This is a genomic window from Candidatus Neomarinimicrobiota bacterium, assembly GCA_034716895.1.
Lineage (GTDB): Bacteria > Fidelibacterota > UBA8477 > UBA8477 > JABMPR01 > JABMPR01.
This window is the reverse complement of the sequence record JAYEKW010000062.1, coordinates 16,202-73,872: the sequence shown is the minus strand read 5'-3', so window position 1 is coordinate 73,872 and position 57,671 is coordinate 16,202. Positions and strand designations below refer to the sequence as shown.

Annotated in this window: 50 protein-coding genes and 1 tRNA gene (1 of these 51 cut by a window edge); 11 read left to right on the top strand and 40 right to left on the bottom strand. The window is 42.9% G+C overall.

The window, feature by feature from the left end:
• The 3 genes in view from U9Q77_04370 to U9Q77_04360 are tightly spaced (each overlapping or abutting the next) and all read right to left on the bottom strand, a layout consistent with a single transcriptional unit that may run on beyond the window.
• A protein-coding gene (locus U9Q77_04370; protein MEA3286592.1) for a fumarate reductase iron-sulfur subunit crosses the window boundary here: on the bottom strand, positions 1 to 427 show its 5' portion. It extends 320 nt beyond the left edge of the window; only the first 427 of its 747 coding nucleotides appear in the window; the start codon lies at positions 425 to 427; the stop codon falls past the left edge of the window.
• On the bottom strand, positions 427 to 2,376 hold the full coding sequence (locus U9Q77_04365) for a fumarate reductase flavoprotein subunit (GenBank protein ID MEA3286591.1): 1,950 nt from the start codon (positions 2,374 to 2,376) through the stop codon (positions 427 to 429). The genes U9Q77_04370 and U9Q77_04365 overlap by 1 nt, the downstream gene beginning before the upstream one ends.
• On the bottom strand, positions 2,373 to 3,161 hold the full coding sequence (locus U9Q77_04360; GenBank protein MEA3286590.1) for a hypothetical protein: 789 nt from the start codon (positions 3,159 to 3,161) through the stop codon (positions 2,373 to 2,375). Before U9Q77_04360 ends, U9Q77_04365 begins: the two co-directional genes overlap by 4 nt.
• A gap of 523 nt (positions 3,162 to 3,684) precedes the next feature.
• Here U9Q77_04360 and U9Q77_04355 point away from each other — a divergent pair.
• Positions 3,685 to 4,857 carry a DUF5009 domain-containing protein gene (locus tag U9Q77_04355; protein MEA3286589.1) on the top strand — a complete coding sequence of 391 codons (1,173 nt, stop codon included), beginning with the start codon at positions 3,685 to 3,687 and terminating at the stop codon, positions 4,855 to 4,857.
• 269 nt (positions 4,858 to 5,126) lie between these two features.
• On the opposite strand, the gene U9Q77_04350 is transcribed toward U9Q77_04355, so the two are convergent.
• A complete protein-coding gene (locus U9Q77_04350) occupies positions 5,127 to 6,590 on the bottom strand; it encodes a hypothetical protein (GenBank protein ID MEA3286588.1) in 1,464 nt (487 codons plus the stop codon).
• A gap of 227 nt (positions 6,591 to 6,817) precedes the next feature.
• On the opposite strand from U9Q77_04350, the gene proS reads away from it, so the two are divergent.
• Positions 6,818 to 8,248, top strand: coding sequence for a proline--tRNA ligase (proS, locus tag U9Q77_04345; protein ID MEA3286587.1), 1,431 nt, complete (start codon positions 6,818 to 6,820; stop codon positions 8,246 to 8,248).
• 334 nt (positions 8,249 to 8,582) lie between these two features.
• Here the strand turns inward: proS and U9Q77_04340 are convergent, their stop codons facing one another.
• The 14 genes from U9Q77_04340 to U9Q77_04275 all read right to left on the bottom strand — a co-directional run bounded on the left by U9Q77_04340 (position 8,583) and on the right by U9Q77_04275 (position 22,790).
• Positions 8,583 to 9,842 (bottom strand): ABC transporter permease, encoded by a 1,260-nt coding sequence (locus U9Q77_04340; GenBank protein ID MEA3286586.1) that lies wholly within the window; start codon positions 9,840 to 9,842, stop codon positions 8,583 to 8,585.
• A gap of 126 nt (positions 9,843 to 9,968) precedes the next feature.
• On the bottom strand, positions 9,969 to 10,382 hold the full coding sequence (locus U9Q77_04335) for a GxxExxY protein (GenBank protein MEA3286585.1): 414 nt from the start codon (positions 10,380 to 10,382) through the stop codon (positions 9,969 to 9,971).
• Between the two features lie 96 nt (positions 10,383 to 10,478).
• On the bottom strand, positions 10,479 to 11,699 hold the full coding sequence (locus U9Q77_04330; GenBank protein MEA3286584.1) for an ABC transporter permease: 1,221 nt from the start codon (positions 11,697 to 11,699) through the stop codon (positions 10,479 to 10,481).
• Positions 11,700 to 12,395 carry an ABC transporter ATP-binding protein gene (locus U9Q77_04325; protein MEA3286583.1) on the bottom strand — a complete coding sequence of 232 codons (696 nt, stop codon included), beginning with the start codon at positions 12,393 to 12,395 and terminating at the stop codon, positions 11,700 to 11,702. It lies immediately after the preceding gene.
• Positions 12,396 to 12,485: 90 nt separating this feature from the next.
• On the bottom strand, positions 12,486 to 12,836 hold the full coding sequence (locus U9Q77_04320; protein ID MEA3286582.1) for a four helix bundle protein: 351 nt from the start codon (positions 12,834 to 12,836) through the stop codon (positions 12,486 to 12,488).
• Between the two features lie 30 nt (positions 12,837 to 12,866).
• A complete protein-coding gene (locus U9Q77_04315) occupies positions 12,867 to 14,111 on the bottom strand; it encodes an efflux RND transporter periplasmic adaptor subunit (protein ID MEA3286581.1) in 1,245 nt (414 codons plus the stop codon).
• A gap of 9 nt (positions 14,112 to 14,120) precedes the next feature.
• Positions 14,121 to 15,389: a TolC family protein gene (locus U9Q77_04310; GenBank protein MEA3286580.1), complete on the bottom strand. Its 1,269-nt coding sequence runs from the start codon at positions 15,387 to 15,389 to the stop codon at positions 14,121 to 14,123.
• Positions 15,390 to 15,445: 56 nt separating this feature from the next.
• Complete coding sequence (locus U9Q77_04305; GenBank protein MEA3286579.1) at positions 15,446 to 16,240, bottom strand: YIP1 family protein; 795 nt, start codon at positions 16,238 to 16,240, stop codon at positions 15,446 to 15,448.
• Positions 16,241 to 16,403: 163 nt separating this feature from the next.
• Positions 16,404 to 17,228 (bottom strand): hypothetical protein, encoded by an 825-nt coding sequence (locus tag U9Q77_04300; protein MEA3286578.1) that lies wholly within the window; start codon positions 17,226 to 17,228, stop codon positions 16,404 to 16,406.
• Between the two features lie 32 nt (positions 17,229 to 17,260).
• Positions 17,261 to 18,256: a hypothetical protein gene (locus U9Q77_04295; protein ID MEA3286577.1), complete on the bottom strand. Its 996-nt coding sequence runs from the start codon at positions 18,254 to 18,256 to the stop codon at positions 17,261 to 17,263.
• Positions 18,253 to 19,110 (bottom strand): ABC transporter ATP-binding protein, encoded by an 858-nt coding sequence (locus tag U9Q77_04290; protein MEA3286576.1) that lies wholly within the window; start codon positions 19,108 to 19,110, stop codon positions 18,253 to 18,255. The genes U9Q77_04295 and U9Q77_04290 overlap by 4 nt, the downstream gene beginning before the upstream one ends.
• Entirely contained in the window at positions 19,110 to 19,478 is a 369-nt protein-coding gene (locus tag U9Q77_04285) for a GntR family transcriptional regulator (GenBank protein MEA3286575.1), read from the bottom strand. The genes U9Q77_04290 and U9Q77_04285 overlap by 1 nt, the downstream gene beginning before the upstream one ends.
• 278 nt (positions 19,479 to 19,756) lie before the next feature.
• Positions 19,757 to 21,151 (bottom strand): hypothetical protein, encoded by a 1,395-nt coding sequence (locus tag U9Q77_04280; protein ID MEA3286574.1) that lies wholly within the window; start codon positions 21,149 to 21,151, stop codon positions 19,757 to 19,759.
• Between the two features lie 205 nt (positions 21,152 to 21,356).
• Positions 21,357 to 22,790: an HD domain-containing protein gene (locus tag U9Q77_04275; protein MEA3286573.1), complete on the bottom strand. Its 1,434-nt coding sequence runs from the start codon at positions 22,788 to 22,790 to the stop codon at positions 21,357 to 21,359.
• 199 nt (positions 22,791 to 22,989) lie between these two features.
• Between U9Q77_04275 and U9Q77_04270 the strand changes: the two genes are divergently transcribed.
• Entirely contained in the window at positions 22,990 to 24,111 is a 1,122-nt protein-coding gene (locus U9Q77_04270; GenBank protein MEA3286572.1) for a dienelactone hydrolase family protein, read from the top strand.
• 12 nt (positions 24,112 to 24,123) lie between these two features.
• Here the strand turns inward: U9Q77_04270 and U9Q77_04265 are convergent, their stop codons facing one another.
• Positions 24,124 to 27,558 carry a C25 family cysteine peptidase gene (locus U9Q77_04265; protein ID MEA3286571.1) on the bottom strand — a complete coding sequence of 1,145 codons (3,435 nt, stop codon included), beginning with the start codon at positions 27,556 to 27,558 and terminating at the stop codon, positions 24,124 to 24,126.
• Between the two features lie 247 nt (positions 27,559 to 27,805).
• Here U9Q77_04265 and U9Q77_04260 point away from each other — a divergent pair.
• Positions 27,806 to 27,878, top strand: a tRNA-Thr gene (locus tag U9Q77_04260).
• Positions 27,879 to 28,074: 196 nt separating this feature from the next.
• Here the strand turns inward: U9Q77_04260 and U9Q77_04255 are convergent.
• The 18 genes from U9Q77_04255 to U9Q77_04170 all read right to left on the bottom strand — a co-directional run bounded on the left by U9Q77_04255 (position 28,075) and on the right by U9Q77_04170 (position 45,391).
• A complete protein-coding gene (locus tag U9Q77_04255) occupies positions 28,075 to 28,749 on the bottom strand; it encodes an OmpA family protein (GenBank protein ID MEA3286570.1) in 675 nt (224 codons plus the stop codon).
• A gap of 17 nt (positions 28,750 to 28,766) precedes the next feature.
• Positions 28,767 to 29,516 carry a hypothetical protein gene (locus U9Q77_04250; protein ID MEA3286569.1) on the bottom strand — a complete coding sequence of 250 codons (750 nt, stop codon included), beginning with the start codon at positions 29,514 to 29,516 and terminating at the stop codon, positions 28,767 to 28,769.
• 223 nt (positions 29,517 to 29,739) lie between these two features.
• Positions 29,740 to 30,114, bottom strand: a complete 375-nt coding sequence (locus tag U9Q77_04245) for a hypothetical protein (protein MEA3286568.1) — start codon at positions 30,112 to 30,114, stop codon at positions 29,740 to 29,742.
• 35 nt (positions 30,115 to 30,149) lie between these two features.
• The gene (locus U9Q77_04240; protein MEA3286567.1) at positions 30,150 to 31,637 is read right to left on the bottom strand and encodes a KamA family radical SAM protein; all 1,488 of its coding nucleotides are present in this window, start codon (positions 31,635 to 31,637) and stop codon (positions 30,150 to 30,152) included.
• A gap of 23 nt (positions 31,638 to 31,660) precedes the next feature.
• Positions 31,661 to 32,488: a putative beta-lysine N-acetyltransferase gene (ablB, locus tag U9Q77_04235; protein MEA3286566.1), complete on the bottom strand. Its 828-nt coding sequence runs from the start codon at positions 32,486 to 32,488 to the stop codon at positions 31,661 to 31,663.
• 7 nt (positions 32,489 to 32,495) lie between these two features.
• Positions 32,496 to 33,923: a sodium:solute symporter family protein gene (locus U9Q77_04230; protein ID MEA3286565.1), complete on the bottom strand. Its 1,428-nt coding sequence runs from the start codon at positions 33,921 to 33,923 to the stop codon at positions 32,496 to 32,498.
• Between the two features lie 20 nt (positions 33,924 to 33,943).
• Positions 33,944 to 34,216, bottom strand: coding sequence for a hypothetical protein (locus U9Q77_04225; protein ID MEA3286564.1), 273 nt, complete (start codon positions 34,214 to 34,216; stop codon positions 33,944 to 33,946).
• Between the two features lie 133 nt (positions 34,217 to 34,349).
• Positions 34,350 to 34,865, bottom strand: coding sequence for a MarR family transcriptional regulator (locus U9Q77_04220; protein MEA3286563.1), 516 nt, complete (start codon positions 34,863 to 34,865; stop codon positions 34,350 to 34,352).
• 652 nt (positions 34,866 to 35,517) lie between these two features.
• Positions 35,518 to 36,261 carry a PRC-barrel domain-containing protein gene (locus U9Q77_04215; protein ID MEA3286562.1) on the bottom strand — a complete coding sequence of 248 codons (744 nt, stop codon included), beginning with the start codon at positions 36,259 to 36,261 and terminating at the stop codon, positions 35,518 to 35,520.
• An 84-nt stretch (positions 36,262 to 36,345) separates the two neighbouring features.
• Complete coding sequence (locus U9Q77_04210; protein ID MEA3286561.1) at positions 36,346 to 37,821, bottom strand: trehalose-6-phosphate synthase; 1,476 nt, start codon at positions 37,819 to 37,821, stop codon at positions 36,346 to 36,348.
• 227 nt (positions 37,822 to 38,048) lie between these two features.
• Positions 38,049 to 38,822 (bottom strand): trehalose-phosphatase, encoded by a 774-nt coding sequence (gene otsB, locus U9Q77_04205; GenBank protein MEA3286560.1) that lies wholly within the window; start codon positions 38,820 to 38,822, stop codon positions 38,049 to 38,051.
• Positions 38,823 to 38,845: 23 nt separating this feature from the next.
• Positions 38,846 to 40,087 carry a glycosyltransferase gene (locus U9Q77_04200; GenBank protein MEA3286559.1) on the bottom strand — a complete coding sequence of 414 codons (1,242 nt, stop codon included), beginning with the start codon at positions 40,085 to 40,087 and terminating at the stop codon, positions 38,846 to 38,848.
• Positions 40,084 to 40,752, bottom strand: coding sequence for a DUF5752 family protein (locus tag U9Q77_04195; GenBank protein ID MEA3286558.1), 669 nt, complete (start codon positions 40,750 to 40,752; stop codon positions 40,084 to 40,086). Before U9Q77_04195 ends, U9Q77_04200 begins: the two co-directional genes overlap by 4 nt.
• Before the next feature lie 788 nt (positions 40,753 to 41,540).
• The gene (locus U9Q77_04190) at positions 41,541 to 42,152 is read right to left on the bottom strand and encodes a MarC family protein (GenBank protein MEA3286557.1); all 612 of its coding nucleotides are present in this window, start codon (positions 42,150 to 42,152) and stop codon (positions 41,541 to 41,543) included.
• Between the two features lie 139 nt (positions 42,153 to 42,291).
• Positions 42,292 to 42,735 carry a glucosaminidase domain-containing protein gene (locus U9Q77_04185; GenBank protein ID MEA3286556.1) on the bottom strand — a complete coding sequence of 148 codons (444 nt, stop codon included), beginning with the start codon at positions 42,733 to 42,735 and terminating at the stop codon, positions 42,292 to 42,294.
• A gap of 154 nt (positions 42,736 to 42,889) precedes the next feature.
• Complete coding sequence (locus tag U9Q77_04180) at positions 42,890 to 43,195, bottom strand: hypothetical protein (GenBank protein ID MEA3286555.1); 306 nt, start codon at positions 43,193 to 43,195, stop codon at positions 42,890 to 42,892.
• A gap of 293 nt (positions 43,196 to 43,488) precedes the next feature.
• Positions 43,489 to 44,361, bottom strand: coding sequence for a patatin-like phospholipase family protein (locus U9Q77_04175; protein ID MEA3286554.1), 873 nt, complete (start codon positions 44,359 to 44,361; stop codon positions 43,489 to 43,491).
• A gap of 361 nt (positions 44,362 to 44,722) precedes the next feature.
• The gene (locus tag U9Q77_04170) at positions 44,723 to 45,391 is read right to left on the bottom strand and encodes a TrkA C-terminal domain-containing protein (GenBank protein ID MEA3286553.1); all 669 of its coding nucleotides are present in this window, start codon (positions 45,389 to 45,391) and stop codon (positions 44,723 to 44,725) included.
• 438 nt (positions 45,392 to 45,829) lie between these two features.
• Here U9Q77_04170 and U9Q77_04165 point away from each other — a divergent pair, with 438 nt between their 5' ends.
• On the top strand, positions 45,830 to 46,672 hold the full coding sequence (locus tag U9Q77_04165) for a toxin-antitoxin system YwqK family antitoxin (GenBank protein ID MEA3286552.1): 843 nt from the start codon (positions 45,830 to 45,832) through the stop codon (positions 46,670 to 46,672).
• Positions 46,673 to 46,674: 2 nt separating this feature from the next.
• Here the strand turns inward: U9Q77_04165 and U9Q77_04160 are convergent, their stop codons facing one another.
• Entirely contained in the window at positions 46,675 to 47,067 is a 393-nt protein-coding gene (locus tag U9Q77_04160) for a transposase (protein ID MEA3286551.1), read from the bottom strand.
• A 179-nt stretch (positions 47,068 to 47,246) separates the two neighbouring features.
• On the opposite strand from U9Q77_04160, the gene U9Q77_04155 reads away from it, so the two are divergent.
• Positions 47,247 to 47,645, top strand: coding sequence for a DUF2914 domain-containing protein (locus U9Q77_04155; GenBank protein MEA3286550.1), 399 nt, complete (start codon positions 47,247 to 47,249; stop codon positions 47,643 to 47,645).
• 7 nt (positions 47,646 to 47,652) lie between these two features.
• Complete coding sequence (locus U9Q77_04150) at positions 47,653 to 48,018, top strand: STAS/SEC14 domain-containing protein (protein ID MEA3286549.1); 366 nt, start codon at positions 47,653 to 47,655, stop codon at positions 48,016 to 48,018.
• A 71-nt stretch (positions 48,019 to 48,089) separates the two neighbouring features.
• Here the strand turns inward: U9Q77_04150 and U9Q77_04145 are convergent, their stop codons facing one another.
• Entirely contained in the window at positions 48,090 to 50,519 is a 2,430-nt protein-coding gene (locus U9Q77_04145) for a Na-K-Cl cotransporter (GenBank protein ID MEA3286548.1), read from the bottom strand.
• A gap of 204 nt (positions 50,520 to 50,723) precedes the next feature.
• On the opposite strand from U9Q77_04145, the gene U9Q77_04140 reads away from it, so the two are divergent.
• Both U9Q77_04140 and U9Q77_04135 read left to right on the top strand, forming a co-directional pair.
• On the top strand, positions 50,724 to 50,906 hold the full coding sequence (locus U9Q77_04140; protein ID MEA3286547.1) for a hypothetical protein: 183 nt from the start codon (positions 50,724 to 50,726) through the stop codon (positions 50,904 to 50,906).
• 12 nt (positions 50,907 to 50,918) lie between these two features.
• Entirely contained in the window at positions 50,919 to 52,214 is a 1,296-nt protein-coding gene (locus U9Q77_04135) for a mechanosensitive ion channel (GenBank protein MEA3286546.1), read from the top strand.
• A 289-nt stretch (positions 52,215 to 52,503) separates the two neighbouring features.
• Here the strand turns inward: U9Q77_04135 and U9Q77_04130 are convergent, their stop codons facing one another.
• Positions 52,504 to 52,914 (bottom strand): nitrous oxide-stimulated promoter family protein, encoded by a 411-nt coding sequence (locus tag U9Q77_04130; GenBank protein MEA3286545.1) that lies wholly within the window; start codon positions 52,912 to 52,914, stop codon positions 52,504 to 52,506.
• A gap of 376 nt (positions 52,915 to 53,290) precedes the next feature.
• On the opposite strand from U9Q77_04130, the gene carA reads away from it, so the two are divergent.
• Both carA and carB read left to right on the top strand, forming a co-directional pair.
• The gene (gene carA / locus U9Q77_04125) at positions 53,291 to 54,385 is read left to right on the top strand and encodes a glutamine-hydrolyzing carbamoyl-phosphate synthase small subunit (GenBank protein ID MEA3286544.1); all 1,095 of its coding nucleotides are present in this window, start codon (positions 53,291 to 53,293) and stop codon (positions 54,383 to 54,385) included.
• Positions 54,386 to 54,499: 114 nt separating this feature from the next.
• Positions 54,500 to 57,671, top strand: a 3,172-nt coding sequence (gene carB, locus U9Q77_04120; GenBank protein MEA3286543.1) for a carbamoyl-phosphate synthase large subunit, incomplete at its 3' end; no start/stop codon positions are given.

Sequence of the window (57,671 nt, the reverse complement as noted above, 5' to 3'; positions counted from 1 at the left end):
TGATCGCAGTGGCGTTATCCATTTTTTCTTCAATGGCTTCAGGATCAAATTCTTTTTGAGTATGAATCCAGGATTCCACCCTTTTGGCCATATCATGAAACCAAACTCCTGTATCCACAGACAAATCGCCCAGCAATTTAAAAAATGGTAGTGGAAAAAGCTCAATAGTATCAGTCAGATCAGATGTCAAAGTGCGACATGCTAATGTCGGACGACCATTGATCATCATGGAACAGGACCCACAGATACCAGCTCGACAGACAAAGTCAAACATCATATCTGGTGCTTGCTGCTCACGAATCCGATGCAATGCTGTAAACACATTTAACCGAGGCGTTTCTTCCAGCTCATAACTTTCAATATGTGGTTCATCATTATCTTTGGTTGGATTATATCTGAATATTTTAAACGTTAGTATACGAGCCATTATTTTGCATCCTTATAGGGTGATTCCTCACGCCAGGCTTCTTTTGGGATACGAGTTCCCATGGGTTCAGACGTTGGGTGTTTACCAAATGCGGTTTGTGCCGCATCGACCTTGGCATTGTATTCCTCCAAAGTCAAATCCATTTCAACCATTTGCCCCCCACCGTAGCCACGATCACCCGGAGGTAGGTCCAACTGACCCACAGGTTCATAATTGAATTCAGGCTCGTCTGCCCCCACTGGCCAGGTAGTCAGGGTTCTATTCAACCAGTTCTTATCATCACGAGCAGGATAGTCCTCACGGGTGTGAGCTCCACGAGATTCTGTTCTTAACAAAGCACCCTTGGCGATAATATAAGCTTGCTTGGCCATACCTTCGATACGAAGCGCTTGTGAAAGTTCAGGATTCATGCCAGGAGCAGTTGATTGAACTTTTATCTGATCAATGCGACCCAGGATATCCTTAAGACCATTAACAGCATTTTGCAGTTTTTCACCAGTTCTGAAAATATGAACATCTTCTCTGAGGAAATAAGCTATCTCATCACGAATTTTATAGACGTTTTCTTTACCTGTATTGTTCATCAAATGAGCGATTTTATCAGTTTGCTGTTTGGCAAATTGTTCCGCTAATGTTCCATTTGCATTCAACTCAGCAGATTGGGCATAAGCAGCAACTTTTTTACCAACAATCATACCGGCAACCACTGTTTCCGCCAGCGAGTTACCGCCCAAACGGTTAAAGCCGTGCATATCCCAATTCGATACTTCACCCAGAGCGAATAAACCTTTTAAACCATAAGCGTGTCCGTCCTTATTGACTCTGATACCTCCCATGGAATAGTGTTGTGTGGGTCTTACGGGAATTAGTTCCTTAATGGGGTCTACGCCAACAAAGTACATACAAATATCATATACTTCACGTAGCTTAGTGTGTAGATGGTCAGCACCAAGATGCCGCAGATCCAGCCAAAGATGTTCTCCGTAGGAACTTTTAATACCTTTACCCTTAAGCATGTGTTCCTTCATCCGTCGTGAAACCACATCCCGGGAAGCAAGCTCCTGAGCAACAGGCTCATAATCGGGCATAAAGCGATATTCATCAACATCAAGAAGTAAACCACCGTCACCACGGCAACCTTCCGTTACCAAAATGTCCGTAGGAACAATTCCTGTTGGGTGAAACTGGACTGCTTCCATATTACCTAAAGGAACGATACCGGTTTGCAAGGCAATCCAGGAGCCAGTGCCTTCATTAATAATTGCGTTGGTTGATTCACCATAGATCCGGCCATAACCACCTGTGGCAATGGCTGTAGCTTTGGACATGTAGGCCATGATTTCACCCGTTCTCAGGGAACGTACAATGGCACCCATACAGATGCCATCCTCGTGAATCAGGCTGAGAGCTTCCATTCGGTCATGAATAGTGATATCCAATTGCACTGCCAAATTATCCATAGCGTATAAGACAGTATGGCCTGTACCATCTGCAGTATAGCAGGTTCGCCATTTGGCAGTTCCACCAAAACTACGGGCAGTAATGAGGCCTTCTTTATCAAAATCTTCAACAATAGTTGTTTTCTTGCCCTTGATAAAAACATCACGAGGACCACCCTCGACCCGATTCCAGGGTACCCCAAAATGGGCCATTTCGCGCATGGCGATGGGCGCATTGTCAGCAAAAATTCGAGCCACTTCCTGATCTGCACCCCAATCCGAGCCTTTTACAGTATCCAGCCAGTGAATAGTGGCATTATCACCTTTTCCCTTAATTGAGTTACCTAAAGAGGCCTGCATACCACCTTGCGCAGCAGCTGAATGACTTCTTCTTGGGGGAACCAGGGATAACATGGTTACATCAAGTCCAGCCTGAGCGCTGGCAATTGCTGCTCGCTCACCCGCTAGACCTGCACCTATAATAAGTACTTCTGTGGTTATGACTTTCATGAGAGAATTCCTTTCAGTGAACCGGCCATAGCCAGTACAGTAGCAGTTCCCAAGATCGTGTAGAACCAAAACAGTAAGTAGAAAAGTGCTTTGGCATAGTTGCGGACAAACCAGGTGTCAGCCAGCCATTTGACCAACAGCCGGTAAACGCCAATGGCCATGTGAGCAACAACACTGATCATAAGAATTGCATACAAAATCCAGAGCCCACTTTCCACACGGGAAGTAGCAACTTCCATGGTCAACCCAACGGTTTGTCCAACGATTCCCATATCAGTGAAAATATTCCACATAACCAGGAAGAGGTGAAAAGCTCCGGTAGCCAGAACGATCATGCCGGTTCGGACCTGTGTGATCCACAGTGAGGTCTCAAAATGAGAGCGTAGCTTTATTGCAGATTTGGGATCTTGCTGCCAACCCTTACGAGAAGTCTCTAGTTTATTACCCAATTCCAACATTATTTTGCGATCCCGTAATTTGCCCGGGATTTTCCTTCCGGCCCAGACAAAGTGAACAAAAAAGACGATGGTTACGATAAAGATCAGGGGCTGCGCCATGGGAACAGTATGTTCCATGAAATATGCAATATCTTCATATAGTTGGGCGCTCACCAGAATACTGCTTTCCAGTATGAGGTGACCTAGAATAAAAAATGCCAAAAAGGCTCCAGTTAGAGCACTGATGCGTTCATCCAGCAAAGCTCTTTTGGCTTTTTTAAAAGCACTGCTCTGCTGACTATGGCGAGTTTCTGCTTTCGGGTATAGTTCAGTATCAATACCTGTCACGATACTAGCTCCAATCTATGGTTAAGGCTAAGTTGATCAAACACGGGATAAATAACAACTTCCCAGTCCAAATTTCAAGTGTGAACTCACTGCATCAATTTACCATTTAGCTAACTGATGTGGATTATTCATGATTGCTCGAAGCAAATATTAAACCAGTTTGATGTGATTGGAGGGATTATTTTCATCCTGAGAATTCTGATATTATTCTCACTCATCGATGTTTTGAGGGCTGAAATCAAAATGTTGGACTTTTGAACCCCCCCTCCTCTGTGGGTATCTCTCTTGGAGGGGAGAGATGTCTTGCATCATATGAATTCTTGCGAAGCAAGCAATTGGCTGTTTGCATGACTTTTCCAAAATCTAATGTGGCTATTTTTCACTTTAACCCTATTTTGGATCCTATATGAGTGCATAGATACCAAACTATCTTGAAAATACTAAACCACGCAATGGCTTCCCAATATGCGTCTTTGTGACTTGGTGTCTTTGTGGCAATTAATAAAGCTTTAAAGGAGAGTGTATGAAAGGTCGGATGATATCGTTGGATGTTTTTCGGGGATTGACAGTTGGTCTCATGATCCTGGTCAACAATCCGGGTAGCTGGTCCCACATATATGGTCCGCTTCGACACGCCAAATGGCACGGTTGGACACCAACAGATCTGGTATTCCCTTTCTTCCTGTTTATTGTGGGTGTAGCCATGGCGCTCAGTTTCGGAAAACGGGTGGAAGCTGGTGCTGATGTAAGGGATTTGAAGAAAAAAGTCTGGTCCCGGACTGCTATCATCATCGGATTCGGTTTGTTTTTGAATGGTTTCCCATTCAACATCCCGCTTAATGCTCAAATGGCTGCTGATTTTGAATTCCTCGACATATTCCGCCGATTTGAAACATTGCGTTTTGTGGGCGTCTTGCAAAGAATTGGCTTGAGCTATCTGATCGGTGGATTGATCATTCTTTACTTCCCGAAAAACAGGGATAGGATTCTGTCCGTTGCAGTACTCATCCTGATCTACGAGTTCTTTATGCGGGTTCCGCTAATTGAAGGTTGGGGTGCCGGTAGTTTTGAGCTGGAATATAATTTTGTCCGTTATCTGGATATCCTCATTCTGGGTGAAGCTCATATATACGGCGGTATGGGATTGCCATTTGATCCAGAGGGCCTGTTATCCACCCTGCCGGCAGCGGTAACACTCATGAGTGGCTTTTGGCTGGGTGAATATCTACGTCGTCCAATTGGCCATCAGGAGAAATTGACAAATCTGACTGTAATTGGAATCATCCTTTTTATTGCAGGATCACTGCTCAGCCTGATAGAACCAATTAATAAACAATTGTGGACGGTTTCCTATGTTATCGTCATGGATGGACTGGCAATCCTGATGATCGTTATTTCCTCTTACCTTATCGATGTAAAAAAAATGACTTTCTGGACCAAACCTGCCATTGTTTTCGGCAGCAATCCCCTGGTGGTATTTGTGGGATCTGGAATCATTGGACGATTGATGTATCGGATAAAAACCACTGATTCAGAAGGAGCCATCATTTCGATCAAACACGCGCTATACAACGGTTTCTTTGTTCCACTGGCAGGTGAATTGAATGGCTCACTCCTGTTTGCAATTACCTTTATCCTGTTCTGGCTGGGGATTCTGTGGTATCTGTATTATAAGAAAATTTTTGTGAAGATTTAAAATCAGAATTCAGAAGTTTACCCATGATAATTTGAATTGTGCATCGTAGTGAAACGTAAATATATAAACATAGAGGGGGACAGGATTCAGAAACAATTGATCTGAATGTTGAGGATTTTCATTCTGAACATCGATTAACAAATGTAGAATTTTGAAATCTTTAGACTATAAACCTTCACGTTCTCTGCGTCTCGTCTGCGCGAGAAAAGATTTCGTGTAATTAGCGTAATTCGCGATTATCCCTGTTCAGTGAAATCCGTGGTTTCATTTTAATACTGAAATTCAAAATTCAGCATCCAGACCTCATGATCCTCATAGCTAATCATGGTGGCAAAGCGATTTGAGATGGCTATCAATCTCAGACCAAACTGCCACTGAAATTGGTCACCAAATCTGTTGTGGTATTCATCAGCACTGATGTAATCGATCTGATTGATAATGCTGATCGCCTCCCCCATGTGACGCGGGAAAGGATACCAGATGCCGGCTAGAGATACTTTTCGTTTATCGGCATAGACTGAAATATGATTGTTGACCTGTGGAACTCCAACCGTAGCAGTAAGAAAAAAACTAGATCCTTGTGAAGAGGGATCAGAGAGTTCATCGTTTAGTGCTTCCCATATTTGATCGGTGGTCGGACTTTCTCTCAGATTGATCAGGTTATCGGGTGAAAAAGCTGCGAGATATCCGACCCAGCCCAGAGCCAGGCTAACCGGGTATATTTCACCTCGTTCTGGAAGAATCTGAAGTTTAAGGGACAGATCACCCTGATCAATGGTGGACTCGGTTGCCCAAAAACTGGTTTCAATGCTGACAAGACTAACTGATCCTCCGACTTTGACCTGCCTGATATCCTGCGTATCTGGATTCCAACGACTGGAAATGTGGAACCAACTCTGCGGAGTAACAGCGCTGGGTACGTCTATTAATTGATAGCGCGGAATGATTTTGAGAAAAGCTGAATACTGGTTTTTGACCAGATCAATGCGGTCTTGTTCCTGACGCTGCCGGGCTTCTTCCAGCTTGAGGATATGATCCAGAGAGTCAATGACAGCCTGCCTACGACCCAAAGTCAGGCTGTCCATCATCAGCTTATGACGAAGAGAATCAGCACTCAAGGCTTCTGCTGCCTGATGAGCCAGTTCCTGTTTGCGAATATCAGTTTCCAGGGATATTTGGATCTCCTGAGTGACCAAAGCATGGTATTCCGACTTCCCATATTTGATCAAACTATAAAAGGTTGAATCTTTGCTAAGATAGCGCTCACTAATCTTAATACTGCGCAGATTCATATTGGTAGATACCAATGACTCATAGTTATAATTTTCTTCCAGGCGATCCCGATTCTCAGCAATCTGCTGGGTAGCAATACTTTGAACACTTACTTCAACATATTGAGCAAATCGGAGACGGGCATCGTCGTCAGCTTCATCTGCTGAAATGGTGGATCTCCCAATTCCATAGTAAGCTGTATCAGATTGAAGTTCACCGGAACGAACCCATGCGGGAACCCCATCGGGATTCGATTTAAGTTTTTTCGGAGTCGGTTTTTGCGAAAAATCTTCAAGACTAAAGGGGCGACCACGGGTTTCCCTGTCAAATTTTGTAGTATCCGGTTCAGAAGCCGAAAATCCCAGATTGGTTAAGCTGTACAGCGCAACTATGAAAATTATTTTTCTGATCTGAATGACCTTTCCGTATTGGCCGATATTGTAGTACTTGCTGGTGTTCAAGACAAGATTTGATTGTCCCTGAATTTCAGGCTTTGCGCAGGGTCACTTGTAGATCAAGGACATTGAGTTCATCGAAATGTCTAATCCCCATGTACGATATGAACCAGGGCTTCGACTGTGCTCAGCCTCCAGATAGTACTTTTCCTCATTGTGTTGGGGGGGTGTACATGTTATGATTGCAGTCTGTGCCGAATGAGCGGTTCTCAGTTATAGAAAGGATGCCCGTTGTGTCAAAAGGGGTAACAAAACAAAGCGAAGATTTTTCAAAATGGTATACTGATGTGGTTAGACAAGCCAAACTGGCTGATTATGGTCCAGTCAAAGGAACCATGGTTATTCGACCGTATGGATATGCTATTTGGGAGAAATTTCAAGGCGTCCTGGATCAAATGTTTAAAGACACCGGTCATGTAAATGCTTACTTCCCCATGTTCATCCCTGAACACTTTTTAAAAAAGGAAGCTGAGCATGTTGAGGGTTTTGCCCCTGAAGTTGCTGTAGTTACCCATGCTGGTGGTAAAAAACTGGATGAAGCCTTGGTTGTACGCCCTACTTCAGAAACCATCATCTGGCACATGTACAAAAAATGGATCTCATCCTATCGGGATCTTCCCCTATTGATCAATCAGTGGGCCAATGTTGTTCGTTGGGAGATGCGTACGCGCTTATTCCTGCGGACGACTGAGTTCTTATGGCAGGAAGGTCATACTGCTCATGCGACAGAGAAGGAGGCTCAGGAAGAGACCCTCACCATGTTGAATGTTTATCGCCGATTTGCGGAAGAATACATGGCTATGCCAGTTATCACAGGCAAGAAAACTGAATCTGAAAAATTTGCTGGGGCGGTGAGCACCTATTCCATCGAAGCCATGATGCGTGATACCAAAGCATTGCAGGCTGGAACTAGCCATAATCTGGGACAGAATTTCGCTAAAGCCTTCGAAGTAACCTTTCAGAATAAAGATAATAAAGAAGAACTGGTTTACGCCACCAGCTGGGGGGTCAGTACTCGCCTGGTTGGTGGTCTGATCATGTCTCATGGTGATGATAAGGGTTTGATTTTACCACCTAAGATTGCTCCTTATCAAGTCGTCATTATTCCCATATTCCGGAACAACACAAAAGAATTGGTTATGAGTAAAGTGGATGAGCTGGTTGCTGATTTGCGTCATGCTGATGTTCGCGTCCATGTTGATGATGATGAAAAAGCTTCACCTGGTTTCAAGTTCAATGAATGGGAAATGCGTGGTGTGCCCATGCGAGTTGAGCTGGGACCGAAAGACATTGAAAAGGGTCAGGCAGTGATTGTCATCAGACATTCTGGAGAGAAGCACTTCATTCAATTAAGTGAACTGGTAAATTTCCTCAGTGAACAAATAATTACGGTTCAGGATGAGCTTTTTCAACGGGCTCTGGATTTCCGTGAATCAAATACTCATACAGTTGACAGCTGGGATGAATTCAAAGACGTTCTCGAGAATAAGGGTGGATTTATCAAAGCCTACTGGAATGGGTCAGCAGAAGTTGAGGAAAAGATCAAGAATGAGACCAAAGCTACCATTCGCTGTATTCCGTTTGACCAGCCTGCTGAAAGTGGGAGTTGTGTCTATACCGGTGAGGAGGGTTCGCAGTTGGTGATTTTCGCGAAGGCGTATTGATATTCCGAAACTAGTTTCCAGCGAAGCCAAACTGGTTTCAGGGGACATTTTTTGGGGGTGCTTAAGCCTGTTTGAGTTCTACTTGTTACGGCGAAGTAAAAAAACGAAGCCAGGAGCGCTTGAAAACAGGTTTTGATATCAGCTGCCCCTGTCAGGAATAGTGGGACTTTTTTTAAATCTGTAGCTTTGCCTGCAAACTCCCTCCGCTCCTGCGGAGCACCTCCCCCGAGGGAGGATTATTCGTGCAATTAGCGAAATTCGCGATTGCTTTTATTGCACAAAAAATGTTTAATCAAGTTTACCGGGGTAAAGCTCTTAAGCGAAGCTTGGTGATTTACTTTTCATGTCTGAGGGATTCAATGGGATCCAGTGCAGCGGCTTTGTAAGCTGGATAAATACCAAAAACGATCCCGATGAAAGAACAGGTAAAGAGTCCGATAAAGACCCAATCAATAGGAATCACGGTATCCACACTCTTAAGAACCAGGGTAATCATATTCCCTGCCCCAACCCCCAGCAACACACCGATCACACCCCCGATCAGTGACAGAAAAACTGCCTCCAAGAGAAACTGAAACAGAATGTTGTTCCGAGTGGCGCCGATGGCTTTGCGAATTCCGATTTCCTTGATGCGCTCGCTGACAGAAACCAACATGATGTTCATGATACCTATTCCCGCAACCACCAATGCAATCACGCTTACTGCTCCGGCAAACATTTTAATCCCTGCTGTAAATGAGCCAAAAGTTTCGATAAGCGCATCATTTGATGTAACTTCAAAATCATTTTCCTCATCAGGACCCAAACCCCTGACGATACGCATCTGATCGATAACTTCTTCCTTGACTGTATCAAAACCTTCCGCATCCGGTGCTTTGATAGATATGCCCAAAGATGTCCAACGACTACTGAAGTGTTGCAGGTAAGTGGTAATGGGAATCACCACAAAATTATCCTGACTTTGGCCGAACATTTCCCCCTTGCGCTTCATTACTCCCACCACATTAAATCCGATCCCGTTGATGGTAACGGTTTGATCCATGGGATTCATATAAGGGAAAAGCTTTTCAATTACATCCGTCCCAAGCACCACAACCCGGCGATTATATTCTATATCCTCCGGGATAAAATTACGGCCATAGTCCAGAGAGTAGCTGGATGCTTCCAAACCCCATTCATCAACTCCCTGTACTCCCACATTCGGGTTGGTTTTCTCTTTTTGATAGCGCAGGGTCTTTCCTCCACTACCATCTGCAACACTGACAAACTCTGCTCCGACCATGCGCTCTTTCAGTTCCAAAGCCATATCATAGGTAATGTTCGGTCTACGCCAGTATTTGCGGCGACTGCTATGATCACCCATTTGAATCACCGGCGATTTTTGGACAAAGATCACATCCGAACCAAATACGTTTAAGCCGGAATTAATGGATGATTCCAGGGTACGGATAGCTGTCATCACCGCAATGATGGCAAATACACCAATAACAATACCCAACAAGGTTAAAATGGACCGCAAAAGATTGTCCCGAATCGCTTCCAGAGCCATAAAGAAAGCATCACTTAAGGTTTTAATTGATGTTCTAATATACATTCGAATCAACCCTTTTTGTCAGTTGTTTTACCTGCCACAAAGGCACAAAGACACGAAGTTTTAATAAAAGTAATTGAACAACGGATAGGCTCTTGGTTGGCTATGTCTATGAACACTTTCGAATCCTTACAAAATAATTCTTTTGATACCATTTTTTATGGTTGGAACATTGAAATTTATCAAGAACCCCAGTCTTTTATTTAACATTCTTAGGTGGCTGAGAATTTGAGCCTTCCATACTGGATTCATTTTGTCAACAGCCTTCAATTCGCAAATTATCAAGTCATCGACCAAGACATCTAGACGTAGTCCTTTATCAAATACCAATCCATCATATTTGATTGGAATATTTACTTGCCTTTTGATTATCAAACCACGTTTTTCCAGCTCATAGCAGAAGCAAACTTCATAAATATTTTCTAGTAACCCTGGTCCTAATCTTTTATGAACAGTAAAAGCAGCATCTACAATTTGTTCTGCTATAGACTCTTCTCTTTCTGTAAGAGATTCATATCTCTCGTGAAATCCTTTGTATGCCAACGCGTTGATAAACTACCTCTACTTCAACAATATCTACTTAATTCGCTTCGTGTCTTTGTGCCTTTGTGGCAAGTAGAAATAGTAATAACTGTTGTTTTATTCATAGCGAAGTGCCTCGATCGGATCCAGCTTGGCTCCTTTTCTGGCAGGGGCAAGGCCGGCAAAAAGTCCTACTGCAATACTCAGGGCAATTGCTCCGAAAGCGATTCCGAAAGACATGCTGGCTGGAAATAGAAATTTGCTGATAGCCAAACTGGCAGCAGTAGATACCAGAAGTCCAACCAGGCCACCAGTAGCAGTGATCAACATGGCTTCGATCATAAACTGCCCCTGAATCTGCGAGCGCGTAGCCCCCAACGCTTTGCGTACACCAATCTCACGGGTACGTTCTTTAACAGAGACAAACATGATATTTGCTATACCAATACCCCCAACTAACAGTGATAGTGCCGTAATGATTAGACCCGTTCCCCCAATGGCCATCTTGATCCCTTGGTAAGTTTGGCGGAAAGAATCCTGTTGATTAACTGCAAAATCATCTTTTTCTTCAGGTTTCAAGCCCCGCAATACTCGCACAACTCCACGGAGTTCTTCCTTGGCATCTTCAACATGTTCCTCAGGAACTTTAACGGTAATACGACGCATCCCCCAGGGACCGTGAAAGATTTTATTAAAGGTTTCCATGGGAATCAAAACCTGGGTATCTTGAGAAAACGCGCCCATAAACTTGCCCATCTCCGCCAGCACCCCGATAACCCTGAAACGCTTTGAACCAGCAAATATTAGTTTATCAAGAGGGTTTTCCTGGGGAAAAAGAGTTTTGGCTACTTCTGAGCCAAGCAGGATGATCTGGGCTCCTGTTCGATCTTCAGAATCAGTAAAAAATCGGCCAAATTCCACATCTACAGTGGATACTTCAGGGTAATTTGAGGTTACTCCATGAATAAAAATATTCTCAGCAGAGTATTCTTGATAACTAAGGTTCGCTGAGCGTCCTCTTTCTGTGGCAACTTCCAGAGCATATTCAGAACGGTTTCGAATATCATCAGCCATATCAAGTTCAATTCGCGGTCTATTTCTTAAGGTCCACCAATCCTCATCACCAAACCAGGGCCATTTCTCAACATACAGGTTTCCACGACCTAAAAATTTCATGCTGTCTTCAAATAAACCGTCCACACCACTGATCAGGGTCGACATAAGCGACACAGCAATGATGCCAATGACAATACCTGTCCCGGTCAAGATGGTCCGAGTCTTGTGTGCCCAAAGTTCGGACAGAGCGATGCGTAAATTCTCCCAGAAGAAGCTTTTCATTTACTTCGCTCGTTGTGTTGATTCATCCACAGCAATTTTACCATCCAGAAGCCTGACAACCCGGTTGGCGTGAGCGGCAATGTGTTCTTCATGGGTAACCAAAATGATGGTATTACCCTGTTCGTGTAGATCATCAAACAGAGCCATGATCTCCTCACCTGTTTTCGAGTCCAGATTTCCAGTCGGTTCATCAGCCAGGATGATAGCGGGATCATTTACCAGAGCTCTGGCTACGGCCACACGCTGGCGCTGTCCTCCAGATAATTCATTCGGTTTGTGATGAGTCCGATCACCCAATCCCACCCGCTCAAGAGCAGCGATGGCCATTCCTTTACGATCAGCGGCTTTGATGGATCCATTGTAGATCAAAGGCAGTTCAACATTCCTGAGACTGGTTGATTTGGACAGCAGGTTAAAAGTTTGAAAAACGAAACCGATCTGCTTATTTCTGATATGAGCTAATTCATCATCTGTCATGGTGGCTACATTCACACCATCCATAAAGAAATCACCTGAGGTAGGAGTATCCAGGCAACCGATCAAGTTCATAAGCGTGGATTTCCCTGAACCTGAGGGTCCCATGATTGATATATATTCATTGGATTCAATGTTAATAGAAACACCATCCAATGCGCGAACTTCAGTAATTCCCATTTGATATATCTTATGGAGGTCTTTGACTTGGATTAGGGGCATGGATATTCCTTTAAGAATTCAGAATTCAGAATCCAGTAGTTAGAATTCTTGTCAGAATCATTTATCGTTTTTTTAATCATCGTCATTTTATCAGATTTTACTGTTATATGAAGTGAGCAGTTTTGAAACTTCTATACAAAGTGAATTTGCATTTTCAGTTTCACCATATCCCAAGTCATGAGTGAGTAATAGATAGTAACGGCATTCTTCGAGGGAGGCCTGTGCAATATTATAAAACCGCTTCTTATCCGCTTTCCCTTTACGCTTCCAGCCCTCTGCAATGTTTGCAGGAACTGAAACTGCAGCTCGGCGAAACTGACTGGTAAGACCAAATTGTTCTGTTTTTGGAAAAGTTTTGGACAAGGTATAGATTGATAGTACAAACGCATGAGCTTTTTGCCAAACCAGTAAATCTTCAAATTTTCTTGCTGGAGTCAGCATTCTCGTCTACTGTCTTCTGAATTCTGAATTCTATTTTTCTTCTTTCCCTGCATTAAACTTCTTCCGCTTGGTTATCTTTACCTTATCACCATCATTGAGACCACGACTGATTTGTTTATACGGTCCGGTAATGATCTGGTCATCAAGCTCCAAACCAGAGATGATCTCAAAATCACGCTCACCTATGATTCCAGTGATGATCTCCCGTTGTTCGACTTTCTGACCCTTACCCTTCTCATTATCCACTATCACAAATACAACCTCAACTGGGTCAAGGTCTTCATCCTCATTATCCATGCTGCTATCCGCCCGGCTTAACTCTTTATCCTGTTTTTCTTCAAGTTGCCGTGGTTTCCGCATGGTTACACTTTGAATAGGCACAAATAAGACATCCCGTTGAACATTCGTCCGAATATCCACTGCAGCAGACATTCCGGGACGTATTTCATCGGGCGGATCCATTAAGCGGATATGTACTTTAAAATTGGTTACTTGGTCCAGGCTCCCCAGATTACTGTTTTGGGCACTATGGGCTATCTCAGTGACAATCCCCGTAAACATGGTGTCCTGTAAAGCATCTATTTCGATCTCAGTGGTATCTCCTAGAGTCACATCAACAACATCATTCTCGTTGACATCAACTAATACTTCCATATCGTTTAGATCCGCAATAACCATAATGATATCACGACTGAATGCTGACCCCAGAGCCATCTCCCCAACTTCCTTGTTGACCAGTGTTACCGTACCTGACATAGGAGCAAACATTATGGTTTTATTATAATTATCACGCGATTGAGTCAGAGCGGCCTGGGCTTGTTTTGTAGATGACAGGGCTTGTTGGTAACGAACCATAGCGCTTTGAAAGATCAGCTCACTCACCATCTGCTTTTGATAAAGTTTATATTGTTGATTTTTTTCCAGGGCTGCCAGGGAAAGCGATGCATCAGCCGATGCCTGCACTTGTTCAGCCCGATCGACATCTGCTTTGTAACGAGTCGCATCCAGTTGTGCCAGGAATTGTCCTTTTTTGACCCAGTCACCTTCTTTAACCGCCATTTTAATTACGCGACCAGCAACATCGGCACTAACAGCAACCTCTACCACAGGTTGAATCTTACCAGAGGCAGCTACCTTGTGGACAACCTCTCCTCTTTCAACCCTGGCTGCCTGAACATCCTTGCTGCTTCCTTTTTCCTTATTGACTGCAAAATATCCAATGACTCCCAGGAGGACCACTGCAACAACGATTATAATTATTTTCTTTTTGGTCATGATTTCCTCTTATTGTTTTCCCATGAGCTGGTGGAGTCCTGCTTCGGCTATTTTCAAATTATATTGAGCCCTGATCAAGCTTAATCTGGCATCCTCGTAGCTAGCTGTGATGCGCAAAACGTCTAAAATTGAGAGCGACCCAATTTTATATTGTTCCTGAGCCAGGAGCAAATCCTGTTCAGAAGCATTCAGGATCAATTGTGATATTTCTACTGATGTCCCAAGGGTTTCCATACTCTCCAACGTTTGCGCCAAATTTTTTCTCAAATTTCGCTCTGCCAGATCATAGTTCTCAACAGCAATCTTTGCACTGATCTTACTTTGCTCAACACTCCGCCGAGTACGCGTTCCATTAAACAAGTTCCAGGTCAGATTCAAACCAGTTGAAAGCGAGGCAGTGTTATCACCAAATACATCCCCGAATTCTGAACCTCCATTGGTGTAGGATGCGTTCATTCCCAACGAGGGGATATAGCCGGCTCTGGCTATTTTTACATTATAACCGGAAACTTCCTTATTTCGATCCAGCAATTTTAATTGAGGATTCGCCGCCAATACATCTTCAAGTATATTCTGTAATTCGGGAACTTTCACTGCCACCCATGCAGGTTCCAGAAGCGTTAACTCAGTATCCCACTCGCGGCCCAGAATTATATTCATATCACGAGCCTTTGCTTGCAGGTCAGCTTCTCCATTGATTATTTGCAATCTTGATTGTTCTATGTTCACCCTGGTTTTCAGAGTATCATTTTGTGAAGCTGCTCCAAGCTTGAAGCGTTCCAGAGTTAATTGATGTTGATATTCACTAGTCGCACGATTTTCGCGATACACATCCAATAATTTCAGGGTTGAGAGATAGTTATAGAACGCCACCTTGACCTGGTAAACGGTACTCAATTCGTAGCTGGTCAACTGAATATCAGCCAGATCCTGAGCCACTTCAGCTGATTTCAGGGTGTTCCACCAGCGACCACCATCCCAGATATTCTGCGAAATACTTAGGGAAGTACTGTAACGCTCGTTCCAGCCCAAGCCTCCAATATCAGTGGAAGAACCTGAGAGAGAATAATTCACGCTGGGTAATATCATACCGATATTACTTTTAGCCTGAGAAACACTCCGATCAGTCTCAAAGCGGTTGATCTGTAAGGATTGGTTTTGCTTCAATCCTAACTCAATACACTCATCCAGGTTCAGCGTTTTTTGACCCTGGCTAAAGGCAAGCATGGGGATATTTAGAAGGATGAATATGAATAATTTGCCTGGTCTATAGAGCATTGATAGTCCTGTAGTTTTAAAAATTATTGATTAATTGTCTGGTAAGTTGGAAGAACCTAGCCCATTCCAACAGAATTAGCCTGGAGGAGAGCAGCACCAAGAGAGACCAGGATCAACCAGGGGATGCCTACTGCGATCATGCCAGTTGCAGTGGGCTTGTTATAGAGTTTGGCAAATCCAAATCCCATTACCACCATACCCCAAATGCGAAAGATATCCAGCTGGTTTAAAAATTGTTTAAAAAATGAATCTATATCATCGAAAATTAGTCCGGGGCTAAATATCATATCCGTTGATTCCTTGATCATAATCAAGGGCGTTTTAACAAGCAGCTCCAGGGTTCCTACACCAGGAATCATATTCATGAAGAATCCATTTCCACTAATGAGATAAGTCATCATCACCATACTGAATATCTGGAAAAACTTCACCTGACCACCCAACCCAAAATTACCAACAAGCAAAAGGATCGCTGAAAAGAAAGCGGCCATTATAAACAGCATTATGGGAATTAACGGGTAACCCCATAAATTTCTTAAGGCTAATGGATTTTCACGTGAGTCGTTGATCTTTTCCCGGGCATCATGCATGCGTTCTGATATCATTTCCTTGGTGTCATCCGGGATATCTGGATTGTTGGCTATTGATTGTTCGGTTTTTATTAACCGTTGCTCTGCCTCATAAAAACTCACATCCCTGAAGAAAAAAGGTAAAATTACAATGGCAGCTGTAACAATGAGTAGTGGGATTAACCAGTCTTTGAATGAAACACCATTAACAAAATCATCAAAGGCTCGACTTGGAACAAAGAATAAATCTATAAAGCGTTGTAAACGTGATGTGTTTCCCATTAGGATATCCCTCGAATACTTGAGAATCGGTATAGGTGTCATTTCTTATAGTTATCATGAGCCGATCCAACCCACAAAGACTATTCTATTCAATGGCAATCAATATGCCACGCAATTATTTATGCTATTTCCCTAACTTTATTTTCTCTACATAATAGCGAACTTACTTCAAAGCAAAATGATCCGGCTGATACGCAATTTTTTCAGCTTTAAGTACATCATACTTCATCGAAAAGATGGGGTCATCATCATTATCAAGTAAACTGATCACAAAGCGAACGACCTCACCCTCAGGACGGGCTAATTCCTTATCCTGACGCATACCATCATATGCAGCCATGATGAAACCGGGAACCCCATCAATATGATTGTCACCTGCCCCCATTTCCTGCGCCACTTTTTCCCTGGCAACAGTAATCTTCTTCAGCGGTTTGGTATCAGCAGCATAATACTCTTCGATGATTATCGGATTATCAATACTTTTGACATAAACCCTGGTCACTACTTTACGAGCTTTAAAGCCATTTATATTTTTTTCATAGCCCATTATCTCGTGAGTCAAGCGAGGCGAGTCATCTATATCATTTTGATCTGACTCCATATCAATCTGAAGTTCATTTTCTGCTTCCTGACGAACTCGTTCCTGCCTCACTTCCTCAAAAGAAACACTACTGTAAACCTGTTTGTTCTCATCATAGCGCCACCTGATCTTATCACACAGATCAGAGAGCAAAATCTCCTGGCTTTTTCCATCAGAATCACTGATCATTTTGACCAAGGTGTTATGCATTTTGATCAGGGTTGTTTCTTTGAGCTTACAGCCGGAGAGATAGCTACTGGTAAGAGTTGTGATCTTTCCGACAACCGGAATTTCAATCACCGTACGCTCTTCAACATGGTAGGCCTTGTTGGTAGCTGCATAAAGGGGCAAACTGTAAGTAATCAGTCCCAGAATCACGGCTAGTGTTAAGGCTGTTTTGGTTTTCATGACTTCTTTCCTTTTCTCCGGAGACTTTACACTTATCCGGTGGGTATGTTCTTTTTGTAAATCATCCATAGCCCATAGTAAAGCAATCCCGATACCAACAAAATTGTGAGGGTTTCCAGGTTGAAAATATATTCCCACGGATTTCCATAAGAAAGCCCTCCATCTGCGTCATTAAGCATTTTTGATAAGGGGTCGATCTTGGCCAGGTTGAAACCCCAGAAAAATTTTCCTATAAGCTTGAACAGTGCTCCACTCTTGAAAATGATCGCCCAACTTATGGCAAACAAAAAAGGTCCACCGATCCCAATGAGAAGAGGTCTTCCCTTGACGTATGTTCCCACCAGCATGAGAAATAGTGCCAGAGGTGCCATGCGAATGGCTGCATATAGAAGATATGAGAACCATCTCCAGATGAGACCAATAAAGGAGATCTGGTCAAACACAGCGGATGCCATGGTATAGAGAGGTTCCCCCATAATCATGATAGCTATACGTGCGAAAAGCAGATATTCGATTGAGAGAAAGAGCGTTAACCCTATAACGCCCACTAATCCGGCTAAGATCTTTGACCCCAATAGTATATGATCACTTACTGGTAAACTGCGGAAGAACAGGGTACTGTTATCTGCTCGTTCTTTATAAATGGCATCGGAAAAATAGAATAGACTGAGAAACAGAACGAACGCGAAAGTGGTCTGCATCCCCAGTTGCAGCCCAAATGCAATTGGTTGAGCTGCCTTTTTTAGCGCTTTATCAACTGATTTGGTAGGTCCATCTCCCTCAAATTGGATTTCGAAGTCTTCACCCTGCATGTGAATGGTTACATCACCAACTTCCTCATTATTGATCTTGATGTCTTCCATCTTGATCTCACCATCACGCTCTAGGGTTTCATGAAACCAGTTTGAACCACGTGAGACTGACAGAAGCATTAATAGATTCAGGAAAGTGATAACCAGGATAGTTCCGATAATCACTCGTTTCCATTCCAGCCATTCGCGTTTCAATAAGATCATCATTGGTTTCATGCTGCACCTCCCATGAGCGCTACAAAAATATCTGCCACAGAGGGTGTTTGAATATCACCCTGATTCACTAACGCTTTTTGATCAGCATGCTCCAATAAAAAGACCCGTGATCCGAGAATACCATATTCACTCATTGGTTTCAGTTTTTCACGGAGTTCATCCGCCTGGTCAGCAGGAATGGTCAATTGCGTAAAGCGCTCTCCCAGTTCTTCAATACTGGCGTACAAGAGGATCTTCCCCTTATTAATAAAGATAACATCACTGAGGATATGCTCCACTTCTTCGATCTGGTGAGTAGAAATCAATATGGATTTTTCTTCATCGAAATAATCCTCCAGCACACTGCTATAGAGTTGTTTTCGAAATAGAATATCCAGGCCGTGAGTGGGTTCATCCAGGATCAATAGTTTAGTATCGGTGGCCAAAGTAATTGCCAGATGCAGTTGGGTTTTCATTCCCTTACTGAGTGTTTTAATCTTTTTTTCCATGGGAATGGTGGTGGTTTTTAGAAAGGCTTCCGCTTTGTTCCAATCAAAATTGGGGTGTATTCCAACCATGAATGCCAGAAGTTCACTAACTTTCATCCAGGAGGGTAAAACTGAGATATCCTGAATCACGCCTGTTTTAAGCATGAGCTGTGCTCTGTGGGAACGGGGTTCATAGCCTAAAACCTTGGCACTTCCTGTATAATCCAACTCACCGGTCAGTGCCCGCAGAAGCGTGGTCTTCCCGGCTCCGTTGGGTCCTACCAGGCCGACAATACGACCAGCAGGAATCTCCAGGCTCACCCCATCCAGTGCCTGCAGCTTTCCATAGGTTTTACCAATATTCTTTAACTCGATCAGTGCAGACATTAGACTTCCTCTCCATAATTTTTCTGAATGAGTTTGATCAGATCTTTCTCTGATATGGAAAGCAGCTGAGCCTCTTCTATCAATGCTTGAATAGTTTCATTCTTAAACCGTTCACAGGCAATCCTGCTGAGCTGTTTGGGGGCATTCTTTTGTACAAACAAGCCCAATCCTCTGCGTTTTTCCAAGAGACCCTCCTGAATTAATAATTGAGTGGCATTTAATACGGTCTGGGGGTTCAGGCTATACTCACTTGAGATCTGCCGGATGGAGGGAATTGCAATCCCCTCTGGTAGCGTCCCTGCGAGTATATCCTGGCGAATAGACTCAGCCAGCTGTTGGTAGATCGGTGTTTTTTGATCAAAATTCATAGTTCTTTCACCTCTATTGGTGTTCTACATTACTATAACACCAACACAACTGGTTTTGCAAGAACTTTTTTCAACCACAGAGGTCGCAGGACACACAAAGCATTTGTTGCTGAAAAAAACACTCCTCGTCACACCGGGATGATGAAATACCATTTTGCCCACATATTTCATGAGACAGCACAACCTGACTTGTTATTTTGATTTATGAGGGGCGTTATGTGTCATGCTTCAAGAGCACCTCGGGCGAGGTATCAGAATGCTCCAGAAGGATTACTAGCCTACTTTTTTGTTGTCTTGCGATTTGCCTCTAAATAGCCTGCAGCCATACGCTTAAAGATACTATCCTCATCAGAGTCACTTTCCACTGGGGCAATGGACTGTTTTTCTTTGGTTGATTCTGGTGTGGATTCAGGAGAATCATCTGATTCAGTTGCTTCTTCCTGCTCGGGAGAATCAGCAGGTTCAGTGAAGTCCACCAACTCAGCTGCTTCATCCGATTGAGCCGATGTCTCAGGCTTGGCAAAATCCACTAACTCATCGGTTTCATCCGATTCAGTGAAGTCCACCAATTCAAGTGATTGCTCTGGCTGAGTCGGAGCGGCAGGTGCGGTAAAGTCATCTAATTCAACTGACTCCTCAGGTTTGACAGATGCAACCGGTTCAGGTTGATCAACTTGCTCAGCGAATCCATCCGACTCAACACGCGCTGCAGGTTCGGGTGACTCGACTTGTTCAGCGAATTTCTCCTGTTCAGAAGATGTCTCAAGTTCACTGGATGCTGTCAAGATTTTTTGATCAGGACGCATTAGCTCCCGCGGGTCATATCTGGTAAAATCCTCCATCTCAGGAATGGTTACTCCTGCTTGTGAAAACTTATTTACAGATAGAATTGTCCGCCGTCTAAGAATCTCTGCTTCTTCCTGCCCAAAAGCGCCAGTCTTTTCCAGATCATTGATCTCATCTAATACTGGCAATGATTGAGCAATAAGTTCGATTTGTTTGCCCGTCTTGTCATCTCTGTAGAACATGATGCCATCCCATAAACTGAGAATGATGGCTTTTACGCCCTCAATAGCCTCAGATGATCCTAGAAAATCAAACTTTTTGTCATTACCTGAATCACATGCTGTGACAATCAGATCACGCACTGGCAAATTCTTAATTCGCCCCACAACTTCGTATAGTCCCTGAATCGCTTCTAACATCAATATTAGACGTTTGGGTGATGAAAGCTCCTGTTCCTCGATCACCACAACCGATAACCTTACGTATTGCAGTCCACTTTTTTTACCCTCTTCTACTGCTGTTGATGTGATCTTTTCTAAATTCTCTCCAGTTAGCGAGAGGACTTTTGGGAGGTAATCAAGCGTAAATCTGATCGAAGCACAAACTTTTTCAATATCCCGCTTAAGATCCTGGCCGTCCGGTTTTAATATTGCTGCCCAAAAGGCAGTATCTTTGAGCTTTTCCAACTCAAACATCTTTAACAGCTTATGCTCAAAGGCATTATACGACTGGGTTATTTCCAGAAATTTGCTAAAAGAATGAAGCGCAACTGTTGGATTCGTCTCGCCCTCATTCTCCAAAATTGCAGTGAAGACCTCAACCAGCTCACACTCTTCAATAGACCTAATTAATTTATTGATTGAATTGTCAATTTCAGACCTAAGCATTCTTAACTACCCTAACTTTGATATCATTGCCATATTACAACTTTATGATCCATAACCTTTTAATATGTATTGCCATGACGGCAATTCATTGAAGAATTATGCTTGAGTTTGACTTTTTTTCTCTGCAAGTACTTATACCAATTGGACTTCAAAACTGCATGAGAAATTACAACTATTTTCATCCAGACAAGGATCAAATCCTGGTCTAGTCCAGAAAATCGTTTTTAATCTTAAAAAAATATGCTTTCGCGGCTTCATACTCGTTGGGAATCTCACCATCCAGGATCGCTTCCTCAATCGCTGTTTTAATGCGACCAATTACAGGACCCGGTGGTATACCCAACAATTCGATGATCTCATTTCCACGCAGGGGCGACTGAAAAGCGCGTAAAGCATCCTTCTCCACAACTACTTCAATCCGTTCCATGACCCGATCGAAATTACCATAATAACGTTTTACGCGACGGGGATCCTTGGAGGTAACATCAGCTCGTACTAAAATCATCAGGTCATCCAGATTTTCTCCAGCTTCCACAATGAGTCTGCGAATTCCAGAATCAGTGACCTCAGTCTGAGCCAGAGCGATGGGTCTTAGGTGAAGTCGAGTCATCCGTTTCAGATAAGCAGTTAACTTGCGCGAAAGACGCAGACGCGGACCAATTTCCTTGAGCATCATACGACCCAGTTCTTCATGACCATGATAACTCCAGCCTGTACCAGGAATGAATTTTTTGGTCGCTGGTTTTCCAATATCATGCACCAGAGCAGCAAAACGCAACTGCATTTTATCCGTGCGTTCTGCTGTATTGTCCACCACCTTCAAAGTATGGTGAAAAACATCCTTGTGACTTTGTCCATCGCGATCTTCTACGCCCCCCAATACAGCGATCTCTGGAAAAACCAACGGAAGCAGACCAGCAGCCTGCATCACATAAAAACCAATTGATGGCACTTTAGTTCTCAGTGTTTTGATCAACTCATCCGTCACCCGTTCCTGTGAAACGATCTTGATCCTCTCCACCAAACCCTGCATGGCTTCCAAAGCTTCCGGCACCAGATCGAATTCCAATTGAGCTGAAAAACGAGCTGCTCGCATCATGCGCAAGGGGTCATCATCGAAGGTTTTTACGGGATCCAGGGGTGTCCGCAAGATCTTATCCTGGATATCCTGAATTCCTCCGTATTCATCTATCAGATCACCAAAATGATCTGGAGCAAGGTTCAGAGCCATGGCATTCACCGTGAAATCTCGTCGACTGAGATCGCCTTTAAGGTCGGTATATACCACCTTGGGTTTCCGGGAATCAGCTTCGTAAGTTTCAGTACGAGCCGAAGCCACTTCGATCAGAAATTCACCATAGGGAATCAGAGCTGTCCCGAATTCCCCGTACTCAACTATTTCAGGCACCTCAAGATGCTTCCCTAATTTCCGGGCAAAGGCCACACCATCGCCTATGACCATAATATCCACATCTTTACTGGGAACATTAAGAATAAGATCCCGGACAAAGCCACCCACAGTATAGCATTCCAGATCTGACTCTTGAGCCAAACGACCGGCAGCATGCAGGACGCTGAGAATATTCTTGGGAATTCGACTAATCATACGCATTGAAGATAATCGGAAATCAATTGTCACAAAGACTCCAAGACACTTCGAATCATAAAATATTTGAGGTACCTGAACGGCTATCACGCAGGACAACCCTTCTGAGATAAATATTTCCAGCTGGATCAGTACTGACTACTTTGTTCGCATGTTGATCAGCATCCGATTCAGTCACATATTTTTTTTAATCCCCTTTTTTCTGGGTCTGATTTTCCTGGGAAATTGCTCTGTGGTCTTCCCTGTGATTGCTCCTTTTGCTGACCTGCCTGAGCCGACTGGCTCCTACTACGTGGCAACTCGGACAGTTACCTGGACTGATAGTTCCCGGGAGGAGACCTTTACCAAAGAACAGGATTACCGCAGAATTGTGGTACAGGTCTGGTATCCAACCAAGGAAACAAATAGGGGGGTTCCCAACCTGTATATCGATGACCCGGTCCACCGTCTACCGGCAATTGCCAAACAGTTGAGACTTCCAGTCGTACTCTTCAAGCACTTTGATAGAGTAAAGACCCATTCCGATACTGCAGTTCACATAAATGAATTCCAGACTGTCTTCCCGGTAGTCCTCTTTTCCCATGGATTGAGTGGAATGCGCTTCCAAAACACCTCCCTCATGGAAGAATTAGCCAGCCAGGGCTATGTGGTCTTTGCCGCTGATCATAGTTATGAAGCCAATATCACAATCTTTGAAAACGGAGAAACGGCTGAATATCGAGCAGGTAAACGTCGCGTACTAAAGGGAGATCGGTTGGAAAATATTGATCTCAGCCAACTTTCAATCATCGTTGAAGATCTGAGTTTTATCCTGGATAAGGTCAATGCTGGTGACTCCAGATCATTCCTCAACGGGCTTCCTTATGACTTTAGTAGAATTGGTGTGATCGGCCATTCTTTGGGCGGAGCTGCCATTGTTAATGCAGCAGCTATCGATCCAAGAATCGGGGCTATTATGGTTTTGGATGGCTGGTACATTCCGGTTCCGGATACAGTGATCTCACAGGGTGTTGATCAACCGATCTTTCATCTGGGACAAAAGGAATGGGGCGATCCAATAAATTATCAACGGATGGACCGCTTGTTGGCTAATAGCAGTGGGGCGATCTTTAAATTGCTAATTCCCGGTACTCAACACACTGATTATACAGACATGCCCCTCTTTACCCCTTTTTCACTCTATATCGGATACACTGCCACCCGGGATCCCATAAGGCTAAATAGTCTTATCAGGCGTAGCACGGTTTACTTTTTTGATACGTATTTAAAAGGACAGGATCCTACTGGTCTGACAGTAGTGATCAAAGCAGAAAAAAACGCTGATAGCTATGTCTATATTCCAACAAGCCCTTGATCACACGCTTTCCTATTTGATTCGAATTTCAGCACTTTTGTTTATGAGCTCCACTGCCACAGTTTGATTCCCGCCAATAATGATATTCACCATGGAAACGAGATCTCCAATATCTACCCTATCATCACCATTTAGATCGGCATAAAATAATTCCAGATCGGTGGGCTCAGCCCCTTGACCTAAAATGATATTGACCAAACGGACAACATCCTGGATATTGACCTGTCCGTCTGAGTTAAGGTCACCCAAACCGCCACCGGAACTTGAAGTGGGTGGCATGATCACAAAATCGATCCAGGCGCAGTCACTTCCGTGAGAAACGGATCCGTCTTTTTCATATTTCCAGCTGAATTCATGCAATCCAGGGGTCACCGCATAGCTTGCTTCTGTCCATGATATTTCGCCCTGCCATTGTTCCACAAGCGCCCCATCCATGAAAAATTTAAGTCCATCATAATATCCTGATGTACTGGATTCGGAAGAGACCTTGTACATGAAGGAAAGATCACCTGGTTCAGTTACATCCAGAATGAGACTGAGTTCAGCATTCTGACTATCACCAACATTGCCTGAGTAGGCTGCATAGTTACCTTCGAAAACATCTTGGGATTGAACCAGCCAATCTACGTGACCTGCCAATTCCCAATCAAAAGCCGAAAAATTACCACTTTCAAAATCTTCTACAATAAGACCGGCTACTAACCTGAATTGTCCCTGGGCAGTATATCCCAGATCCCCGGTTGCCAGCCAGTTAAAGGTAATGTTATGCTCTACCGGGGTGGCTGGAATAACAGAAATAGCAAAATCTGCCACCTGTAACTCACTACTCAGCAGATCATATAGAATTACTGGAGCATCTGGCAACGTGATGTATCCATCATCAGAAGAGAGGGTCACCTGGAGGGTAGAAAGATCGCTGCCTCCCTGGTTCTCCATTGATAGGGTCAAAATAGTGCTTTCACCAATATCCAGTCGGTGATTATCATCATCATTCACGAGGATATCGCTCATCACCACATGGGGAGCCCGTAGCAGAAGCTCAAAATCTGCTGTCCACTGTCCCAGACCAGCCATCAGCGAAAGAGATAACTCAGCCAGATGGTTATCCGGACAATCTGATCCGACCATGATCGTGAAGGGTCCCTGGGCAACTGTAGAATCAGGTGCCAAGAGATCCACTTGAGCCGCTTGTATCAGAGTGGTTACATAGGGATCCCAGGTACTCAGATCACCAATGACATTATACGCCGTATCAACACCAACATTATGAAGGGTAAAATAGATATCCAATGTTTCACCAAAATCAGCCTGTCCATTACCATTGCCCTGTGGTGAATCGTCCAGTATGATATGATCTACAATAAGGTAGGCACCATCTGGCGTAATGATATTGATCTCCCCAAACCAGGGTTGCAGATTTTGCCCGGTAACCACTAGTTCAGCGACACCTGGTATCAGGTCAGTGGGATCAAAGAACAATGTGGCATTCCCCATGCCATCAACTTGCACAGCTGTGATATTTGCATTATTGATATTCAGTGAAGCATAGCAAAATGGAGGCGCTGAAATAACAATTTCACTGCTGCCCATGACAACTGCATCTGGAACACTGACACTTGCAGTTTCAGGGACACCCATATAGGTCATAAGAGAGGGATCCCCAAACAACTGGTAAATTTCCCAATAATAATTGGCTCGGGAAGACGAACTTTCGGTGACAGCCAGATTGCCACGATAGACCATGGCGGAATTGGTGATGGTCCATTCTGATTCCGGTTCACCATGATCATGAAACAGACCATCATACATGCCCCAGCTGGTTTGTTCATAGGTGGCACCTGATGGTACTACGGGACCATTTCCAACACCCCAATAATAATCTTCATCCCAATATGTGCTGTTGGTACCGCCGATGTAGCCAATGGCTCCTTTGTCAGGAGCCCTGAGAAAGGCTTCGCCAATGCATTCAGGTGTGTCAAATTTTGCAGTAAGACAGGCATTGGCAATGGCGGTGAAATATGCCTGGCTGTTGGTCAAGGCATTGACATTAGAAATAGATAAATAGGGGTCATGCCAGGTAGTGGCGCTTCCGTGTGCAGTATAATTAGCAAAAGCGACTCCTGCTGACAAATCCGCTCTGATGGCTGCGGCACTGGAACCAGAGACCGGATAAAGATAGGTATGCGAAAGAATCCCATGTTCGGGATTAAAATAATGCTGCGTGCCATAATTGATCTGACCGTTACCGTGAGTAGGACCGAAGGTACCGTCCATACCGGCGATCATAACCACTTCGCCCAAATAGCTGGGGTCGGTCATTGTGTATTGCTCATACATGAGGGTCTTAGCGATCATAGCTTCCAGCTGACTGACCGAAGCAGCAGGAAAACGTCCCAAATACATATCGGGAAGCATGTCACCCGTCACCTCTGCGTAATATCGATCCGTTACATGGGATCCGTGATTTCCATTGGGTGCCGGTACTTGAGCCCGGTCTCCAACCAGGAGAACGAAACTGGGGGCCGGGTCTTCAGCCGTTCCGCCATTATATAGGTCTGTCAGCCAGTTTTCAATCGATGTAGAAGTGCTTCCCAGGTCACCTTCTCCCAGATAACCTTCAATGATGGTATAGCCTTGCCGCTGTTTCCATTGGATAAATGGTTGGAGGGCGTCGCTGAACATGCTGTGAGCAACAATAGCCATTTTGATCGGTGCTGTGACCAGATCTTCACGAACACCATCTTGCTGAACCAGGGAAGTGATCTGGCGATGCAATACTGAAAAGACAGCGGTTTGTTTTTGAGATTTTCTGGTCTGGGTTAATGGCCAATCAGACTGAGAGAGGTCGATTTGGAGCTTAAGTCGATGATGTATCCGTAATTCACCAGTCACCGGATTATACTCAACAGGCTGAATTTTCAGCAGTCCAATATTGGCATCTCGCATTTGTCCCAGCATGTCCAGCTGGAGTTGCTCTTGATCCAGATAATTATCTTCTGTGTAAAGATCATCATTCATAAGAAAGGGGACGGTGTTGGGATCAATATTTTTGGCCAGGGAAGGTTGAGCTGGAAAAACGGGCGCATCAAAGCCTAATGCTCGCAAATTGAGGGTCTCTGTTTCTGAATAGATCAGTGAAACTTGAAAATTATCGCCCTGAGGCAATTCGATGAGACGGTTCATACTGGGCAGTTGCGGGACGCCTGTTTCCAGAGTGCGGTGAAATCCGGGTATATTGAGCTGGGTGAACTCCCCTTGTGGTAAGGTGATGGCTTCGATCGAGATGTTCTGAATACTTATTTCAAATTTAGCTGTATTCTGATCTAATTGGCTAAGCCGAATTTCAGTTTTATCATTTTGAAAAGTCAGTTCCAAAGCGTTGACCTGGCTGATCGCAGCTATTAGGAATAAAACGACTATTGATGTTTTACGGATATTCAGATGCATTCTATTTTCCCCTTGCGTGTCATTAGTATTCTTAAGCAACAAAATTGCTGCCAATTAAGTGAAAACAAACTAACATTTTCCTCAAGACTTGCAGCAGCATGTGGCAAATTCTATATTCACCAGCTTTTTTAAACACAGGCAAGATTGCAAACTGTAGAATTTTGAAATATATCCTTAATCGTCACATCGAGTGGAGTCGAGATGCGAAGAATCAGATTTAGCTGAAAGGATAGCTTGAAAATTTAATGCCACCCTAGCTCAGTTGGTAGAGCAACGCATTCGTAATGCGTAGGTCAGGAGTTCGACTCTCCTGGGTGGCCCACATTTTAATGGCAAAATAAGAAGCTTGAGATCCGAAAAAATAAACCGCTACTACAATCAGTTGGAGAAAAGTAGCTCGGAAAATTTTGTAAATGATCCGACCTGTCTCAAATTGTCTAAAACGATGACACGTTGACTTTGAGACGGCTTTTAGGGTTTTTGAGACAACCGTGGAGCGCTCGAAGCTGTTACTAACTATTTAAGCGGACGCCCAATGACAATTTCTACCCGACGATTTTGAGCCCGTCCTGCTGATCTGGCATTACTGGTGATAGGGTGGTATTCTCCGTATGAGACTGCCCCTAAGCGTTTTGGAGCAATCTGCCCCTCATCCTGAAGATAATGAAGCACAGCCAACGCCCTAGCCGAAGACAGTTCCCAGTTACTGGTATATTTCCAACGATATTTTGAGCTAATTGGAACCGTATCACTATGCCCCTCAACTAGGATTTCCCGATGTGGATGGCTACTTAAAGTCTCGCCAATTTCAGCAATAAATTGCTGTCCTCTCTCGCTTAACTCTGCGCTCCCCGACTTAAACAATACTGAGTTGGGCAATAGAATACGATTACTTAGAACAAAGGTCCCTCTCAGTTCCTTTTCTAGTTTTTCTACTTCTTTTTTATAGGCCTGACTTCGTAGTATCTCCTGAGTAATATCCTCATTTTTTTTCTCAAGCTCATCTTTAAACCTTTGAACTTGTTTGTTCTCGTCTTCCAGCTGTTTATCCAACTGCTCAAGTTCCGCCCGAAGTTGGTCAAGCTCCTTGTCCTTTTCCTGAAGCAATTCGCTATTGTTCCCAAAACAGCTCATAAACAATAGCAGGCTCATCCCGAGTAATATTCGAACAATAAATTTTTGAACTTTCATCTCAGTTCCATCCCAATCTATTTTTTAGGTTTTCCTGAAGCAGGCTTTGGGACTGTCTTTTTCCCAATATCTTTGGTTTTCCTGGTGCTGGTCCGGGTTGAATTTGGTTCAGCTTTTGATTTGGGTTCATCTGTTTTTCCTGGCTTCCTGCTCATCTTCTTTCTGGCTGATCGAGAAGAACCTGGTTGTGCTTTTTTTATTTTCTCCCCAGACTTTTCTTTTCCACGACCGCTCCTACCAGAACTGCGTTTTGTTGCTTTCCTCAAACGCTGACCAAACCTGGTGAATTCCATAGGAAATGATTTGAGGCTTTGGATATTTTCACGCATACTGTAGAGAATAATTAGTAGTAATACAAAAACAATTATGACAAAAACAGTTATAGCTCTCTTGTAGTTAACCAATTGCTGCTTTAGCTCTGAGACCTTTTGATCTCTTTCGCCCAACTGATCTTCAATGTTCTCAAGTCTGCTCACCAGTTCTGCCATCCGAGCTTCAGCGGCCTCAGCTCGTTTGATGACTTCTTTAATTTCATCTTGCTCAACCAATGCCTGTTGACTTGTTTTGATATCGACATTTTCCTGATTCCCCGGTTCACAAGCTATAAGCATAAACATACTTAATATGATGACGAATAAACCAAGCTGTTTCCCTCTTTTAATTTTCATACTTAATCCTTCTTTTAAGATTGACGCCTTCGCAAAAAGTCCCTCTCGCAGGGCGCAGAGCGCGCAGAGCGTTGTATTGAGTTCATCGAAATGACGCAAAGTGTTGATATATATGGATTAGGAGCATTCACTATATGTGGTTGTATTTAATGGTTTTAGGGCACATTTCATGAATTTTCAGATACTTCTAGCGGTTTCGTCAAGATTGTATATCCTCGCCCTTTTAGTGCTAATTTTCTTACCATTATGTATGGCAAAAAAACATAATGAACTATATCCCTAAATTCTCCTTATAATCTGCCAGGTGGAATCAGACTCCTTTCTATTTTTGATTTAGGAATTCTACTGCTTTAGCCTGTTCGATAAAAATTCCGATGGAAACATCTTCTGACTCCAAGTGTGGGGCTAATTGCTCCAGATCGAATGTCTCAGGGATTTCCTGAAAAAGGAGGGCTATCTTTTTAGAGTTTAACATTTTGCCAGTATGCTGAATAATGTTAACGAGTTGGATAGCCTTATCAATATCAAAAAAGAAGTCACTATCTTGGAAATCATACAAACGTCTGGTTATTCCCTCCCCTTGCTTGGTAATAATTGATTTCTTGATCTCACCAAAGGTTTCTGAAAAGTTCCCTTCTCCCACAACTCTTCCAATCACAATATCCAGTGGATATTCAACACTAAATTGAAATGGCATATATGCTCCTATTTAGTATCGCATTTAACTCAGGACTATTCATAAGCCTGTGAAAAATCCTGGTAACCCGCCTTCTCAATGGCATCCAGGATCATTTTTTCATGCATCGAAGGATCCTCCCAGAGTTTTTGACCTTTTTCTGACAACAGGTGAATGGGATCATAATAGAGATAGACCATTTCATCTTCAACACTGGGGCTGCGGTAAACAGAAATTCCCGTTACCTCGTCATAATAATCATAACTATGGATATCTCTCTTCCCACCACCACCAGGCGCATCCGTTACAAATGTGGGGGTGTTAAATCCAGCAGTCGCACCTCTCACGTGGCGTTCCAGCTCTAGACCATCTTTTAGCGTGGTCCTCAATTCTTCAGTCCCTTGAACCATATCATGTTGATAGACATAGTAGGGCTGAACATTCATGAGTGATAATTGTCTTACCAGGTTGATCATTGCTTCTGGTGTATCGTTAACACCCCGTAAGAGCACACTCTGATTGCGTACCGTAACACCGGCTTTAAAAAACAGATCCATGGCTTCTCGGGTAATGGACGTAATCTCGCTGCTATGATTGAAATGAGTATGAACGACCACCTCTTTGCTCATTTCCCGTCCCTGATTGACAATGTCGATTATGGCATTTGTCCACTCCGGTTGAGAAATAATTTTCATGGGCATCACTGCTGGCCCTTTTGTGGCAAAGCGCAACCGTCGTACATGGGGTATGGCTAATAGTGTTTCACCGATTTGTTTAATGCGGTGAGGTTTTAACATGTAAGTATCTCCACCAGAAATGACGACATCTTCAATTTCCGGTCTCGAAGCAATGTAGGCAAACGCCTTATTCCAAGTATTGGGGACCGCCTTAAAACTCATTTTTGTCACCTGATCTGTATCACTCCCAATGGCATAACTGCGCGTACAGAACCGACAATAGACCGGACACACATCAGTGGGTAGAAAAAGCACTTTATCAAAATATCGATGCACCAGACCCGATGTAGGAGAATCCGCCTGCTCCTCCAGGGAATCTAATGACAATTTTGGATGATCAGCCAAACGCGTGGATGCCACCGGAATAAATTGAATCCGAAGCGGATCATCATAGGGGTTATCCCAATCGATGAGACTAATAACATAGGGGGAAAGGCGCAGATTCATGGGCGCCAACCTCATTCCTTCACGCACATCATCAAGGAAAGCTGCGGGAACCAAATCTTCCAAAAGCTCATCAAGATGATCTACTTTTGTTGCAGAATTGCTATTTTGGAAGCTCACGTCCATAAAAGTTTCGCGGTCTACATTTTTAAAAGCTGGGATTTTCTGCCAAAACAAATCTGACGAAAAGTCTCGGTGCGCTAGATCCTGCAGAGTTACTGGATCTTTAATAGCATCCGGTATCTCAATCTCGCTAATTTCATCAAGTTCAGAATGATCAGTCACGAGGTCAGGTAGATCATCAATAGTCTCAGCAGTTTGATATTTATTAAATTCTTTGTTTGAATGTAGTTTTCCATGCATAAGAAGACTCCAGTTTTTGTTGATTAAATATGGATGAGTTGTTTATACCAGACATTCATGCTTTCGATGGATCCGCCGATATGAGTATTATTAATTAGCGTGCCGGCGAATTCGTAATCTGCCCGTCCAAAGGTAATATTCATTCCGTAAGACACAGCCCTGGCAATGGTATAGGCTGTATCTATGGGTTCTGTAAGCATAGCTGTTTCCATGTGATCCAAAAGCATTTGTCCCAGCTGATTTCCTCTATAGGCTGGAATTGTAGCAAAATCAGTCATTTCCACAGCTCGACAATCATAGTCCATTTCGGCCGCAGCTACAGCCACAATTTCCCGTTTGTGTCTGATCACAAAATAACGCACATTTTCAGCCATGCTTTGAGCGACAAAAATTGGATCCGTAATTGGAAACGGATAGCTCGCAAAAATCTCACGGTAGAGTAATGCCAAGCCTGGGCTATCTTTTATTTCAGCTTCTTTAATTGAATAATCCTTTGAAAGTATTGTGCTTTTTCGTGAAAGCCCCTGTGTAAGTGTGGCAGACTTTACTTTCATTATCTCGCTCGTTTTATGTGGCTTTTTACGTTTCTTGGTAATAAAGTTTGACATAAAAGCGATTCCTTTGGGCTTTTCACCTAAACCTGGAATGCGTGCTTCTTCCTCATATCCCTGGGCCATAAACTCTGGTATGAGAGCTATGGGTATCTTGGCAAATATCTTGGAGTAATGATGCTCAAGAGCCAACGATTCCGCCAATGCCAGTACGTCCTGTACTCTTTCTGGTACAATTTTCATGATATAGACCCGATCGCTTAACGGACCATGTTGAAGTTGACAGGTTTTATAGTTAATTGTGATGTCAGTCTTGGAGATGGTTCACCTCATCCTTCCTTAAATATGAAACTGCAACGAGTGTAACTGCGGAAATTAGCATACCATAAAACGTGGGATCCAAGCCCAAAGGCAAATCGACCTGGGTAATAATCATAGTCAGGGCAGACGTGCCACCACCAATCATAGCCCATAATGCAGCTAGCGGAGTTGCTTTTTTCCAGAAGAATGCAGCCAGAGTTGGTATAAAAAGCCCGGCAACCATGAACTGATAGGCATACAGTATGGTTTCCAGAACCGTGGTGAAAGAGCTGGCCAAAAGAATGGCAATTATTCCAACTGCTAAGGTTACAAGCTGCGAAATATGGATCAGCTGTTTTACATTATATGATTTGGGACTCAATTTCTCGATTAAATCATTTACAAAATTTCCGGATGAAGCAAGTATGCAGCTATCTGCTGTGGACATTATAGCGGAGAAGTAACTCGCAATTACAATTCCCGTAATTCCTATTGGCAGTACTTCCCTTAACAGAATGGGCACTCCCATTTCCGCTTCAACACCAGGGAATAATACCCGGGCAATCATACCCAGGATGACACCGGTAAAAGCCATGACGGGATATTCAAAAGCACCGGCAATATACCAGGCTTTTTGAGCATCTTTAACCGAGCGACTGGCAAAGACCCGTTGATACAAAGTCATGGCTACCAACCAAATTGGTACGATGGTCAGGAGCCAGTTGATAAATGTAATTGGCTGTATGTTCGAGAAAGAAAAATATTCCACAGGGAGTTGCTCACGCAAGGCCCCAAGACCACCAGTTTCCATGATGGCAAAGGGGATGGCAAACAGGATAAGACCACTAATTAAGATGATCCATTGTACAGTATCGGTGTAAATAACTGCCTTCAAACCACCGAGAGCTGTGTAAGCCACGATGATAAACCCGATGACATAGATAGAGAATGTGAGTGGTTCAAGTCCCCAGGGTGCTGTTGAGATCACTGAACCAGACATGAGCTTCGCTCCTGCCAGGATTTGACCACTGGTAAATCCCAGATACCCAACACCTGAGATCACAGCTGCTACCATGGCGACTTTTCCATTGTACCGATGACGTAGAAAGTCAGGATAAGTCATAAAACCTTGCTCTAAATCCAAAGTTTTTAGTCGAGGAATAATAAAAACAGCCGATAACCAAGCTCCCAATAACCCTGTAAATAATAACCAGCTTCCTGAGAGTCCCATCAGATATCCAAGACCCCCCAAACCGATTGAAAAGCCACCACCAACATCTGTAGCAGCAATTGACAAACCAATATGAGTTGGAGAAATGCTACGACCACCTACGAAGTAATCTTCAGCTGATTCATTTTTACGATAGAAATAATAGCCAACCCCCAGGATGATCAACATATAGATGACGAAAATTACATAATCTAGAAAAGCCATAAGAACTCCTTTATGTAGACCTAGTCACTCACATGAACGAACGAGAACTGTTCATCGTACTCTAGTCCAGTTTTTGCCAGTTTGGGTAAAAGGGTTTCCTCTAAAACCAGGATTGGTTCTTCATCATCACCATAGATTTTATAATCGCCTGGGTGGATTGTATCAATGTATAGTTTGAATGCTCCCTTGTGATCAGTTGAAGCATCGAGCCGCACGACCATTCCTGCATGACCTTTTAGTTCTTTTTTAGCTTCTGATAAGCGTGTTTTTGCAGTTTCCGATATGGAAAACATGTTCACCTTCGCTTTCCTGAAAAAATAATTGGTATGATGGTAACAAGAGGTAAAACAGTTGATTGTTATAGAATAAATTTGGTTCTCAGCATAATGGTTATTGTGGGTTATTGGTATTATTCATAGATGTATTTTATTTTACGGGGAGTATCTGTGCGGTCTCCAAAATAGGAGCAGCTTCTACTGATTCAGCACCCATCAGATTAACGATCTTTAACAGGGAGACTGCAATATTGGCTTGCTCACGCTCTGGAAGATTTTGCAAAGCATTGAGTAAACCATCGTGCAACGGGGACGGAATCTGCTTTAAAAGTGCTTTCCCTTTTTCTGTGAGAATGACATTCCAGAGCCGACGATCCTTTTTATCTCTTTCCCTCAATATCAAGCTTTCTTTTTCCAGACGATCCAGGATTCCCACTACCGTACTTGTGCTCAAATAGGCTTGCCCGGCAATTCGAGTAACTGTGGAAGAACCGTGATCTTTAATAATACCCAGGCAAATGAGCTGGGGGGTCGTGGTATTGTAGGTGGATTTAAGTTTCCGTGAATGAATATCAATGGCACGAATAATTTGACGTAACGCCTGCAAGATTTGAAGATCAAATGGGAGCTGTCTATCTTCGGGTTTTGAATCAGTTGTTTTGGTCATTTTAATTTACTCTTCACGTTTGATTTATTTCTTTAAGTCACGGCTGAATATATCAAACGAATCATCTCTACACAAGTTGTTAGTGCACTAACTATTACTATATTAATTTTTCTTGGACTCTTACGGTTTGTATACTCCTCGCCAACGGGAGGGACATTAACAACAGAAGTTTCTCACGAAAATCTGTAATCACCTGTATTTGAGTCAGTTACAACGATTATGATACACTGAGCTTATGCAATGACATGAATAACAATAACTTATCAATTACCCTATGCTGGTTATTGAGTTTATCGAAATGCAGCTTGGGGATCTAGAATCCACACAAAAAAGGGCTTTAGCCCAAGATTAATCAGCTACACAGTTGGGCTATAGCCCCCCCCGAATTTCTTGTGGTCGGTTAAACCCCAAGCTGAAGCATGGGGTAAGAGTTGCCCTATTCTCACACAGTCTTTATAACCCTTATACCTTTGTACCCCAGAATATTTTATTGACCCCCAATCTTAATGATTGTATCCAGGTACGCATTATTATGATGAACCATTATTATTAATTGCAGCTATGCTAATCTGTCTTGATCTATGGTCCGGTATATTCTCAGATTGTTGTTAAATGAACATACTTTTATTTGATACAGATGTTACTCATGCTCTTAAATGTCTTTCAGTATTCCGTAATAATCGAACAGAAGATCCTCATAATCTGGAGTGATAGACTTTGTTGGGTCATACTCTGGACTGTTTTTGATCTGCTCCATGGTAACCCCGAACAGGATTTTCCTTTCAGCCCAATCAATTGTTTTGGACCAAAATGGTGAAACCAGAACCTTTTTACCGGGGAGCCAGTTCCGAGTATTCACAACGATATAGCGGATTGCCCAAGCCTCATCATCAACAATAAAGTCTTCAACATGACCGATCTCTCCATCTTCCGCTAAGAGATGGTAGCCTGTAACCTCATTTACTGAGCGGAGATGCTTATCACGTTTAACATCAGCCTCCGACTTGTCTTTATCAAAGATAGTTGGGTATGCGCCTCCCGGTGTCAGCATAGCTCCCATTGCCTGCTCACCGGTCCAGTAATAAGGCCAATTGTTATGCTTGGACAATTCAATTTCAAACTGCCTGGAAACGGGCATATCTGTTTCTATACTGGGTGCAGACTCTATTTGTTCTTTGGAAAGGTCAACGGGTAATTGCTGTGTATCCCAATCTATTCCCTTCAACGAAATCGGGGAAATAAGAATTTGCCTTCTCAGAAGCCATTTACCCGTATCCGCCACTAAATATCGGATCACCCACTTGTCATCATCAAATAATAAGTCTTTTGATTTACCAATTTCCCCAGACTTAGATTCTAGACTACACGCCATAATTTCTTTTACGCTACGTAACATGCTTTCCTCCTTGATGTCAAGTTTTCGTCACGATAACTGGGCTTCATGCTCCAGTTGTTTCATGAAATTTAACCGTTGTCTTATTCATCCTTCTGCGAGGGGGGTATAGTCTGCAATAAGAGAAAACTCACTCAACTTCGATGCAAATGCGGCATCCAAGAAATTCTCTACCCACCAATAAATATCGTAGCGATGTACATTTTTTCTGAGTTTCTTCATCCTAACCTTACGTTCGGATTCTGGCATGTGCACCGCTCTTTGAATTGCTTCAGCACACGCTACCGAGTCATGTGGATTGACAAGTAAAGCTCCAGATTTTAGCTGAGCCGCCGCGCCGGCAAATTCACTCAAGATGAGAATACCTTCTGGATTTGATGCACAGTACTCTTTTGCTACCAGATTCATCCCATCCTTCAATGGAGTCACAATCGCGATCTCAGCAATTCGATAATAGGATAACAATGCATCTCGGCTGACTGCTCGGAAGTGGTATTCAATTGGTGTCCACCCGGAATGTGAAAACTCCCCATTTATCTCACTAACCAATCTTTCAATTTTAATTTTGAGGTTCTCATAATGTGGTATATCTCTGCGACTTGGGACTAGAATTTGGATCAAGCTCAACTTGCCCAACAGGACTGGATACCTTCGGAGAGCCTCTCTGAATGCTTCCAGACGCTCAGGGATACCTTTTGTGTAATCTAAACGATCAACGCCCAGTATTACCTTTTGCTCCTCAAAATATTTTTCTTTCGTCACCACCTTGTGTGTCACAGGTTTTGAACTTGCTGAGTCGTCGAATTCTTTATAATCTATGCTGATCGGAAAGACTCCAGCCCTCATAGTTCGTGTTTTTCGCACGATGTTAATGACTTGCCCCTTCCCTTCAATTTTTGGTTTGTCGATCAGTGTCCGAACACTGCTTGTGAAATTCCTCCTATCGCGAGCTGATTGAAATCCAACCAGGTCATATTGCAGAAGATCACCTAAGATATCAACTCGCCAAGGTAGGCGTGTATAGATATCTGTAGGCGGAAAGGGTATATGCAGGAAGAAACCAATTTTATTGTTTACACCCAGCTCTCTTAGAAAACGGATCATGCTTATCAGGTGATAGTCATGAATCCAGATAAAATCATCTTTTTTAATGATCTTTTTTAATGATTGAGCAAATTTCATATTGACACTTTGGTAGGTCTTCCAATACTCTGGTTTAAATTTACAATGGTCAATCAGATCATGGAAAAGAGGCCATAAAGTTTCATTGGAAAATCCCTTATAGTAGTTTTCAATCTCGTTCTCATCCAATGTTACAGATTCCAGTGAATACCCAATTCTGTCATCGAGAGAAGACAGCAAATTCCCAATCTTTCGAGGATTTTCTGTAGTTAGTCCGGACCACCCAAGCCAAACACCTCCGCGGTTACGTAAAACGGGGGCAAGCGCCGTGACCAGTCCTCCCGATCCCGGCTTCACCTCTAGTGATCCACTTATATTTTTATTTACTACAACTGGCAACCTATTTGATACGATAATTAATCTGTGGCGTTTCATATTCATTTTTTTTGCTTACCTCTTGGATAATTTTTCGTTCAGTTTCTTCTATTTGACGAAACCGCAAAAAGTAATTTAAAAATCATCAAATACGCCCTAACCCATTTAATATTAACCACATAACGCAAATACCCCTAAATCCATAAATATCAATACTCTGCGCCTCTGCGTGCTCTGCCTGCCCGCACGAAGTTATACGCAGGCGGGCGAGAGGTACTTTTTGCGAGACCATCCTATTTCCATTTTTCTAAAAACTGAAGAAGCTCGTCAGGTGGTTGTATCCAGAGGTTCGCCTGTGTTTCACGCAATTCATCTCTAACAAGTACTGTCAGTCCTTTATATTTTAGTTCCCAGAAAGCATCCTCATCCGTAAGATCATCTCCAAGGTAAGCCACTGTCGTATTTGGGGTTACTTCTCGCAGCACTTCTCGAACAGCCCTACCTTTGTCCATTGTTGGTGAGATAAGCTCCAGCCCCCCATCAAATTTCTTAAGTACCAACTCGTGATGCTGGGAAATATTTTCAAGTTTCATTGTTAATTGGTTTTGAAATCTCTCAACATCTTTGGCTTGAATAGTTCGCCAATGAAAAGCAACCGCACCAGGTTTCTCTTCTACCCTGAGCAAAGGCTCTACAGACAAAGCCGCATCAACACCCAAGCTTAAACCCATGTTTTGATTCGGGCTAAGATCAACCAAGGAATAGTCTCCATTGGGGAGCAGGTGCTCATGACCGTGGGTGCCCCATATCTCTACATCCTGTTTCAGGTCAAGTAAAGCTTGCAGTTCGCTAATAGACCTTCCCGTGATAATAACTAGCCGTACTGTGGGATTACTGATGATTGCATCAAGCATACTTTTTATACCTGGATATGGATAGGCCAACTGTGGGTCATCGCAGAAAGGTGCCAATGTTCCATCATAATCCAAGAAGAGCAATTTTGGGCCATCCGAATCCAGCTTTTTATAAAATTTACGCAGGTCTATATCATTGTTTAGTCTCTTCATATAATAATCTTCCAGTAATGGTTTTATTTTAGGTCAATTCTGTGTTTTGTGCCGCTTACCAACGAAAGCATGAGAGTCAAGTATTCACGGATATGCCTTGTGATTAAAAAGTTTTCTCTCGCAAACTTTTTTGCCTTCACACCCATTTCTGATAATTTTTGTGGGTTACCAAGAAGATGTCGAATACGCAAGGCAGCCCCTTCAGGAGAATTAACCAAAAAACCCGTATGATGATTTATCACTTGGAGTCGTATCCCACCAGTATCTCCCCCGATAACTGGTTTTTGCTTCCACATACCCTCAGTAACGGTTAAGCCAAAGCCTTCCCTAATTGATTTCTGAATGACGATGGTAGCCGCTGATTGAAGTGCGTTTATTTGGCGATGAGCATCGTTGGGAAGCTCTAAAATGTGAATATCCGGATCACCATTTGAGGCCAATCTCACTTCCTCTAATACTTCCTCACCTTCAGGATCATCGCTGGCGCCACCCCCTGCAAGAACCAATTGCAGATTGGGTACAAACTTTTTTGCATGCTTCAAAGCCTGAATGACTCCAATGGGGTCCTTAAAGCGATCGAAACGAGAGATCTGCACCAACAAAGGGGCATCCCGGTCGATATTGAACTGATCACAAACTGAAGATATCTCATTGGTATCCAACTCAATATTTTTCTCATTCAATGGATCAATACTGGGAGGAATGAGATAAACAGGATGCGGCATGGGTTGGGCGAAAGCAGCCAGGGAGAATATACTGGCATCATACTGAGCGATATAATTTCGCAAATACTTCCAAACTGGCCTGTTAGGTTTATTTGCATCGATGTGACATCTCCAGATCCATTTTCCCTTTCTGCCTTTAATGTTTTGCAGCAGTGGAGCCGGTTGCGGATCATGTATAAAGACCACATCTGCATCGCGGAGTTTTGCTTCCAGACGACTGGCATTTTCCGTGTTTGTCCTCTCGTAAGCCTGTAGCAAACGCGCTGGTATCTGTACATTATTGCCTTGAATAGCATTGTGGAAATGTTTGGTGCAGCTATAAAAATCAGGATTTCCATTGATAACTTCCCAGCTCGTATCAATTCCCAAATCGTTCATGAGCGGGATCATTTTATCCAATATTTCTGCAACCCCACCCCCGGCTTTGGTGGAATTGACATGCACAACGCGCAACCCTTTAAGCGGTTTGGCTAACTGTTGGAGCTGTTCAATTACATCCAGTCCTGTTATCGGCGCGTAATCAAATATCAAACGATTCATTTTTTATCCTGTATCTGGTTCATTAGGGTTTCACTCAACTGATTGCGTAAATCGGTGAGGGGTGAAAAGTATGGGTCAATATCGGCGATGCCGTTGATGGCATCTTCATATTCATCACCAAATGACATGAGCCAATGGCTGAAATCATCAATTGATTCGGATGTCCTGCGTCGCGCATCGATAAAGTGATAAAAAATACTGCCCAGTGATAGTTCTAACACAAGCGTTTTCATTATCTCAGGTTCAATGACTGTCTGCATGGTTGTAAACACAACAATCTCTGAGCTGATAAATTCAAATTGCTTATCCCGGCTTGCTGTGGGCAAAACATCTAACTCATCTATTCTTTCATCAATAATTTCCAGTAACTCAAATCGCAGATTATCCATGGTTGTAAATGTTGTAGGATCCACCACCCCGAGTTGTTCGGCCATTTTTTTATCATTCAAACTATGAGCGGCCCACGCAGCAAAATCATTATGATATTCCGCATCCTCAAAACGGGGGCGCAGAAGACTGCCCCAGAAATGGTAGTAAATACTTTCCGATTCAATTATTTCAAGATTATCGCGTAGTTCTTTGAGTGTCCGAGCTTTCCTGCCAGTTGCCAGGGCGATAAGCGCACAATCCTTAATTACCAGAGGTTCTTTTTTTTGTACTTTCATAATGTTATAAATTCTGTCCCATAATCGGTTTTTTCTTAGTTTTTGTTTTCTCCAGCCTAAACATACCCATTACCTGTCGTATACTGTATTGGATAACCTGGTGTTGTTGCTCCAGAAGTTTGCTCGTCCCCTATCCCCCTTCACGTCTTTTCTTTTTGCTTATTACAAAACAATATAACAGTATACTAATAATAGCATGCGCTACTATATGTCCACTAATGATTAGTTCACGATATATTACCATGCCACATGCTTAAATGCAAGCACTGTCATTGTGTTTGACTTCCTGTGTGCGAGATTTGTATTTACTGGAGTTTGCACTGATCTGACTGGAAAACGCGAAATTCGGTTGTATATGACTAGATCATACTATATCTGGATTGAAAGTTGACGAAACCGCAAAAAGTTCCTTACGGTTGAAAAATCATCAAATACGCCCTAACTCATTTAATCTTTACCACATAACGCAAATACTTCTATATCCATTAATATCAATACTCTGCACTATTTCGACAGGTGGTTCCTGAGCTTAACCGAAGGGCTCAATACAACGCTCTGCGTGCTCTGCCTGCCCGCACGAAGTTATACGCAGGCGGGCGAGAGGTACTTTTTGCGAGACCATCATAGTTGTGTAATTTAATTTTGTTCTAGATTTGTTTGGCTTTACCATTAACCGAAAACGGACGGTATGACCGTTGAAGACCGATTTATTCCGACATAAGCAGTCAGAAATTGGAATAACAAGTCAAAGAGTACTGCTTTATAAAATATACGGGCTACTTACGTTGCTATTTATTTAGCCAGATTTTTAATCCTGCCATTATCATATCAATAGAATAAGTCCCCAGGATCAAGGCGGTTACTTTACCTGAAACAGCGATGTATTGCTCAATCAGGGACTCTCGTTTTCTGGCAATAACATCAAATAGCTTCTTCAGAAGAACGATGATAGTGATTGATATGGTTACACTCACTACAACCGCAAGAATAGCCATCTTTAACTCGAGTCTTTCACCAGCCATTATACTCACGCCAATGGTTCCGGGGCCAACCATGATTGGCATAGCGATATTTGTACTTAGATGTTTTGAATCGGCTCGCAAACTGTCCATTGCAGATTCGCTGTTGAATACAAATTTTAAAGCAATAATGAGAAATATAATCCCACCAAATATTTGAAAGGAAGCCATTTCAGCTTGCAGTACAGTTCTAAATATATAATCACCCACTGCTGCAAATAGAGAAAATACAGTTATAGAAATCAGGCCTGATGAAAACATTAACCTTGCAAAATATCTGTCACTTTTATTTCTCATGATGTCAGTGAGATAAACAACCAACAGAAACGGGTTCAAAAGCATCAACATCAATATTATTACATTAACAAATGTATTCATCATCCCCTCCAGGGGGTCCTAACGTTTTTGTTGGGGTAATGTTCACTTTAAGATAACCACACTTACTTACCAGCCTTTGTGTGGCCTGGATTGTCCAGCTTGAAAGCACCAGCTTCGCTTGGCTGGCGCACATTTCCCCTTTTTACATCATCAAATGAAAATTGCGCAGGTATTGAGGATCTAATTCATACGCATCATATTTTTCAAATTTATTATAACTAATTTGGTTCTTTAATTTAACAACATATTTTTCTCTAAGTTCACAGTATTTATCAAGAGTCTTAATTATTTCATAAGGATTATTTGTCGATGCTCTTCTTGCCCTGAATCGGACATATGCTCCTCCTCTGGCTAATATTTTAAAATAATCTTCGATTGATTCAGAAATAGTAGAATATTTTTTTACATACATATGTTTCCCGTCTCGGGTTCCTTTAGTTTGAATTCTCTGTTCATTTTTATTAAAAGACCAAACACCAAAAAGATTTCTTCCTTGAAGAAAAAAGCGAGATGTTCCCCAGCCACTTTCTATAGAAGCTTGAGCCAAAATAATGCTTGTTGGGTGCGTTAATAAACGGTTTTTCAAGTCTTCTACATCCTTGGCACTGTATGTTTTAATTAATTCATCTATGTGTTCTTGTTCTTTTGCCGTCTTTGTTTCCTTCTTAGAAATAACTTTTACTTTCTCGAGTAATTGAGAATATTTATATTTAGCAATTAGAATCCCAGGCAGTATTAAATCAATAAATTTTTTCTTTTTTTTCCAGAACAGTTAACTCATTTAGAGAAATCACATTTGTATAGTCAATTGGTTTTACAAATTTCGCATCTATTTTTACTATATCATCAACAGATTTTATTTGTTTTTGAATTATCCTAGGGTTTCCACTTGGAGTGCTATCTTTTTTTATGTTTGCATCCTGAGATATCTTTTCGATAGGTTTATTCGTTGATTGGTTTTTTTGTTTTTTTGTTTTTCCCTCACAATTAACAAGAAAACTACTACTTATGAGTAATACGATAATCCATTTAATAATATTTTTCATATTTAATCCATTCACGTATAACGCCCATCATCGACAGCAAAAAGCAACGCGACGAGGAACGGGGAGCGACGCTTTTTGATGTCCGAGTGCATGCGATTGTTAGGCTATTTCATTTAAACCTCGAAATGGCAGATCTCACCGCCTTACCGAGTGAATTCCACGAAAGCTCAACTCCAGATTTAAGATCTTCCCAGGATTCTTCGCTGGCTTCTTTGAGTTCGCTAAATTCCTTCTGCGTTGCATCCCATATAAAATGCATCTCCTCGATTTGCCTACAGTACTCAAACTAAATATTAACTTCCATTCACGCTTTTTACTGTGGCTTTTTGTCCAATTCTGATCAACCTTTCGGCCTCATAGAAATCATATATGCTACAACTCTCACCTGATATTTCTATTAAAATATCAGGTGGATTTACATCAAGGGCCATGGCAACTATTTTGTCGCTCATCATTTCGTAAGATTTACTCATAATATCAAAAGAGCTTAAGCTAACCTCATCTGTAGAAGATATATCCATGTTTAATTGCTTTTGAATTTTCCTTAGTGCTTTCTGATAATATGAAGAGTCTTTATCCTTAGAATTATCATGTTTGTCTTTTACTTTAATTAAAGGAACGTTAGCATTAACATCAACTGCAATTAAAATATCATTCTTAATTCGTTTTGCACAATTGATTGGAATATTATTTACCACTCCACCATCTACAAGTATGGATCCCTTGTATTTGACTGGCGTTAAGACATTTGGTATTGCAACAGACGCCCTCATTGCGTCATAAAGACTGCCCTTTGTGAAAAGAACTTCTTTTTTGTTTGTTAAATCAGTAGCTGTTGCAGAATAATTAATTTCCATATCCTCAATTCTCAAATCTGGTATAAATTCTTTCAGCGCTTCAAAGACCTTGTTCCCCTTAAGAAAACCTTGCTTACCAACCGTAAAATCAAGCAGTTTAAACACATCCATTTTATCGAGTGATGTTATCCAACTCTTGTACTCCTTAAGTTTTCCAGCAGCATATACCCCACCAACCACTGCGCCCATAGAGGTCCCTGTTATAGAGTGAATATTATAGCCCTGCTTTTCCAGTTCTTCAATTACCCCAATATGTGCGATTCCTCTCGCTCCTCCGCCAGACAGTACTAATGATACATTTTTTTTCATGTTATTCTCTTTCATCGAATGATATTTAGTGCTCTTTCTTGAATTAAACCAGTCTTATGTTAAGCATGAGATGTGCAAAAAGTCGCGGGGATTTTTTTCGATAACAAGGCAAATATTGACGGCCTCGCAAAAAGTCTAACCGCGAGGTCGCATAGTATTGGTATTTATAGACATAGTCAATATTATACTATCTGGTTATTATTATTGATGTACGTGCATATTGCATGATTTTCCAACCGTAAGGAACTTTTTGCGGTGGCGTCATACTTGCTTTGAAGATCTTTTCTTCCATCTTTTAAAGTAGCTAATTATTTTAGATACTCAGATTTAGCATCTGCTTTCATTCCTTCTGTTTTTGCCTCTACCTCTTTTTTGCTGTTGCTTTTTTTGTGCCAGGCTTTGTTGATGGTGTAGGTTTATCTTTTTCATCATTCTTGGCGGGAACAATTTCCTGTTCCCCTTCACTTTTAAATTTATGCAGTAGCCCGACGACAGCTTCCTTCTTGCCCAGGAGAACAATTTTATCGTTTACTTCGATGCGAGTATCCCCCCCTGGAATCAAAGCGTTGCCCATGCGTATGATCATGCCAGCCAGAATATCCTCTGGGAATCCCATCTCACTGACGGTCCTGTACAAAAAGGGAGATGATTCCTCAACGGTGACGTATTCAATCGAGCCCCCCGCCTCATCAAGAGCCTCCTTGAATTCACGAAAGTGACTCAATGATAAGGTCTGTTCCTCATATTCTGCTTTTATTCCGGCGAGTTGTTGTTCTTTCTCTGCCAACTTATGATGCATGTCAAATAAAAGCTTGAGCTGTTCATCAATTTCGTTGGGAATCCCCTCCACCTTACTTTCGCTGGCATAGTCATAATATGCGCTCCCCAGACCAGTAAATGTTACACCAATAGCTGCCCGTAACTCATCTACTTCAGCCTGAAGTTGGCTTACTTCAGAAACCTCGACCTGTGTTTTCGTCAGCGCTGCAACAGCTGCAGCTCCACCCCTCATTTTTTTCCATAGTTTCATTTTCTCTCCGTCCTAAACAGTCCAAATATTTTTTCTTCAATGGCAACTCAAGATTATTTCATCAAGTTGTCCAGCTAAAAGTACGTCCCTTGTATAAAATGCACATTTTATACCAATTCGGTACCATTTTATATGCCATAATCTATAATTCTTAAGCTTACTCGTTGAAAGCAAACACTGGCACATAATTATTACCAGGTCTGGCCTAATTACTTCTTTGGCTTACCTTGCTGCAGGGTTATGTTTTTCGATGATACCAATATTTAATAATATTACTGTCATAAATAATGGTGGATATAATTAATTTTCAATGGCTTGATTGTTCGAGCTTCTGAATCTAGCAAGACAATCTTCCTTGGTTAATTCTGGAATAATTGTCCGAGCTCCGTGAGCATGTATTGGAATGAGTATTTAATTTTTAAAAAACTGGAAACGATCTTGATTATAAATATCACTTTAATTTTATTGCTACTTAGTTTTCCTTTACAGGCAAAAGAAATAGCTCAGTATGACAGCCTGGAAATCAGAAACAAATTATTTTTCGTTCAGGGTTCTGATACTCCATACAGTGGGTCCGTAGAAAACCTTACAGAGCATCACAAGAAGTTTGATGGCTACATTCTGGCGGGAGAAAAAGACGGGGTTTGGACATACTACCATGCGAATAGCACATTAGTGAAAAAAAAGGGGAAGTTTAAAGAAAATCTCAAACATGGGGAGTGGATTTACTTCGGAGAGGGTGGTTCAATTACGGAAAATGGGTTTTTCAGATTCGGTAAAAAGGACAGCATCTGGACAAGCTGGCAAATAAGTATTCAGAGATCCTCTACCTCGAGCTACTCTGAGGGGCTAAAAAGTGGCTCTTGGATAACTTATCATGATAATGGCAGGGAAAGAATGGCCGGAAATTTCTTGCACGGAAAAAAAGAAGGGATCTGGAAAGAGTGGACTTCTGAGGGATGTGAAGTATCGCGGACCAGCTATAAGAATGGAATCTTACAGGGAGTCCAAACCTACTGGTACAAGAATGGACAGAAGAAAAAAATATGCGCCTATATAGCTGGCAAGCTCGATGGTGCCTGGAAAACCTGGTATCCCAGCGGCAAAATAAAGGAAGAAAAAGCCTATCGAATGGGTAACATAGTAGGGTTTTATAGCACTTGGTGGGAAAATGGTTCACCTAAAGTCGCAGGAGCATATAAGGCTGGAAAAAAAGTTGGTTTATGGACCCGCATTGGGGAAAATGGGGTCATGCTGAAAAAAACCAGGTTTAATGATTGATTCTACTTCGGTTTTTTACCCAGATATCGATAACTGGTTCTGCTAAGCTGAAGCAGCTTGCAAGCTCTACGCTCACTTACCATATAAGTTTTTCGCAAATAATCCACGAGAACACGCTTCTGCCCAGGTTTGATCTGTAGACCCTGTAGGATATCCAGTAGCATCGCTTTATCAAGGGATAGCAAAGCAATGGATTTTTGCTGGGACTTCAACTCTACTTTTTGTTTGACAAGTTGATCACCACAGTCATTTATGTTGCTGTAATCTCTTTTCCATCGGTAATAAGTCGATTCACTTATTCCATGCAGTTCGGCAACTTTTCGCACAGATAATTCAGGACTTCTATCGGCAAATATTTTTGCCATTTTGTCAGGAGAGTATTTTCTTTTCCTCATGCTTTCACTTTCCTTGAATGATAATTTTGTTTCCAATCGACCAATTTAAGAAATAATCTGTCATTTATTTCGGTACTGCTTTGATACATTATCCTTGTTTTTTTACTCATAATGCAGTATTACCGTTAGATAATACAAATTAACCAGGTCCAAATCAAGGGACAGAGAGAAGGAACAACATGAAAAAAACGCTATTCGTCTTTATTGTTTTAATTGGAGTGCTTGCTATCAGTGTAAGCGCCCAGACCGAAAAAGGAATTGAAGTATTGAAAGTCTCTATCTGTACGGATGTGATTGAGCGAGAAGCTGTGGGTGTAGATACAGTATTCAGTGCTTCAGCAGAAAAGCTTTACTGCCATACTACCTTCGCAAATGGGGACACTAGCAGACACATTACTCATGTCTGGAAATATGAAGGCGAAGAAGTGTTCCGCAAAGAGCTGAACATTAAAAAGTCTGGCAAGTGGCGTACATGGACCAGTAAAAAGGTGAATAGTGAGCTTCGCGGTGCCTGGAAGGTCAGAATTATTAATGAAGATGGTGATGCACTTGCCACAAAGTCATTCATCGTAAAGTAGGTCATGTATGTACCAAGTCATATGGCAGGATACTGGCAAAATTGAATTTCAATTAAGTGGTACCATCACTGATGATGAGTTCATCCAGGTCATCCACCAACTAGAGTCATTATGCACCCAGAATTATGCTATTCATGTATTATTTGATGCTCAGACTTTAGAATCCTATGCTCTAAAAATTATGCTGACTAACTATGACTTTTATAAGAAATACAGTACCCACTTAAAGCGTCTGGCCATTGTATCGGATTCCAGCTTTAACGAAATAATATTGAACTTATTCAACCGATTTCTTGAAGTAGAAATTCAACACTTTGAACCTGAAAATGTTGAGGCCGCTAGAAGCTGGATATTTCCATCCAAGCTACCTTGATAGTTGTCAGGCTTGATTGCTTTCAGCAACAAAAAAGGGTTGATCGAATGGTCAACCCTTTTTATACCAACCTATCCAAACAAGTCCACATCAAAGGGACTATTGACCAGCAGCGTAGTTGGTAATTCTTCAAGGAGCGTATTCATCTTGCGAATATAGGCCACTTCCCCACCTTGATCAGGTAAATTGAACCCAAGTATAACCAAATCGCTATTCGCAGATTCTTTAACAATAATATCCTTAATGGTTCTATCGAGTAACTCCTCATCTGTGGTATTGATCTGGTCGGAAATTCGTTGTTTAATTTCAGTTTCTTCTTCTGACTCCTCATCAAGCTCACCAAGCTCTTCACCTTGCTGTTCCAGGTCCTCATCGTTGGCATACTCCTGATCATCGTTTGAAACAAAAGCTGATTTGATAGCATCTTTTATTTTCAAGAGGCCATCCTTTCCTGTCAGTTTGTCTACAAGGTCTGATTGGTGCTCTATCCTCCCAATCAATTCAGGATCAGGATAGTAGACATCTATGCTGGCCTCAATCCGTGATTTTTCAACCAGTTCTTCCAGCAATAAGCGCGTTTCCTGTACCTTGTCCCTCAGCACGACTGACTTCAAATGAATCTCAGCATCTTCCCATTCATCACTGGTGGCCAGGAGATGAGCCAGTAATAAACTAAAACTCCCATTATCCTGAGTTGGATCCCACCAGATAACCAGATGCTTCTTATTCATCATCGTATACCGCTTGCTGATGGAGAGAAACAGGAGGCTCATATTTAATTTCCGATATAATCGCAATAACTTAAAGAGCTGGCGCATTTCATTGTTCTGGAACAGCATCCATTTACTACCAGTGTCACTCCACTCCAGCATGATCGTGTTTTGTTTATATTGTCCAATGCCGTGAACCTGAGCGGACATTAATTGTCCCATCAACATATTGTCGGTTATGGCAACATTGGCAAAACCTGATATTTCCTCTTCTTTAAGAAATTTCTTGAAAGCTTTCATCTCTTCAGCAGCATCGCTGATATCTTCCTGATCCTGTTCCAATAAATTAATAAAGGTTATAAACCCTCGGCGTTTAGCCAAGGAATTAGCAACATGAGCAAGTTGTCTCCTCGCAGCGTTATTCTTTGAAAAGAGTAGAATATTAGGTCGCCAGTTTTGGGGATGTTCGAGATGATTATCCAGCTGCTTTAATGAAAACTGGATAACCGAACTCCAGATCCCTCGCCGGACATCTCCCCAATTCTTTTTCATCTGAGATTTTTTAATCATAATATAAAGAGCCAGAACGAAGCCAAAGCCCAGGATACATGCCCACACATTAATGATAAACATAACGGCAATCGTTCCCAGGGCTCCCATAAATGAAAATGCCCAATGAATCTTAAATGTTGGCCGATAGCTGGGACGATCGATCAAACCCTCGATAAAGGAAATCAGGTTAATAGAACCATAAGTAATCAAAAAGAACATGGTCAGAATAGGAGCGATTGCATTCAAATCACCAATCGCAATCACCCCTGCGGCAAAAACAAAAGTGATGAGTGTGGCTATGACCGGTTCATTCATTTCTCCTCGACCCTTTTTGAGAATTTTTAAGAGAATCCCATCACTGGAAAGGGCCTGCATGGTACGAGGTGCGGCCAATAAGTTTGCTATAGCAGAAGAAAGGGTGGCGCCCCAGATACCTGCATAGATCAGCGGACTCCAACGAGAAAGCTGGATCATAATAGCGTTGTTTGAGGTCAGCTCAGAGGGGGAAGCAGTAGCTGAAAGCCAAATAGCAATTGCCAGGTAGATGACTGAACCCACTCCCACTGCTAATAAGGTTCCGGTCGGGATGCTTCTTTGGGGATTCTTGAGATCACCACTCATGCTCACCCCTGACAAAATGCCCGTTACCGCAGGAAAGAATACAGCAAATACAGCCCAGAACCCATATCCTGTTCCATAATTAGAAGCCAGGGAAACCGTTGTCAGATCAGGTGATTTACCAGAGAAGAAGGATATGATGGATAAAATGACGACCCCAAATATGACATATTGGATCTTGACCACAATATTAGAACTAACCAATGCAATCGAAGTGAGAATGACAAGGGCAAGGATACCCACAAAAAGTTGATTCGCATCTGGATACAGGGAAATAACGGATTCAGAAAAACCAACAATGTAGAGCCCAATACCAATTGTTTGAGCAATGTAGAGCGGAATTCCAACCCCTCCACCAGCCTCAGCGCCAAACGAGCGAGAGATCATGAAGTAAGCACCCCCGCCTTTAACTTTCATGTTGGTGGCGATGGCACTCATGGAAAGGGCCGTGAATAAAGTGATACTCTGGGCAATAAGCATAATAATAATGGTGTTGAATAAGCCGGCATTACCAACGACCCAGCCCATCCGTAGGTACATGATCACACCTAGAATCGTTAAAATATTGGGTACAAAAACGCCCCCAAAAGTACCAAAACCTTTCTGCTCTTGTTCACTCATCTGACAATTCCCTATTGCTTAAAAGACACATTCAATTATTTCATAATAAATACTTTTAATACCTTCAATATCAATATCTAGTAGCGTATATTGTAATCTTGTAGTCCGTTGGGTGGCAGTGAAATATCTACAGGATAAATAAGATTTCAATCTCTGCCTTAAGCGGTACATATTATTGATTATTAAGGAATTAAGTCTCACGCAATGATCTCAATCCTATCTCTTCTACTCATCAGAACACTTTCATTAGTGGTGACCCGGGTTGCTGCCATCGCCTTGACGATCACCGGCTTGTCCAGTGAACTGGATCAACGGATAAAGGGGCTTCACGGAGAAATAGCCCACCGTGAAGCAGTCGAAGAAATTAAAACCCAACCTGAAATTTGAGTTATTCACATCATGCCAAAATTTGATTCTCAAACGTTAGTCAACCTGTTTCATATTTGGAAAACCTGGTTTATAGACAATGTGTTCATCATACAAAATCTGGTTCAACTATTCATAATTTTCATTCTTCTGGGTGCAAGTATCCTGATTAGCCGACAGGTGCGCCCCCTCTTCCTGGACAAGACCAAAAATATTCCTCCATCCCAACAATTATTCACCAATTTCCTCAATGCTCTGGTTGAACAGGTCACAGCAACTCATCTGACAGTACTCCTGGGAATCTCCAGCCTCATTTATAGTGAGTTTGGGACGACGCCCATACTAATAAATCTGGTACTAACTCTCCTTGTTGTGTGGATAACCATTAAGCTGGTCACCTCTGTTGTGTTGGATCATTTTTGGGCGCTCACTGTCTCTATTGCCGCATGGATTATAGCAGCTTTGAGCATTCTTGATGTACTGGAACCCATGCTGAACTTTCTAGACCAAATGGGATTCACATTCGGTACAATCCGAATAACTATTTTATCCATGGTTAAGGCGGGTCTATTTTTGCTGGTCGCTTTACGTGCAGGGAGCTGGTTCAGCAAGTATCTAAGCAAACAAATCGGGAAGATTCCTGGTCTCACCCCCTCGGCTTCAGTTCTGATCAGCAAGACTGTTAGTGGCGTAGTCTATTTTAGCATTGGCGTGGTAGTACTCAATAGCATTGGCGTTAATTTTACTGCTCTTACCGTATTTGGAGGTGCGCTGGGGGTTGGTATCGGATTTGGATTACAAAAGGTGGCTTCAAATTTATTGAGCGGGATCATTTTGCTTAGTGATCATTCAATAAAACCGGGTGATGTCATCCAAATCGGGAATGTCTATGGCTGGGTTACACGCATGAAAGCCCGTTACATCAGTGTGGATACCCGGGATGGCCATGAACATCTCATACCAAATGAAGACCTGATCACGCAACAGGTGATCAACTGGTCTTACTCAAATACACGTATTCGTCTAAAAATCCCTTTCGGAGTTGCCTATAGTTCCGATCCTCACCAGGTTGCTAAATTGGTGCTTCAGGCCATTAAGGGAATGCCGCGAATCATAAAGACCCCTCCACCGCTGTGTTTACTCACTGGGTTTGGAGATAGTTCTATTGATTTTGCCTTGAGCATCTGGATTCGTGACCCCAAGAATGGCATTGGAAACATTAAAAGTGAAGTCCTTTTTAAAATTTGGGATACTCTAAAGTCCAACAATATCGAAATTCCGTTTCCCCAACACGATATTCATATTAAACACGCTGCAGGGGATCAATGATTCCAAGGTCTAACCCCAATTACAGTTCAATATGCGCGGTATTCGTCTTCGCGAGCAACGCGCGGCGAACTCTGAAGCCTACCATAATTCTGGAGATTGCTACGTCCCAAAGGGACTGGCAATGACAACTCTACCAGACAGATCGAACTGAAAATGGTATAACCCCAGTAGGTTTGCTCACAATAAGCAGGGGTGGTAAACGAAAAGTAATCAACGAATTAACCGAGTTATGTGCGGAAACTCACAAAACCGTGACCATTTGCAAAGGGTTATGTGATGCTGGGTTCTGCTAAGAAGCAGATGAATTAAGTGGACCAGGACAGACGTCGCAATCCTCATCTACACCGATAGTTCTACTCTTTTTAGGGGCTACGACAGGCTCCTTGCGACGATCATCAATAAAATGAAATATTGTGAGAATGGGGTGCCTTAAGGCCATTCTTGGGCCAGCAAACCGCATCACCTTTTTAACTTCATCTTTCATAGCGGGTTTATAACAATGGATCGGACAGTTTTTACACGAAGTCTTACCTTCCTGATAAGGACAGAAATGGAGTCGGTCCAGGGCGTAGTTTTGAATCACCGAACACGTTTCACAATCAGAGACTTTCAACTGATGGTGATGACCACAATAGATTCCAACCATGACCTTGATGGTTTCTGCTTCACGGTTCATTCTGTTGCTAAATATTGACATCATAACCCTTATTTTCATCTACGATAATAAAGGATAATATTTATCATTAATCCAGCTTTTTTGTTAATCGTTGAAGAAAGCAGCTAAAGTTTTTCAGGCATGAATATTCCCTCCCCCGGGAAAGACAGGGCCGGCCCTTCTGGATTAAGGAGGGGTTCTTCCATGCATTTGGCTTTGTTATCACTCATGAGATTTCGGATCCGTCCAGGAACCCCCTCCAGCCCTAAGGGCTACCCCCCCGAGGAGAGGACCATCCCATGGAATTAAGGTGATTTGCATGTAAAACAATTTGTGAAATTGGCGAAATTGGCGGTTACTATTTTTTTAATAACTGATTTTGAGGTTGCACATCCCTCATTAAAGTTGACATTAGGCTTTAATGAAAACACCCGCCATCCTGCTTCTGGAAAACGGACTCCACTTTAAAGGATTTTCTTTTGGCGCTACCGGCACCACCGGTGGAGAGGTTTGCTTTAATACCAGCATGACCGGCTACCAGGAGATCCTGACGGATCCATCCTACCGTGGTCAAATGGTGACCATGACCAGCCCTCAAATTGGAAATTACGGGGTAAACCCTGAAGATATTGAAAGTGCCCGGATCCAGGTCCAGGGTTTTATTGTTAAGGATGCCAGCCCTATTCCATCCAATTACCGATCCACCCAAAGTTTAGCTGAATATCTAGACCAGGCTGGGATCGTGGGAATCCAGGGAATTGATACACGTGCCTTAACACGTATTCTGCGGAATGAGGGAGCCATGAACGCAATCATCAGCAGTGAGTCTCTTGACCACCAGGCGCTGCAAGCAAAATTGGATCAGATTCCACCCATGACGGGTCAAGATCTGGTCAAACAGGTAACGTGTTCAAGTATCTGGAGTTGGCCTGGGGAATCAGCCTCAAAATCCTATCGGGTGGTTGCCCTGGATTTTGGGATCAAATACAATATTCTCCGACAACTGGCAGAGCACCATTGCAACATCACCATTGTTCCGGCAAATACTCCAGTTGATGATATTCTGGCATTAGACCCTGACGGTATCTTTCTTTCAAATGGTCCGGGTGACCCCGAGCCCGTTGATTATGCCATAGAAACAGTTACAAATCTGGTTGGCAAGCTCCCGATCTTCGGAATCTGTCTGGGACATCAAATCCTCTCTCTGGCTCTGGGGGCAAAAACCTACAAGCTTAAATTCGGTCATCGTGGTGGCAATCATCCGGTAAAGAATAAACTCAACGACAAGGTTGAGATCACCAGTCAGAACCATGGTTTTGCCGTCGACCCGACCTCTCTACCAGCGACCCTGGAGATCACCCATGTAAATCTAAATGACAATACCCTGGAAGGGGTGCGCTGTAATCAGAGCCCGGCCTTCTCGGTCCAGTATCACCCGGAAGCCAGTCCCGGTCCCCATGACTCCCGTTATTTATTCAAAGAATTCACCGATATGATGAAAGGTGCTCTTGATTAAGCCAAGGCTCTCATTGACTGGCAAAATTATATCTAAGAAAGACTATTACTCCTGTTTTTCACTTCGCGTATTTTCGCGTAATTCGCGGTTTAATAAATAGACTCATGGATGCCCATGCCAAAAAGAACTGATCTTCGTTCGATCATGATCCTGGGGGCGGGTCCCATTGTGATCGGCCAAGCTTGCGAATTTGATTATTCCGGGACCCAGGCTTGTCGAGCTCTGCGGGAGGAGGGATATCGCATTATCCTGGTGAATTCCAACCCTGCTACCATCATGACGGATCGCGATCTGGCCGATGCCACCTACCTTGAGCCGCTGACCCCAACCATCGTTGCATCCATCATCAAAAAAGAACGTCCAGATGCCATCCTACCTACTGTTGGCGGACAAACCGCCTTGGATCTGGCCATCAAGCTGGATGAGCAGGGGGTTCTAAGCCAATTTGAAGTCGAACTCATCGGAGCTGATGTGGATGCCATCAAGAAGGCCGAAGATCGGGAAAAATTCAAGTCCATCATGGATACAGTGGGTATCGATACAGCCAAAGGCGGGTTTGCCCATAGCGTTCCCTCGGCCTTGAGCATTGTTGAGACTACTGGCTTCCCAGCTATCATTAGACCCTCTTTCACCATGGGAGGCACCGGTGGCGCAACCGCCTACAATCATGAAGAATTCCGGGAAATGGTAGAAAATGGATTATCTGCCAGCCCTATCTCGGAAGTCCTTATTGAAGAATCATTACTGGGCTGGAAGGAATTTGAGATGGAGGTTGTTCGTGACCAAAACGACAACGCCATCATCGTCTGTTCCATTGAAAATATTGATCCCATGGGGGTGCATACTGGAGATTCGGTTACCGTTGCCCCCGCCATGACCCTCACAGACAAAGAATATCAAAAAATGCGTAACTGGTCGTTGCAATGTCTGCGAGTCATTGGAGTTGAGACAGGTGGCTCCAATGTTCAGTTTGCGGTTGATCCTATTTCTGGAAGAATGATCGTCATAGAGATGAATCCGCGAGTTAGCCGCTCTTCAGCTCTGGCATCCAAAGCCACCGGCTTCCCTATTGCAAAGATTGCTGCCAAACTGGCAGTGGGCTATCATCTGGATGAACTGCCCAATGAGATCACCGGAAAGACCCTGGCTGCTTTCGAACCCAGCATTGACTACATCGTAACCAAAGTTCCCCGCTTTGATTTTGAGAAATTCCCCACTGCCGACGGTATTCTGGGTGTTCAGATGCAATCGGTGGGAGAAGTCATGGCAATTGGTCGGACCTTCAAAGAAAGCCTTCAAAAAGCGTTTCGCTCTCTGGAAACCGGCTTGATTGGCCTGGAGCCCAAAACTACTGCTGGTCGTGATCTTGATCTCAACAAGATGCGCTTTGCTACGGCTTTCCGTTTAGTAAAGATCTGGAAAGCTTTTGAAGAAGGCGTAGATCTGGACACTTTGCATCAGATCACCGGGATTGATCCCTGGTTTCTGTATCAGATCCAGGAACTTGCTCTCGACCCTGCTCCTCAACTGGTTACTGAAAGCATCTTGGAATACAAGCGGCGGGGCTATTCTGACATACAGATCGCCAACCGTCTTGAGAAAACTGAATCCGAGATCCGCGAATTTCGTAAGTCACAAAGCATCCTGCCAACTTTCAAGGAAGTCGATACCTGCGCTGCAGAATTTCCCGCTCGCACTTCCTACGTGTATTCTACTTATGAAACTGAGAATGAGGTCACTCCCTTATCCGGCAAAAAGATGATGATCCTGGGGGGTGGACCCAACCGCATTGGACAGGGTCTCGAGTTTGATTACTGTTGTGTTCAGGCGGTGTTTGGGCTGAAAGAACTTGGTTACAAAACCATTATGGTGAATTGTAATCCGGAAACGGTTTCAACCGATTTTGATATTTCCGATCGGCTCTACTTTGAACCATTGACCTTCGAAAATGTGATGAATATTGTGGATCTTGAACAACCGGATGGGGTTCTGATCCAATTTGGCGGCCAGACACCCCTCAATATTGCCAATCGTCTACAGGAGGCAGGTGTACGGATCATTGGAACTGATCCAGCCGCCATTGATCTGGCCGAAAACCGTAAGAAGTTTGGTGCAATCCTTGATGAGTTGCAGATTCCAGCCCCGGCTTATGGAACGGTTTTTTCAATTGAAGAAGCTATTGCTGTTGCCAACCAAATTGGTTATCCCGTGCTGGTGCGACCTTCATACGTCCTGGGAGGACGTGGAATGGAGATTGTCTATACAGAAAATTCTCTAAAGCAGTTTATGGCGCAAGCCACCCTGATTAGCGGAGATCATCCTATCCTCATTGATGCATTCCTGGAAGATGCCTTCGAGTTTGATGTGGATGCACTCTGTGATGGTGAAACGGTTCATATCGGTGGTATCCTGCAGCATATTGAAGAAGCCGGTATTCACTCAGGCGATTCAGCCTGCGTTATCCCACCCTACCGTTTGCTTCCTGCCCATCGAAAACTAATTGAAAAATATACTCAGGATCTGGCCCGGACGCTTAAAACTATCGGTTTGATCAACATCCAATTTGCCTTGAAAAACAATATTATTTATGTGCTGGAAGTAAACCCGCGAGCCAGCCGAACCGTCCCCTTTATCAGCAAGGTTACTGATGTGCCGCTGGCAAAATATGCTGTACAACTGGCAGCAGGCAAAAAGCTTTGTGATCTTGACCTGGTTCGGGAAAAACACGCGCTGATCGCTGTAAAAAAGCCAGTTTTTCCGTTCAATAAATTCCCAAAACAGAATGTTTTTCTTTCCCCCGAGATGAGATCAACCGGAGAGGTCATTGGACTGGATAGTCGTCTGGGAGCGGCCTATGCAAAAGCAGAGATCGGTGCCGGAAATTTACTGCCCACCCAGGGAACTGTCTTTATTTCCGTCAATGATCGAGACAAACAACAGATCATAGATATTGCTCGCGATCTCCAGGAGATGGGCTTCAATTTAATGGCCACTCACGGAACAGCTGCAACATTGCGAGAGAACGGTTTATTGATTCGAAGTATCTATAAAGTAAATGAAGGCAGACCGCATGTAGTGGATCATATCAAGAATGGTGAGATTCACTTGGTGATCAATACCCCTATGGGTGAGTTGGCACGCGAGGATGAATATGCCATTGGCCGGGCTGCCATCCGTCATAAGATCCCAGTGATCACAACCCTGTCAGGTGCAAAAGCTGCCATACGAGGCATCCGGCGTTTAACCCTGGATGATCTGTCGGTTACCAGTCTTCAGGATATTTTTT

Bases quoted from the DNA above. Each gene is read 5' to 3' on its own strand.
- U9Q77_04230 (MEA3286565.1), bottom strand. From the start codon at position 33,923: ATGGCTTTTCTAGATTATGTAATTTTCGTCATCTATATGTTGATCATC.
- U9Q77_04355 (MEA3286589.1), top strand. From the start codon at position 3,685: ATGAAAGGTCGGATGATATCGTTGGATGTTTTTCGGGGATTGACAGTT.
- U9Q77_04225 (MEA3286564.1), bottom strand. From the start codon at position 34,216: ATGTTTTCCATATCGGAAACTGCAAAAACACGCTTATCAGAAGCTAAA.
- U9Q77_04315 (MEA3286581.1), bottom strand. From the start codon at position 14,111: ATGACCAAAAAGAAAATAATTATAATCGTTGTTGCAGTGGTCCTCCTG.
- U9Q77_04175 (MEA3286554.1), bottom strand. From the start codon at position 44,361: ATGAAAAAAAATGTATCATTAGTACTGTCTGGCGGAGGAGCGAGAGGA.
- U9Q77_04170 (MEA3286553.1), bottom strand. From the start codon at position 45,391: ATGAAACTATGGAAAAAAATGAGGGGTGGAGCTGCAGCTGTTGCAGCG.
- U9Q77_04295 (MEA3286577.1), bottom strand. From the start codon at position 18,256: ATGAAACCAATGATGATCTTATTGAAACGCGAATGGCTGGAATGGAAA.
- U9Q77_04155 (MEA3286550.1), top strand. From the start codon at position 47,247: ATGAAAAAAACGCTATTCGTCTTTATTGTTTTAATTGGAGTGCTTGCT.
- U9Q77_04150 (MEA3286549.1), top strand. From the start codon at position 47,653: ATGTACCAAGTCATATGGCAGGATACTGGCAAAATTGAATTTCAATTA.
- U9Q77_04215 (MEA3286562.1), bottom strand. From the start codon at position 36,261: ATGTTACGTAGCGTAAAAGAAATTATGGCGTGTAGTCTAGAATCTAAG.
- U9Q77_04310 (MEA3286580.1), bottom strand. From the start codon at position 15,389: ATGCTCTATAGACCAGGCAAATTATTCATATTCATCCTTCTAAATATC.
- U9Q77_04340 (MEA3286586.1), bottom strand. From the start codon at position 9,842: ATGTATATTAGAACATCAATTAAAACCTTAAGTGATGCTTTCTTTATG.
- U9Q77_04325 (MEA3286583.1), bottom strand. From the start codon at position 12,395: ATGCCCCTAATCCAAGTCAAAGACCTCCATAAGATATATCAAATGGGA.
- U9Q77_04200 (MEA3286559.1), bottom strand. From the start codon at position 40,087: ATGAATCGTTTGATATTTGATTACGCGCCGATAACAGGACTGGATGTA.
- U9Q77_04245 (MEA3286568.1), bottom strand. From the start codon at position 30,114: ATGCCATTTCAATTTAGTGTTGAATATCCACTGGATATTGTGATTGGA.
- U9Q77_04210 (MEA3286561.1), bottom strand. From the start codon at position 37,821: ATGAATATGAAACGCCACAGATTAATTATCGTATCAAATAGGTTGCCA.
- U9Q77_04280 (MEA3286574.1), bottom strand. From the start codon at position 21,151: ATGCTTAGGTCTGAAATTGACAATTCAATCAATAAATTAATTAGGTCT.
- U9Q77_04285 (MEA3286575.1), bottom strand. From the start codon at position 19,478: ATGAATTTTGATCAAAAAACACCGATCTACCAACAGCTGGCTGAGTCT.
- U9Q77_04220 (MEA3286563.1), bottom strand. From the start codon at position 34,865: ATGACCAAAACAACTGATTCAAAACCCGAAGATAGACAGCTCCCATTT.
- U9Q77_04190 (MEA3286557.1), bottom strand. From the start codon at position 42,152: ATGATGAATACATTTGTTAATGTAATAATATTGATGTTGATGCTTTTG.
- U9Q77_04240 (MEA3286567.1), bottom strand. From the start codon at position 31,637: ATGCATGGAAAACTACATTCAAACAAAGAATTTAATAAATATCAAACT.
- U9Q77_04195 (MEA3286558.1), bottom strand. From the start codon at position 40,752: ATGAAAGTACAAAAAAAAGAACCTCTGGTAATTAAGGATTGTGCGCTT.
- U9Q77_04145 (MEA3286548.1), bottom strand. From the start codon at position 50,519: ATGAGTGAACAAGAGCAGAAAGGTTTTGGTACTTTTGGGGGCGTTTTT.
- U9Q77_04290 (MEA3286576.1), bottom strand. From the start codon at position 19,110: ATGTCTGCACTGATCGAGTTAAAGAATATTGGTAAAACCTATGGAAAG.
- carA (MEA3286544.1), top strand. From the start codon at position 53,291: ATGAAAACACCCGCCATCCTGCTTCTGGAAAACGGACTCCACTTTAAA.
- U9Q77_04330 (MEA3286584.1), bottom strand. From the start codon at position 11,699: ATGAAAAGCTTCTTCTGGGAGAATTTACGCATCGCTCTGTCCGAACTT.
- U9Q77_04265 (MEA3286571.1), bottom strand. From the start codon at position 27,558: ATGCATCTGAATATCCGTAAAACATCAATAGTCGTTTTATTCCTAATA.
- U9Q77_04320 (MEA3286582.1), bottom strand. From the start codon at position 12,836: ATGCTGACTCCAGCAAGAAAATTTGAAGATTTACTGGTTTGGCAAAAA.
- U9Q77_04180 (MEA3286555.1), bottom strand. From the start codon at position 43,195: ATGAAAAATATTATTAAATGGATTATCGTATTACTCATAAGTAGTAGT.
- U9Q77_04140 (MEA3286547.1), top strand. From the start codon at position 50,724: ATGATCTCAATCCTATCTCTTCTACTCATCAGAACACTTTCATTAGTG.
- U9Q77_04130 (MEA3286545.1), bottom strand. From the start codon at position 52,914: ATGATGTCAATATTTAGCAACAGAATGAACCGTGAAGCAGAAACCATC.
- U9Q77_04160 (MEA3286551.1), bottom strand. From the start codon at position 47,067: ATGAGGAAAAGAAAATACTCTCCTGACAAAATGGCAAAAATATTTGCC.
- U9Q77_04365 (MEA3286591.1), bottom strand. From the start codon at position 2,376: ATGAAAGTCATAACCACAGAAGTACTTATTATAGGTGCAGGTCTAGCG.
- U9Q77_04135 (MEA3286546.1), top strand. From the start codon at position 50,919: ATGCCAAAATTTGATTCTCAAACGTTAGTCAACCTGTTTCATATTTGG.
- otsB (MEA3286560.1), bottom strand. From the start codon at position 38,822: ATGAAGAGACTAAACAATGATATAGACCTGCGTAAATTTTATAAAAAG.
- U9Q77_04305 (MEA3286579.1), bottom strand. From the start codon at position 16,240: ATGGGAAACACATCACGTTTACAACGCTTTATAGATTTATTCTTTGTT.
- U9Q77_04255 (MEA3286570.1), bottom strand. From the start codon at position 28,749: ATGAAAGTTCAAAAATTTATTGTTCGAATATTACTCGGGATGAGCCTG.
- U9Q77_04300 (MEA3286578.1), bottom strand. From the start codon at position 17,228: ATGAAAACCAAAACAGCCTTAACACTAGCCGTGATTCTGGGACTGATT.